Below are 57425 nucleotides of genomic sequence, written 5' to 3'. Positions count from 1 at the left end.
GTCGGTTCGCAGGACTGCCGCCAGTACACGCAGACGGTGTTCACCGGCGGGGCCGGGGTCACGGCGCGTGGAACCGCTTGCCGCAACGCCGACGGCAGCTGGACGCCGCTGACCTGACAGTCAATCGGAGCTGGTTGGTATCCGGCCGCTTGATGTTGATCAAGGACATGCGCCGTGCCTGCCGTCAAAGCGTCGCAGGAAACCTGTGTTGGCACGGCAGAGCTCTGCCGTTATTGGAAGAACCATGCTGTTCTGGGTCATAGCCGCAATTCTCACGCTGAGTGCGAGCCTGGCGGTGCTGGTGCCTCTGGCCGCCAGCTCGAAGGGCGCGTCGTCAAGCGGCGATCACGATCTCGAAGTCTATCGCGACCAGTTGTCCGAGCTTGACCGCGACGCCGCGCGTGGCTTGATCCAGCCGGCGGAAGCCGCCGAGGCGCGTGCCGAGATCGCTCGCCGCATCCTTCGCCTAGACAATGCGGGTACAGCCGCTGGCGGATCTATCGGGCGAGCGTCGGTCGCGGCAAGGTTGGTGGCAACCGTAGCCGTGCTGGCGGTCCCGCTGGTCAGCTGGGGCCTCTATGTCAAGCTCGGCTCTCCCGACCTGCCGTCGCAACCGCTCAGCGAGCGGTTGGCCAAGAATCCGGCCGACAGTTCGGTAGACGAACTGGTGGCGCGGGCCGAAGCCCATCTGGCCGCCAATCCTGCCGATGGCAGGGGCTGGGATGTGCTCGCACCGGTCTATCTGCGCATGCAGCGCTTTTCCGATGCGGCGGCAGCCTATCGCAACGCCATTCGCCTCGATGGCGACAGCGCTGTTCGCCAGGCTGGTCTCGGCGAGGCGATCGCCAGTGCGGCAGGCGGCATTGTCTCGGCCGATGCACAGGATGCCTTCGAGGCGGCCTTGAAGCTCGACCCAGCCAATGCGAAGGCCAGTTTCTACCTGGCCATGGCGCTGGCGCAGGAGGGCCGAACCAAGGAAGCGGTCACGGCCTGGCAGGCGATGCTGGGCAAGCTGCCTCCGGAGTCGCCATGGCGCGGTGCGGTCGAGCAGGCGCTGGCCAAGTCCGGCAGCCCAGAAGTCGCTTCCGGCGGCGCCGCCAACGGGCCCGATGCCGGCGATATCGACGCCGCATCCTCGATGTCGCCGCAGGATCGGGAAGCCATGATCAACACCATGGTCGCCGGCCTCGACGACAAATTGCGACAAAATCCGCGTGACGCGGAAGGTTGGATGCGGCTTATTCGTTCTTACGCCGTGCTGGGCAAGGCCGATCAGGCGCGCGAGGCACTCGGTCGTGCCATTGCCGTGTTTGGAGCCGACAGTGACGAGGCGAAGAAATTCACCGCCTTTGCCGCCTCGCTTGGCCTGACGGCGACGGAGTAGAGGCAGACATGACGCGCAAGCAGAAACGATTGTCGGTGATCGCCGGCGGGCTGGCTTTCCTGGGCGTCGCTACCGGGCTGACCTTCTATGCGCTTGGCCAGAAGGCGTCCTATTTCTACATGCCGGCCGACCTGACCACGGCAAGCGTCCAGCCTGGCCAGCGCATCAGGCTGGGCGGGCTGGTCGAAAAAGGCACGATCCAGCGCGGGCAGGGGGCGACGGTCGCCTTTTCAGTGACCGACACGCACAAATCGGTCAAGGTCACCTATACCGGCATCCTGCCCGACCTTTTCCACGAAGAGCGGGGCGTCATCACCGAGGGCACTTTCGGCCCGGACGGCGTCTTTGTTGCCGACAGCGTGCTCGCCAAGCATGATGAGCGCTACATGCCCAAGGAAGTGGCGGATGGCCTCAAGGCCAAGGGCGTCTGGCAGGAGAGCAAGAGTGAATAGCTCTGGCAGGAGAGCAACAGCCCATGGTTGAAACCGGACATTTCGCCCTGGTGCTGGCGTTTGCTCTTTCGCTGGTGCAGACACTTGTGCCGCTGTTTGGTGCGCGCCTTAACAACCAGCGCCTTATGGCTGTCGGCGGGCCGGTCGCGGTGACGGGCTTTGCCTTGACGGCGCTGTCCTTCGTGGCGCTGGCAAGTGCTTATGCAAGCTCCGACTTCTCGGTGGCGAGCGTGTGGGAAAATTCGCATTCGCTGCAGCCATTGATCTACAAGATCACGGGAACCTGGGGCAATCACGAAGGCTCGATGCTGCTCTGGGTGCTGATTCTGACCTTCTTCGGTGCCCTCGTCGCCGCTTTCGGCTCCAACCTGCCGGCGACGCTGCGCGCCAATGTGCTTGCCGTGCAGGGCGCCATCGGCGCCGCCTTCTTCCTCTTCATCCTGGCGACATCCAATCCGTTCATCCGGCTCAATCCGGCGCCCATCGAAGGCCGCGATCTCAACCCGGTTCTGCAGGATCTCGGTCTCGCCATCCACCCGCCGTTCCTCTATCTCGGTTATGTCGGCTTCTCGATCTGCTTTTCCTTCTCGGTCGCCGCCCTCATCGAAGGCCGCATCGACGCGTCCTGGGCGCGCTGGGTGCGGCCGTGGACGCTGGTCGCCTGGATGTTCCTGACCGGTGGCATCGCCATGGGATCGTACTGGGCTTACTACGAACTCGGCTGGGGCGGTTTCTGGTTCTGGGATCCGGTCGAGAACGCCTCCTTCATGCCGTGGCTGGCGGGCACTGCGCTGCTCCATTCGGCCATCGTCATGGAAAAGCGCTCGGCGCTGAAAATCTGGACGCTGCTGCTCGCCATCCTGACCTTTTCGTTGTCGCTGCTCGGTACCTTCCTGGTGCGCTCGGGCGTGTTGACCTCGGTGCATGCCTTTGCCACCGATCCGACGCGCGGCGTCTTCATCTTATGCATCCTGACGCTGTTTATCGGCGGCTCTCTGGCGCTGTTTGCGCTGCGCGCCTCCCGGCTGACGGCCGGCGGCCTGTTCCATCCGATTTCGCGCGAAGGCGCGCTCGTCCTCAACAATCTGTTCCTGACCACCGCCACCGCGACCGTGCTCGTCGGCACGCTCTATCCGCTAGCCGTCGAAGCCTTTTCAGCCGACAAGATCTCGGTCGGCGCGCCGTTCTTCAACCTGACGTTCGGACCGCTGATGGTGCCGCTGCTGCTGGTGGTCCCGTTCGGGCCGCTGCTGGCCTGGAAGCGCGGTGATGTCTTCGCCGTCGCTCAGCGCCTGATGGTGGCGTTCGCTGCGGCCCTGCTGGCGACGCTGGTCACCGCTTTGTTCATCGATGGCGCCTCGGTGTTCGCAGCCCTGGGCGTCGGCCTTGCCGTCTGGCTGATCCTTGGCGCGCTCACCGACCTCGCCGTCAAATCGGGGGTCGGCAATGTCGCAGCGGGGATCATGGTCCGGCGCTTGCTCGGCCTGCCGCGCTCGGTCTTCGGCACCGCCTTCGCTCACCTTGGCCTTGGCCTGACCACGCTCGGCATCGTCGGCACGCTTTGCTTCGGCACCGAAAAGATCCTGTCGATGCGTGCCGGCGAGACCGTCGAACTGTCCGGCCACACGCTGCGGTTCGTTGGGCTCTATCCGGCCCAGGGACCGAACTACGCCGAGGATCGCGGCCGCTTCGAACTGATCGGCGTGGGCGGCAGTCCTGTTGGTGAGATCAGCTCCGCCAAGCGGTTTTTTCCGGTGCGGCAGATGACGACGACGGAATCCGGCATCAGGACGATCGGCTTCTCGCAGCTCTACATCTCGCTCGGCGACGAGGGCAAAGACGGTTCCGTCGTGGTGCGTCTGTGGTGGAAGCCGCTGGTGACATTGATCTGGGGTGGCGGCCTGATGATGATGGCGGGCGCCGCCATGTCGCTGATGGACCGGCGCCTGCGCGTCGGCGCGCCATCGCGGCGGCGCAAGCAGGCAGGCGCCGTGACGTCCTCGGGTCTGCCATGAGCGTACGGTTTTCGCTGACCTCGATTGTCCTGCTGCTGGCGCTATTCTTTGCCGGCACGGCCCTGGCGGTGAAGCCTGACGAGATGCTGCCTGATCCGGCGCTGGAGGCGCGGGCGCGGGCGCTGTCGGAAGGCCTGCGCTGCATGGTCTGCCAGAACCAGTCGATCGACGAATCCGACGCCGACCTCGCCCGTGATCTGCGCGTCCTTGTGCGCCAGCGCCTCGTCGCCGGCGATACCGACCAGCAGGTGATGGATTACGTCGTGTCGCGCTACGGCGAGTTCGTGTTGCTGAAGCCGCGTTTCGACCTGCGCAATGCATTGCTGTGGGGCACACCTGTCCTGCTGTTGCTGGTGGGAGGCGTTTTCATCGTACTGACCGCGCGGTCGCGCCGCACGCTGGCGACAAAATCCCTGTCCGCCGAAGAGCAGGCCTCGTTGGACGCCATATTGCGCCGCGACTGACGCCGCGGTCGCTGCCAAACATTACCAAAGTTTCATGTGTCGGAAATGGCGCTGTAATGTGCGCCACTCTAATTGTCTTGTCCCGAGGATGCCGATCAAGCAGCATCCCTTTGAAAGAGGATACGAGATCCATGAATACTGCCCCCCATTCATATTCCGTCACCCGCAAGCGTCTCATGGCTGCCGCCGCGTCCATCGCCGTGGCCGGTGCGATCGGCGTCGGCGCACTGACCAGTGGAACCAGCCCTGTTCTGGCCGACGCTGTGCGCGTCGAGGCACCGCAGGTGCCGGGCTTCGCCGATGTCGTCGAGCGCGTTTCTCCTGCCGTCGTCAGCGTCAAGGTCAAGGCCAAGATCCAACCCGCGGCCGATGACGGCTTCGACCAGGGCTCCGACGGAATGGACAACCTTCCCGACAATCCGCAGTTGCGCCGCTTCTTCAAGGAATTCCGTGGCTTTGGCGACCAGAATGATGGCGGACATCGCCGGTTCGGCAACCGCGACCACCACAACGACCAGCCCCGCCCGGTGGCGCAAGGGTCCGGCTTCTTCATTTCCGAGGACGGCTATCTCGTCACCAACAACCACGTCGTTTCGGAAGGCTCGGCCTTCACCGTGGTGACCAACGATGGTAAGGAACTCGACGCCAAACTGATCGGCACCGATCCGCGCACCGATCTCGCCGTGTTGAAGGTCGAGGGTGGCGGCAAGTTCACCTATGTCGACTTTGCCGACGATTCCAAGGTTCGTGTCGGCGACTGGGTGGTGGCCGTCGGCAATCCATTCGGTCTCGGTGGTACCGTCACCGCCGGCATCGTCTCGGCCCGTGGCCGCGACATCGGCGCCGGCCCCTATGACGACTTCATCCAGATCGATGCCTCGGTCAATCGCGGCAATTCGGGCGGTCCGACCTTCAACCTCAACGGCCAGGTCGTCGGCATCAACACCGCGATCTTCTCGCCCTCCGGCGGCAGCGTCGGTATCGCCTTCGACATTCCTGCCTCGACCGCCAAGCAGGTCGTTGAGGACCTGATGAAGAACGGTGCGGTGCAGCGCGGCTGGCTCGGCGTCGAAATCCAGCCGGTGACGTCCGACATCGCCGAGTCGCTCGGTCTGAAGTCCAACAACGGCGCGTTGGTGTCGAGCGCTCAGGACGCTGGTCCCGGCAAGAAGGCCGGCATCACTGCTGGTGACGTGATCACCCAGGTCGACGGCAAGGACGTTGCTTCGCCGAAGGAACTGGCCCGGTTGATCGGCGCCTACTCGCCCGGCAAGTCGGTCGACGTCACCGTGTGGCGCGACGGCAAGAGCGAGACGCTCAAGGTCGATCTCGGCAAACTGCCTTCGAGCGATAAGCAGGCTTCGAACGACCAGCAGCAGCCCGCCGCTCCGGCCAAGCCCGACACGCTGGCCGACCTCGGCCTGACCGTCACAAAGTCCGAAAACGGCAAGGGGCTGGTGGTAACCGACGTCGATCCCGACAGCGATGCCGCCGATCGAGGCATTCAGCCGGGCGACGTCATCACCGCTGTCAATTCGACCGAGGTGAACGGCACCGACGACGTCACCAAGGCGATGACCGATGCAGTCAAATCCGGCCGCAAGGCAGTGCTGATGCAGATCACCCGCGACGACACCAATCGTTTCGTCGCGCTGCCCGTCGCCAAGGGCTGACGCTGGCCCCGGAACCGGAGTTCGGTTTCGGAAGCCGTTCGACTTTTCCAGTGCGGCAGTTTCAAACACCCCCGAGCCGCCGCACGGGAAAGCATGGAGGAGCGCGCGTTAGTCAGTCATCGCGCTCTCCCCCGGCGGCAGCGGGCCTCCCATCGTCCCGCTGCCGCACAATTCAAAAGCGCTGATGCAACAACATCGGGAGCGAGGATTTATCGCGCACGGCTTCGGATGAACTTGACCTCGATGCGCTTTGGCAAAGGCCATAATGCAGATGTCTGCCACTCAACCTTCCGGTGAAATCGCGTATAACAGTCCTATGAAGATTCTCGTCATAGAAGACGATCGCGAGGCCGCGGATTACCTGCAGAAAGCCTTTACCGAGGCCGGTCACACCGCGCATGTCGCCGGTGACGGCGAAACCGGTTTCGCGCTCGCCGATGCCGGCGACTACGACGTGATGGTCATCGACCGGATGATGCCGCGTCGCGACGGCCTGTCGGTCATTGCCGGTCTGAGATCCAGGGGCAACACGACGCCGGTGCTGATCCTGTCGGCGCTGGGCGAGGTCGATGACCGGGTCACCGGCCTGCGCGCCGGCGGTGACGACTATCTGACCAAGCCCTATGCCTTTTCCGAGCTTCTGGCCCGCGTCGAGGTTCTGAACCGCCGCGCCAGCGCCAAGGAAGCCGAAACCGTCTACCGCGTCGGCGATCTCGAACTCGACAGGCTGTCGCATTCGGTCCGCCGAGCGGCGCGTGAGATTACGCTGCAGCCGCGTGAATTTCGTTTGCTCGAATATCTGATGCGGCATGCCGGCCAGGTGGTGACGCGCACCATGCTGCTCGAAAATGTCTGGGACTATCATTTCGATCCGCAGACCAATGTCATCGACGTCCACGTCTCGCGGCTGCGAGGCAAGATCGAGAAGGGCTTCGATAAGCCCATCCTGCATACGGTTCGCGGCGCCGGCTATATGCTGAAGGGCGGCTAGCGGCGGCATGGCTCTTTCCGTGCCAGCCATCATGAAGACGACGGCAGCGCGGCTTTCGGCGCTCTACCTCCTGCTCTTCGCGCTCTGCGCGGTGGCGCTTGTCTTCTACATGACCTCCCTGTCGGCGCGCATGCTGACGGCGCAGACCCAGGACACCATCAATGACGAGGTGCTCGGTCTGGCTCGCGCCTATCAACGCGGCGGACTGCCGGTGTTGGTCCGTGTGGTCGAGGCGCGCTCGCGCCAGCCCGGCGCCAATCTCTATCTGATCGCCGACGCCAACGGCCAGATTCTGACCGGCAATGTGCAGAGCCTCGAACCTGGCGTTCTCGAAACCGAAGGTTGGACCAGCAGTCCTTTCTCCTACCAGCGCTTTGGCGAAGGAGAACTCGAGCGTCTGCGCAATCTGCCCGCCGAACAGGGAAGCACCCAACCCGAGCAGAGCGACGCGCAGGCTCAGGGCGAAAAGGGCCATAACGCCATTGCGCTGGTGCTGCGGCTACCGAACCAGATGATCATGCTGGTCGGCCGCGACCTCGGCGAACCCGAGCGGTTTCGCGCTGTCATACGCCGCGCACTGATGCTGGCGCTCGGCATGATGGGGCTTGGCGGATTGCTGATCTGGTTCTTTGTCGGCCGCGCAGCGCTGAAGCGCATCGACAGCGTGTCGGAAGCCAGCCGTCGCATCATGGGCGGCGATCTGTCGGGCCGGCTGCCGGTGACCGGCGTCGGTGACGAGTTCGACCGGCTTTCCGAAAATCTCAATGCCATGCTGGCCAGGATCGCTACGCTCAATGAAGGTTTGAAGCAGGTTTCCGACAACATCGCGCATGATCTGAAGACGCCGCTGACCCGGTTGCGCAACCGGGCCGAAGCGACGCTTTCCGGCAAGCACAAGACATCAGACTACCGGCAGGCGCTGGAAGGCACCATTGCCGAGTCCGACCAACTGATAAAGACCTTCAACGCCATCTTGATGATCTCTCGGCTGGAGGCTGGCTACTCCTCGGAGAACACCAACCGCGTCGATCTTGCGGAAGCCGTGCGCGATGTCGTCGAACTCTATGAGCCGGTGGCGGAGGAGGCGGGTGTCTCGCTCGAGGCGGATGTTCGAGAGGCGACCTTCGTCAACGGCAACCGCGAACTGATCGGCCAGGCGCTGTCGAACATCGTCGACAACGCCATCAAATATTCGACCGGCGCCAGTGCCCAGCCGGCCGTGCGCGTGGCGCTCGAGCGGGTCGGTGCGGGTGTCCGCCTGTCGGTTGCCGACAATGGCCACGGCATTCCTGACGACGGCGACCGCGCCCGCGCGACGGAACGTTTCGTGCGGCTGGAGAAGAGCCGTTCGCAGCCGGGTTCCGGCCTTGGCCTCAGCCTCGCCAAGGCCGTCATGACGTTTCACAATGGCCGGCTTGATCTCTTGCCTGGCAATCCCGGATTATTCGTGGTCATGAGTTTCCCGGCACGGGAGGACCACTGATGAGCACGGCTGCGAGGGCGACGGATTGGCTGCTGAAGCCGGCGGCCAGGCTTGCTCCGCTGGACGAAGGCCGCGCGTGGCAAGAACTGGCCGAGATCGCTTCCGCCGCACGCGAAGAAGGACTGGCGCGGCTGGCCAAGTTCCTGGCCGGTAAAGGGGAGGGCCAGGATTTCCTCGCGGCCGTCTTCGATCTGTCGCCGTTCCTGCGCGATACGGCACGTCGCCGGCCGAGGATTCTGGATTGCCTCTTCGACCAGACGGTCGAAGCTCGGCTGAAAGCGATCGGCGCCGCCATCGACCAGGCGTATTTGACCGAGGCGGTCTCGGAATCCGGCCTGATGATGGACCTGCGTCAGTGGAAGGCCGAGGCGCATTTCCTGATCGCGCTCGCCGATCTTGCCGGCGAAGCCGAAACCGCGCTGACGGTGCGGCGGTTAAGCGACCTCGCCGATGCCTGCACCCGCGCCGCTGTCGACTTCCTGCTGCGCGACGCGCATGGCCAGGGCAAGCTCAAACTGCCGGATCTTGACAGCCCGTCGACGCAATCGGGCTGGATCCTGCTCGGCATGGGCAAGCTCGGCGCGCATGAGCTGAATTTCTCATCCGACATCGATCTTGTGGTTTTCTTCGATCCGGAAGCGCCCGCTGTCGTTGATCCGCTCGATGCCACCGAACTGTTTTCGCGGCTGACGCGCCGCCTGGTGCGCATCCTGCAGGACCGCACCGAGCATGGTTATGTCTTCCGCACCGATCTGAGGTTGCGCCCCGATCCCGGTTCGACACCGCTGGCCATCCCCATCGAAGCAGCATTGCGCTACTACGAGGCGCGCGGCCAGAACTGGGAGCGCGCCGCCATGATCAAGGCGCGTCCGGTGGCTGGCGATCTGGCCGCGGGCGCTGCCTTCCTCAAGGAGCTGCAGCCCTATATCTGGCGCAAATACATGGACTACGCGGCGATTGCCGACGTCCATTCGATCAAGCGCCAGATCCACGCCCACAAGGGCCATGGCGAGATCGCCGTGAAGGGCCACAACGTCAAGCTCGGCCGAGGCGGCATTCGCGAGATCGAGTTCTTCGTCCAGACCCAACAGCTCATCGCTGGCGGACGCTTCCCGGAGCTGCGCGGCCGCGAAACCGTGCCGATGCTGGGCCAGCTCGCCGCACGCAGCTGGATCACCACTGAGGCGCGTGACGCGCTCGCCCGCCAATACTGGTTCCTGCGCCGCGTCGAACATGCCGTGCAGATGGTTGCCGACGAGCAGACGCACACGCTGCCGGAAGACGATGAGGGGCTGGAGCGCATCGCCCGCATGCTCGGCTTTGCCGATGCTTCTGCCTTTGCCATGGCGTTCCGCGCCTCGCTGCAGCAGGTCGAACGGCACTACGCGGCACTTTTCGAAACCGCGCCGGAACTGTCGACGGGCATCGGCAATCTGGTCTTCACCGGCGATGTCGACGACCCCGACACGTTGCAGACCTTGCACGGCCTCGGCTTTCAGCGGCCAAGCGACATCTGCCGGGTCATTCGCGGCTGGCATTTCGGCCGCTATCGCGTCACCCAGTCGGCGGAGGCGCGAGAGCGGCTGACGGAACTGACGCCGGCGTTGCTGCGCTCTTTCGGCCAGACGCGCCGGGCCGACGAAGCCCTGATGCGCTTCGACGAATTTCTCGCCGGCCTGCCGGCCGGAATCCAGCTGTTTTCCCTGCTGCAGTCCAATCCGGCCCTGCTGAAGCTTCTGGCGACGATCATGGGGGCTGCACCCCGGCTGGCGGCCATCATCACCCGCCGGCCGCATGTCTTCGATGGTCTGCTTGATCCGGCCTTGCTGGCAGAGCTACCGGACCGCGCCTATCTGTCGGCGCGGCTTTCCGCCTTTGTCGAGGGCGACCGGCTCTATGAGGATGTGCTCGACCGGCTGCGCATCTTTGCCTCCGAGCAAAAATTCCTGATCGGCGTCCGGCTGCTCGCCGGCTCGATCGATCCGGCGCGGGCCGGCCGTGCCTTTTCCGATCTGGCGGATCTCACCATCGAGGCGGCGTTGCAGGCGGTGACGGCCGAATTCGCGGCCCGCCACGGCACGATTGCCGGCGGCGTGGTTTCGCTGCTCGGCATGGGCAAGCTCGGCAGCCGCGAACTGACCGCAGGATCAGATGTCGACCTGATCCTGCTCTACGACCACGCGCCGGATGCCGAAGAGTCCGATGGCGACAAGCCGCTGGCGCCTTCGCATTACTACACCCGCATGACGCAGCGGCTGATCGCGGCCGTGTCCGCGCCGACAGCGGAGGGCGTGCTCTACGAACTCGACCTGCGCCTGCGGCCATCCGGCAACAAGGGTCCTGTGGCCACCCATATCGATGCCTTCAAGAAATACCAGCGCCAGGAGGCCTGGACCTGGGAGCACATGGCGCTGGCCCGCGCGCGTGCCATAGCCGGTGATGCCGGCCTGTGCGGCGAGGTTGAAGCGGAAGTGGCGGCAGTTCTTGGACAGCCGCGCGACGCGGCCAAGGTGATGGCCGAGGCCTCGGACATGCGCGCCATGATCGAAAAAGAAAAGCCGCCGCGCGATCTCTGGGACATCAAGCTGATCCCCGGCGGCCTCATCGATCTCGAATTCATCGCCCAGGTGGCCGTCATCACCGGGCAGGTCGAGACTGAATTGCGTGCCCCGGCCGTGCCAATTGCACGTGCCCCGGCCGTGCCAATTGCACGTGCCACCGGCACGGCCGAGATCCTCTCGCGCCTCGCACCGGGCTTTGCTGATGCCGGGATCAGGCAAGACCTTGGCGACGCCTATGCGCTCTATCTGGCGCTGACCCAGATGACGCGGCTGTGCCTCACCGGAGCCTTTGAGCGTGACGATGTTCCGCCGGGGCTTTCGGATCTGCTTCTGGCGGTGACCGACCTGCCGGATTTCGGTGTGCTGGAAGCACACCTCAAGGAGACGTCGCAAAAGGTCAGGAAGGATTTTGACCTTTTGCTTCGTGCCGGACGACCGTGATGAACGGCCTGCCGGATCGCATCGGGGGTGACGATGCAACAGGAGAAGACCATGAGAAAGTCAACCAAACTTGCCCTTGCCTTCGTAGCCTTGGCCGGCGCCGTCGGCACCACGGCCTATGCCGAAAACAATGCAAGTGAAAAAATGCGCGAGGGCACGATGATGCGCCTCAACAAGGCGATGAGCGATTCCGGCGGCACCATCACCTTCGACCAGTTTTCGGACGCCATGAACGCGCGGCTGAAGACGCTCGTCGCCGACAATGGCGGCAAGCTGACCGTCGCCCAGCTTGCCGATGCGCTTGAGAAGGCGCGTTTCGAGCAGATGGCCAAACGCATTATCGCCCGCTACGACACCAAGGGCGACGGCACGCTGACCACAGACGATCTCACCAGTCGTGAGAAGAAGGTCTTCGCAATGCTCGACAGGAACAATGACGGCAAGATCGAAAAGAGCGAATTGCCGAAGGGCGGCCGCTTCGGCCGTCACGGTCAATGGAGTGACGACGGCGACAACAGCGATATGCAGTGAGGCCGTCTGGAGCAGGCTCCGGCGGTGTCAGTCGGAGCCTGCCGCTCAGGCCGCGACCCTGATGGCAGGCGCGGCCTTCTTCACCGGAATGCGCACCGATACGATCGTGCCGACACCTTCGGTCGAACGGATCTTCAGCGCGCCGCCCTGGAGTTCAGCCAGCGAGCGCGAGATGGCGAGGCCAAGGCCGGACCCGGCATGGCTCTTGGAGAACTGGTTCTGCACCTGTTCGAAGGGCCGTCCGAGCTTGCCGAGCGCATCCTTGGGGATGCCGCAGCCATTGTCCTCGATCGTCAGCACCAGCGCGCCGGATGTGTTGCGGGCCCTGACCGATATGTGGCCGCCCTGGCCGGTGAATTTCACCGCGTTGGACAAAAGGTTGATGACGATCTGCTTGATCGCCCGGCGATCGGCGACCAGCGTCAGCGCGTCGGCGATGCGGGTTTCCACGGTGATGGCCTTTTGCGCCGCTTGCAGCGAAACGACGCGAACCGTTTCGCTGATCAGCGGGCCAAGGTCGATCTCCTCCCGGTCCAGCGAGAACTGGCCGGCCTCGATCTTGGACATGTCGAGAATGTCGTTGATGACGCCCAGCAGATATTTGCCGCTGCTGTTGATGTCGGTGGCATATTCCTCGTAGCGCTCCGATCCGAGCGGGCCGAACAGCCCCTGTTCCATCAGTTCGGAGAAACCGATGATGGCGTTCAGCGGCGTGCGCAACTCATGCGACATGTTGGCCAGGAATTCGGATTTGGCCCGGTTCGCCGCTTCGGCCCGTTCGGTTTCCTTCATGTATTTGCGGTTGAGGTCGACCAGTTCGCGCGAACGCTCCTCTTCCGCCCGCCGGGCGAGGCTGAGATCATGGATCGTCGCCATAAGCCGGCGCTCACTGTCGACCAGCTTCTCCTGGTGCAGCTTGATCTGGGTGATGTCGGAACCGACCGAGACGATGCCGCCGTCCCTGGTCTTCAGTTCGTTGACCTGCAGCCAGCGGCCATCCGCCAACTGGCGCTCGAAAGTGGCGCCGCCTTGCAATCCGCTGGTGTTGGCGAGCCGCCGTTCGGAAGCAAAGGCCAGCATGCGTTCTTCCAATGCCGCGCGCGTGACGCCCGGCATCACGTCGCGGTCCGAAAGCCCGTTGTCCTGCTGGTATTTGGAATTGCACATGATCAGGCGCTGCGCCGAATCCCACAGCACGAAGGATTCATTGATGTTCTCGATCGCCGTTCTGAGGCGAAGGTCGGCCGCCTCGGAACGCAGCGCCAGATGACGCTGTTCGGTGACATCGACGGCGATGCCGATCAGCTGGATCTCCGGGGCTTCCGGATCGATGACTTGTGCCCGGGCGCGCATCCATACCCATTGGCCGTCGGAATGCCGCATCCGGAAAACTTGGTCGATATGGTCGATCTCGCGTGCGACAATTCTGTTGGCGAGTTCGAACAGGTCCCCGTCCTCGGGATGGATGATCTGATCGACCTCGCCGAAGGACAGCATCGTGTCGCAGGGCTTGTAGCCGAGCATGTCGTACATAGAGCGCGACCAGTACATCTTGCCGCGCACCATGTCCCAGTCCCACAGACCGCAGCGGCCGCGAACCAGTGCCATGTCGATGCGCTGATGCGCCTCGAGGTAGATGCGGTCAGCCGCCTGTGCGCGCGCCGCCTGGCCGAAATAGGCATAGAGGATGACGATCAGCACGCCGGCCGTCAGCACGAACAGGGTGACGTTCAGCGAAACAGTCTTGCGCCAGGCATCGAAGACCGCGTCCTGCGGCACCAGGGCCGCCGACGCACCCTTCTGGCCATTCGCCAGGCTGACCGCCGCATACCAGTCACGTCCGTCGATGTTGACATCCATGACACCGGCGCGATCGCCGAACATGAACAATGGCTGGCCGCCCTCGACGAGGCCGTCGAGCGAATGGCCCTGCCATGGCACCGAGCGCGGTGTCACCGCGACGATCTTGAAAGCACTGTCGGTGATGACGAGCACATGGCTGCGGCCCATCGCGCCCTGACGGCTGGTGGTCTCCAGCAGATCCTGGATAGCGCCCGGCACCGTGTCCGAGGTGGTGGCGAGCGAACTGGCCAGTTGCCCCGCCGCCAGCGTCAGGATCGCCTTGGCATTGCGCTCGACATCATCGCGCTCGTTCATCAGCGACAGCACGCGCAGTGCCGCGATTACGATCAGGAATGTGATGATGAGGACGGGTATCGATCGGCGTAGCAGCGGCTCGGCGGCCAGAAGCCGCCGGTAGGCCGGTTCGGCGATGAGCCGCGTATTCCCGGCAAGGCCGTCGCTGCGCGTCTCACGATGCGCAAATGCCGTCCCTCCGGGCGCGCCCCACGCGTCCGCCTTCGCCATAAATGGCACTCCCCGAATTTGCCTATGCTGCTTGTTGATCCGGCAAACGCCGCACATCCGAATCGTCAGTAAAGAATCAAAGGTGATTCGCCTTGTCCAGTGCTCCGGCGAAAAAAGATTAAAAATCGACTAAAATAACGCCGAAACTGTCTTGTCCCTCCCTCTTGAGGGGAGGGTGGACAGCCGCCGAAGCGGATGGACGGGTGGGGTCATTGCGGCAGTGCTCGACTTGAGACGACCCCACCCGCCTCGCTTCGCTGGGCATCCTCCCCTCAAGGGGGAGGGAACTCACGCCAGCGTGCGCTCGACGATATCCCTCAGATCCGCCGACAGGTTTTCGGCGCCGGCGATCGAAAGCAGCGCTTCCCTGGCCTTGGCCTGCCGCAGAGGTTCGAGCGAACGCCACGATCTGAGCGCCGTCGCCAGCCTTGCCGCTACCTGCGGGTTGCGCTTTTCGACCTCGAGCACAGTCTGAGCAAAGAACCAGTAGCCTTCGCCGTCAGCACGATGGAAGCCGGTCTGGTTGGCACTGGAGAACGTGCCGATCAACGAGCGCACCCGGTTCGGATTGCCCATCGAGAAGGCCGGGTGGCTGGTGAGGTCCCTCACTGTGTCGACGGTTTGCGGCCCCGGAACGCTGGCCTGGATCTGGAACCATTTGTCCATGACCAGCGGGTCGGACCCATAGGCCGTCTCGAAAGCCGCCAGCGCCTCGATCGCTTCGGGCGAACCGTGGTGACGATGCGCGAGCACGGCAAGCGCTGCCGCGCGGTCGGTCATGTTGGTCGCGGACTGGAAATGCCCGGCGGCGAGGGCTGCTCCGCCCGGCTGCAGCGATAGATAATCCAGCAGGGTGTTGCGCAAGGCGCGTCGTCCGGCGCTCGCCGCGTCAGGGCTGAACGCTGCCTTGTCGGCAAGGCTGAGGTAGAGGCTCGAAAAAGCATCCCGGTTCGCGGTGCCGATCACCAGCGTCAGCGCCTCGCGAGCCGCATAGATGGCATCGGGGTCGATGTTCCTGCCGATGTCGCGGGCGATGTCGGCTTCGCCGGGCAGTGCCAGCGCCAGCGCGCGGTAGGCCGGCTCCAGCGTCTCGTCGCCGGCGATACTGCCGGCGAGTTCGGTCAGACGCGCCGCGAAGACCGGCTGCTTGCCGCCGAGGATTTCTCGGAAGGCGGCAATCAGTGCGTCGGTCAGCAATGTGTTGAAGGCTTGCCAGCGCGAGAAGGCGTCGCTGTCATGGCGGGCGAGGAAGAACTGGTCGTCGGCTTTCTGCTCGACGGACAGTGTCACTGGGGCCGAAAAACCGCGGTTGAGCGACACGGCGGGGCGCTCAGTGACGCCTGAAAACCGCACCATGTGGCGGCGCTTGCGCACATGGATGACGCCGTCCTCGACGCTAGCGCCCTCGACGCCGGCATAGTCGACCGGCTTGCCGCCGGCGCCGATCAGGCCGAAGGCGAGCGGGATGTGCATGAGCCGCTTTCGGCTTTCGGAGGGTGTCGGCGGCACCGACTGCTCGATTTCGAGCGTGAACTCCCGCGCAGCCGGATTGTGCGTCGAGCTGATCGTCAGGTTGGGCGTTCCCGCCTGATGATACCAGAGCGCGAACTGCGACAGGTCGCGGCCGGACGCATCCTCGAACACCTTGATGAAATCCTCGATCGTCGCCGCGTCACCGTCGTGCCGCTCGAAATAGAGATCCATGCCGGCGCGAAAGGCGTCGACTCCGAGAATTGTGCGGATCATGCGCACCACTTCGGAGCCTTTCTCGTAGACCGTCGCCGTGTAGAAATTGTTGATCTCGCGGTAGCGGCGCGGCCGCACTGGATGCGCCAGCGGGCCCTGGTCCTCGGGAAACTGGTGGGCGCGCAAGGTGCGCACTTCGGCGATGCGCTTGACTGCTCGCGAGCGCTGGTCGGCGGAGAATTCGTGGTCGCGGAAAACGGTCAGGCCTTCCTTCAGGCAGAGCTGGAACCAGTCGCGGCAAGTGATTCTGTTGCCTGTCCAATTGTGGAAATACTCATGCGCGATGATCGCCTCGATATTGGCGAAATCGGCATCCGTCGCGGTCTCCTGGTCGGCCAGAACATATTTGTCGTTGAAGATGTTGAGGCCCTTGTTCTCCATCGCGCCCATGTTGAAGTCGGACACGGCGACGATGTTGAAGACGTCAAGATCGTATTCCCGGCCGAACGCTTCCTCGTCCCATTTCATCGACCGCTTCAGGGCGTCCATCGCGTAGCCGGCCAGCTTCTCCTTGCCGGGCTCGACATAGATGCCGAGCTCGACCGTGCGGCCGGACAGGGTGACGAAACTGTCGGCGAGCCGGCCGAGATTGCCGGCCACCAATGCGAACAGATAGGACGGCTTGGGGAAGGGGTCGTGCCACACTGCATAGTGCCAGCCGTCGCCGAGGTCGCCTTTGTCGACGGGGTTGCCGTTGGACAGGAGCAGCGGCGCCTCGTCGCGCATTGCTTCTATGCGCACCGTGTAGACAGACAGGATGTCGGGTCGATCGAGGAAATAGGTGATGCGGCGGAAGCCCTCCGCCTCGCATTGTGTGCAGTAGACATGGCTCGAGCGGTAGAGGCCCATCAGGGCTTCGTTGCCTACCGGCGCCAGTTCGGTCACGATGAGCAGTTGGAAGCGGCGCGCGACCGGCGGCTTGAGGATCGTCAGCTGGTCTGGGCTCGCCAGAAAATCCGCCGGCATCACCGTCTTGCCGTCGATCTCGATGCGTTTGAGCGTCAGCCCGTCACCGTCGAGCACCAATGGTGCCGACGCGGATACGCCGTCACGGCGCTCGACCGCGAGCAAGGCCGTGACGTGCGTTGCGTCTGGCGACAGGCGGAAAGTGAGGTTGGTTTGCGGAATGAGGTAGTCGTTGGGGCGATAGTCTTCGAGCTTGAAGACCTGGCCGGTGTCCGTGCGCATTCCGTGGGTTTTCCTGTCGATGGCCTTGGCGGCGGATGTTCCCGCTGGTCCAAGAAATTTGAAGTCCGCGCTCTTTACACGAAACGGCCCCTCGACAAAACTGAGGCAATGCCTATTTCAGGCCTTCCTTCTCCCGTCACCACCGCGAGGCACCCATTGACCGTCGTCACACCGAAATTCGGCATGGGCGCATCCGTGCTGCGGCGCGAGGATGCCGCCTTCATCCAGGGGCAGGGCCGCTATACCGACGACATCCAGCCGGCTGGCGTCCTGCATGGCTATGTCCTGCGCTCGCCGGTCGCCAAGGCCAGCTTCACCATCGGTTCGACCGAGGCGGCGAAGGCGGCACCCGGCGTGCATCTGGTGCTGACCGGCAAGGACCTTGCCCATCTCGGCGATCTCAAGTCCGGCGTCATGCAGGAACAGCCGGACGGCACCAAGGCGCCGACGCGCGACATCCCGATCCTGTGCCGCGACCGGGTCAACCATGTCGGCGACGCCGTCGCCTTCGTCGTCGCCGACAGCCGTGCCTTGGCACAGGATGCCGCTGAACTGATCGACGTCGACTATGACAGCGAAGATGCGGCCTCCGGGACGGCAACGGCACTTGCCGAAGGCACGCCGCTGGTCTGGCCGGAGCTTGGTTCCAACCGCGCCTTCACCTACCACATGGGCGACAAGGCGAAGACCAAGGCGGCTTTCGCCAAGGCCGCCCATGTCACCCGCATCGAATTCGTCAATAACCGGCTGGTCTGCAACTACATGGAGCCGCGCTCGGCGATCGGCGAGTGGAATGTTGAGGAGAACCGCTTCGTGCTGACCACAGGGTCGCAGGGCGTGCATTCGATGCAGTACATCCTGGCCGGCCTGTTCAAGATCAAGAAGGATCGGCTGCGCGTCATCACGCCTGACGTCGGCGGCGGTTTCGGGCCCAAGAGCTTCGTCTACCGCGAATATCCGCTGGTGCTCGAGGCGGCAAAGCGGCTTGGCCGTCCGGTGAAGTGGGCCGGCGACCGCACAGAGCACTTCCTGACCGACGCGCAAGGGCGCGACAATTCCGTGACGGCCGAGATGGCGCTGGACAAGAATGGCCGCTTCCTTGGCATGAAGGTGGACCTGCTCGCCAACATCGGCGCCTATATCTCGCAGTACGGTCCGTTCATTCCCTATATCGGCGTCACCATGTCGACCGGCGTCTATGATATCCAGGCGCTCGACGTCTCGGTGACCGGCCTCTACACCAACACCTGCCCGGTTGATGCCTATCGCGGCGCCGGCCGGCCGGAAGCAGCGTTCCTGCTGGAAAAGCTTGTCGATGCCTGCGCCCATGATCTCAACCTGCCTGTCGAGGAGATCCGGCGCCGCAACTTCATCCGGCCGGAGCAGTTTCCCTACCGAACGCAGACCGGCCGCCTCTACGACAATGGTGAATTCGAAGGCCATATGGAGCGCGCCATTGAACGGTCCGAATGGAAAGCGTTCCCGGCGCGGCTGGCGCAGTCGAAGGCCGGCGGAAAGATCCGCGGCCTCGGCATGGCGACCTATATCGAGGCCTGCGCCTTTCCGGGCTCGGAGCCGGCCTTTGTCGAACTCAATGGCGACGGCACGGTGACGCTGAAGATCGGCACCCAGAGCAACGGGCAGGGGCACGCCACCGCCTATGCGCAGTTCCTGTCGGAAAAGCTCCATCTCGACATCGACAAGATCCATGTCCGCCAGGGCGACACCGACGAGCTGAAGGCCGGCGGCGGCACCGGCGGCTCGCGCTCCATTCCGCTGGGGGGTGTATCAGCTTCCCGCGCGGGCGAGGATCTGGCCAACAAGATCAAGCGCATCGCCGCCGATGAGCTGGAGGCCTCGGCCGGCGACATCGAGCTGTCTGATGGTGTTGCACGCATCGTCGGCACCGATCGCACGATCGATTTCTCCACCATCGCCAAGGCCGCCAAGACGCCGGACGATCTCAAAGGGTTCGGAGAATTCGTGCAGGACGAGTGCACCTATCCCAACGGCACCCATATCTGCGAGGTCGAGATCGATCCCGACACCGGCGCCACCGAGATCGTCCGCTACACCATCGTTGACGATTTCGGCGTCACCGTGAATCCGATCCTGCTTGCCGGCCAGGTGCATGGCGGCGTCGTGCAAGGCATCGGCCAGGCGCTGACCGAGGACACCATCTATGGCGAAGACGGACAGCTGCTGACGGCGAGCTTCATGGACTACGCCATGCCGCGCGCCGACAATTTCCCATTCTTCCATTTCGAGACCCGCAACGTCCCGTCGACCACCAATGCGCTCGGCATCAAGGGGGCAGGCGAGGCCGGCACCATCGGCTCGACCCCTGCCGCGCTCAATGCGGTGACCGACGCGCTCTGGCGCGCCTATGGCGTCAAACACATCGACATGCCGGCGACGCCGGCGCGCATCTGGGCAACGATCCGGGAAGCTGTGGGAGCGTGACAGCCAGCCCGGGCAGCCCCATAGCCAGTGAGCACGCCGCCGGGCACAACACGCTCACCGGCATCATGCTCAAGATCATCTCGGTGGCGGTCTTCGTCGGCATGCAGACCTGCATCAAGGCCGCAGGCACCGTTCCGGCGGGCGAGATCGTCTTCTTCCGCTCCTTCTTCGCCATCTTCCCGATCATCGCGTTTCTGGCTTTCAAAGGAAAACTCGGCACTGCCTTTTCGACCAAGCGTCCGTTCAACCACATCGCGCGCGGCGTCGTCGGCGTCTGCGCCATGGGACTTGGCTTTTTCGCGCTGACCCGGCTGCCGCTGCCGGAAGCGATCACGCTGAACTATGCGCAGCCTCTGCTGGTGGTGGTGTTCAGTTCGGTCTTTCTTGGCGAGGCTATCCGCGTCTATCGCTGGAGCGCGGTCGCGGTCGGCCTTGTAGGCGTGCTGATCATCTCCTGGCCGGAGTTGACGCTGCTGAGTTCCGATGAGGCGCTCGACGATCAGGAGGTGCTTGGCGTTGTTGCCGCTCTTGTCGCGGCGGCGATCTCGGCGGTTGCCATGCTTTTGGTGCGCAATCTCGTGCAAAGCGAGCGCACCGCGACCATCGTGCTTTGGTTTTCGGTGACGGCGAGCGTCATGTCGCTGCTGTCGCTGCCGTTCGGCTGGCAAGCGCTGACGCCGCTCCAGGCGGCTCTTCTGGTTGTGGCCGGCTTCTGCGGCGGCCTCGGCCAGATTCTGATGACGGCGGCCTATCGCCATGCCGAGGCCTCGGTCGTGGCGCCGTTCGAATACACCTCGATGATCCTCGGCGTCGTCGTCGGTTATCTCGTCTTTGGCGACGTCGCCACGCTGAACATGCTCGTCGGCGGCCTGATCGTCGTTGCCGCCGGGATTTTCATCATTTGGCGCGAACGCCAGCTTGGCCTGGAGCGCACCCGCACGCGCAAGGCATCTTTGCCCCAGGGGTGACTACGACTGTTCGGCGCGTTCCTTCGCCAATCGCACCAGCATCGTCCTGGTCGGCTCATCGGCCGGGAAAAACGATTCGATCGCCAGTTCCGACAGCGTCACGTCGAGCGGCGTGCCGAACACGGTGATGGTGCTGATGAATGACAGCACTTGATCGCCATGCGCCAGCCTGAGCGGGTGCACGATGGCATTCGGCTCGACCGGCGCCGGCCGGATGCCTTTCAAGCCGGACGGATAAGTCCGCAGCTCACGTTCCAGTTCGACCAGCTCCGGGTCGCCGCCCTCGTCGTTCTGGCGTTTCAGGCGCTCAAGCAGATGCGTCCGCCATTCCTGGAGATTGACGATGCGCGGTGCGATGCCGCCGGGATGCAGGCTGAGGCGGAGCACGTTGACCGGCGGCGTCAGCAGCGCAGCCTCGCTGACATCGGCAAGGAAGGGAGCGATGGCGGCGTTGGCCGAAACCAGGTTCCAGTGGCGGTCGACAGCGAGTGCCGGGAAAGGCTCGTGCCCCTTGAGCACGATCTCGACCGCCGCCATCGCCGGCGCCAACGTCGCGTCGCCAAGCGAGCGCTCGCCGAAGCTGGGGGCAAAGCCGGCGGCGAGCAGCAGCTGGTTGCGTTGCCTGAGCGGGATCGACAATTGCTCGGCCAGATGCAGCACCATGTCCCGCGAAGGCGCGGCGCGGCCGCTTTCGACGAAGCTCAGATGCCGCTGCGAGATCTCGGCCTCCATCGCGAGGTCGAGCTGTGACATGCGCCGGCGCGTGCGCCATTCGCGAATGAGGCTGCCGGCGGAGGTTTGGGGTGTTGTCATGAGGGCACGGTTAGGCTGAGAGGAGACGTATTTCAATTACCTCGGAGGTTATCGGTACGGCATCCATGTCGGAGATTGGCTACTCGCCAAGCCTCAGCCAACTTCCCGCAGCTTTGCCTTCACCTCGAGAAAATCCCGCCACGCCAGCTTCTTGTGCGCGGGCGTTCGCAAGAGATAGGCCGGGTGCAGCGTCGGCATGGCCGGAATGGCGATGCCAGACGCCGTCGTGTGGACACGCCAGTTGCCGCGCAGTCGCAAGATGCCTTCCGAGGTGTTGAGCAAGGTCTTGGCCGACGGGCCGCCAAGGTTGATCAGCACCTTCGGATTGACCAGCTCGATCTGCCGCTCGATGAACGGCCGGCAGATCTCGGTCTCATGCGGCGTCGGCGTGCGATTGCCCGGCGGCCGCCAGGGAATGACGTTGGCGATATAGACAGATGTGCGGTCGAGCCCGATCGCTGCCAGCATGCGGTCGAGCAGCCGGCCCGAGCGGCCGACGAAGGGCAGGCCCTCGATGTCCTCGTCGCGGCCGGGCGCCTCGCCGACCAGCATGACGGCTGCTTCCGGGTTGCCGTCGGCGAACACCAGGCTCTTGGCAGTGGCCTTGAGATTGCAGCCGTCGAACGCCGCCATGTGCTGGCGAAGCTCGTCCAGCGTCGTTGCCGTCGTTGCCAACTGGCGGGCAAGTGCTGCTTGCGCTTCGTCGGGAACCGCAGTCGTAGCAGACAGCGGCCGCGCAACGGGTGGAGCATTTGCTCTGTCGCCCGCTTCGGGGCGAGACGTGTTCGTCGAACGCTGCGGTACGCCGGTGGCGCCCGAAGGCGCCGCCACGGGCGCAGGCTCCACCGGCCTTGGCGCAACCTCGGCGAACCGGTTCACCGGCTGGTCTTCGAGCGCCTCGTCGACGCCCACGCTGGCATAAAAGGCCAGCAGGTCGGCAATATCAGGTCTGTTGTTTGGGGAAGCGGCAGTCATGCCGGCACATTCGTCCGCGTGGCGGCAATTTGCAAGGCTGGCCGCTTCTCTACCCTGTCGGTATGCGCGGATCCTGCACCAGATAAAAAGTCCAGCGCGGCGTGTAGTCGGTCATCAGGAATTCGAACCTGGCTGACTTCAGCGGGTCGACCTTGCCATTCCTGAACAGCAGCCGGTCATAGGGTTCGAAATCGCGATCGAAATCGGCAAAATTGCTCGACCAGATGTTGTCGGGCGTCTTGTTGCGCTGATCGAAGGAAAGCCCGTCGCCGAACACGCTCGGCTGGTTCAGGATCTCCTGAAGTTCGAACTGGAATTCGATCCAGGCCTGGCCGCTGTTGTTGAGCACGTCGATGCGCATATACATGATGCCGTTGGCGAATTCGCCGGCCGGGCCGAAGGCTTGGATCGGCTTTGTCGTGCGGATGGTCAGCGTCACCGGCGTTGACGAATTGAACTCTTCGGTGATGACCAGCGGATCATCCTTCGTTCCGATGCCCGAAGCGCCGGTGATGTGGAAGCCGCCAAGCTCGTCGGAGAACGAGTAGGCCCCCGCCGACCAGACTTTCACTTCGTCCGCTGCAGCCTGACCCGGTGCCAGCGCCAGAAGGGCCAAAAGCAGCGCCCGGCAGGCTGGGCCGGGCGGGAAAAGAAAGCGCGTCGATGAAAAGCCGGCTGGCCCAGGAATGCGCATGGCGTGAAGTATGGCCGATAAGCAAGCCGTCGAACAATTAAAAACGCAAGCGCCTGGGGCAATGCCGGCCGAAAAGCACGCGCCCAGCCTCGCGATACGCGGCTTTTTGGCCAAAACCGCATTGTCACGTATGCGCCGGTTTCCTGTCGCCAATTGATGCGCTATGCAGCGCAGGAGCCAGCAAGATACCCGAATGGGACAAGCCAGTGCGGAGGGGTTGATGAGCGACATCGAACGCGAAAGCATGGAATTCGACGTGGTTATCGTCGGAGCCGGCCCGGCCGGCCTCGCCGCCGCCATCCGCCTCAAGCAGATCAACCCCGAGCTCTCGGTTGTCGTCCTGGAAAAGGGTGGCGAGGTCGGCGCCCATATCCTCTCCGGCGCCGTCGTCGATCCGATCGGCATCGACCGGCTCTTGCCGGGCTGGCGCGATGAGGAAGGCCATCCCTTCAAGACGCCGGTCACAGCGGACCATTTCCTCGTCCTTGGCCCTGCAGGCTCGTTCCGCCTGCCCAACATCCTGATGCCGCCGCTGATGAACAATCACGGCAATTACATCGTCTCGCTCGGAAATGTCTGCCGCTGGCTGGCGACCAAGGCCGAGGCGCTCGGCGTCGAGATCTATCCGGGCTTTGCCGCCGCCGGCCTCATCTACAATGAGGAAGGCGCCGTCACCGGCGTCGTCACCGGCGACATGGGCATCGAGAAGGACGGCACACACGGCCCTGGCTTCGCGCCCGGAATGGCGCTGATGGGCAAGTATGTGCTGATCGGCGAGGGCGCGCGCGGCTCGCTCGCCAAGCAACTGATCGCCAAATACAAGCTTTCCGACGGCCGCGAGCCCGGCAAATACGGCATCGGCCTCAAGGAGCTCTGGCAGGTCAAGCCGGAGAACCATCGTCCGGGCCTGGTCCAGCACTCTTTCGGCTGGCCGCTCGACATGAAGACCGGCGGCGGCTCCTTCCTCTACCATCTCGAGGACAATCAGGTGGCGGTCGGCTTCGTCCTCCACCTCAACTACAAGAACCCGTATCTGTCGCCATTCGAGGAATTCCAGCGCTTCAAGACCCATCCGGCGATCGCAGGCACCTTCGAGGGCGCCAAGCGGCTGGGCTATGGCGCGCGCGCCATCACCGAAGGCGGCTGGCAGTCGGTGCCGAAACTGTCCTTCCCCGGTGGCGCGCTGATGGGTTGCGCGGCCGGCTTCGTCAACGTGCCGCGCATCAAGGGTTCGCACAATGCCGTGCTGTCCGGCATGCTGGCGGCCGAGCATGTCGCCGAGGCGATCGGTGCCGGTCGTGCCAATGACGAGCTTTCCTCCTATGAGGCGGCCTGGCGTGCGACCGACATCGGCAAGGATCTGAAGAGGGTGCGCAACGTCAAGCCGCTGTGGTCGCGCTTCGGCACCATTGTCGGTGTCGGTCTCGGCGGCCTCGACATGTGGCTGAACACGCTGTTCGGAATCTCGCCCTTCGGGACGCTGAAGCATGGCAAGGCCGACTATGCCACGCTCGAGCCTGCCGCCCAGCACAAGAAGATCGCCTATCCGAAGCCCGATGGCGTGCTGACCTTCGACCGGCTTTCCTCGGTGTTCCTGTCCAACACCAATCATGAGGAAAACGAGCCGGTCCATTTGCTTGTCGGCGACATGGAGCTGCAGAAACGTTCCGAGCACGACGTCTTTGCGGGACCCTCGACGCGCTATTGTCCTGCCGGCGTCTACGAGTGGGTCGACAAGGACGGCAATGCCGCCGCCGATCCTGCAGCGAAGGACGTGCGCTTCGTCATCAACGCGCAGAACTGCGTCCACTGCAAGACATGCGACATCAAGGACCCGAACCAGAACATCAACTGGGTGCCGCCACAAGGCGGCGAAGGCCCGGTCTACCAAGGCATGTAAGCCACGCGCCGACCGGGCCGTCTCGGTCGCCGCAAGCAAAATGCCGGCGAAGGCTCGGGTCCACCCGAGGCATATGAAATATTAGGAGTGTTGAAACTGCCGCGCGCTTATGGTTCCATTCCCTGACGATACGGAGATGGCCAATGCGTTTGGCGGTTCTGGCATGTTTTTTGGCGATCGGCGCGCTGTTCGGTTCCGCTCCGGCGGCCTCGGCCGGCACCATGGTGGTCGTCAAGACGCGGACCTATGACATCGCCGGGACCACCGGCCTGGCGCTGATGGAGGCTATGGACCGCAAGGGGCCGAAGCACGGCTTCATGACGCACGCCATCGCCCAGACCGGCTACACCGTGGATTGGGACCTTGACGCCGGCCAGGACAATGGCGTCTGTCGCCTGCGGCGCGCCAATGGCACGCTGAATCTCTTCTATACGTTTCCGCGTGTCGCTTCGGCCACCCCGCCGGCGCTCCAGAAGCGCTGGACGCGGTTCTTCGCCGGCGTCCGCGCTCATGAAGAAACCCATGGCCGCCTCGCCAGGGAGATGATGCGCGCCACTGAAAGATCGATCTCCGGCCTCAAGATTGCCGACGACCGGTCCTGCTCAAAGACACGCCGCGAGGCGCAGCGGCGTATCAGGGCCACCTATGCCGCATATGAGGCGAAGCAGATCGCTTTCGACGCCCGCGAGCATCGCGACGGTGGCCATGTCGAGCATCTCGTCACCGCTTTGATCAAGCCTTGATCTTTTAGCCTGGCATTTTTCCGGCCAGTATCAGCGACACGGTCGCGGTCTCATGCTCGTCCGCCGGCTTTTGCTGGTTCAGTCTGAGCGAGAATTCCACCATGACCGGCAGGTGGTCCGAGCCAGTGTCCTCCAGCCGTGTCGCGGAATGAATGGTCACGCCGCCCTTGCTGAAAACCTGGTCGATCGGCAGGCCGGCGAAGCGCCGCAAGAAATCCGGCAGCTTGATGTGGATCCAGGTCGGGCCGGCGGATGGCATGACAGTCAGCCCGCCGAGCGAGGCGACCCGCCGCACGGCAGCACTCCACGGCACGGCGTTGCAGTCTCCCGCCATGATGGCCGTCTCGCCGAGCGCGGAAACCGATTGTGTCAGTTCGCCGATCTGCCAGTACTGCTCGCGTGGCCACGGCCAGCTGAGATGGATGGCCGCGACATCGACATCGATGCCGCCGAAGTCGATGGTCGCTGTCGCCATGGCGCCGCGCCGTTCGCAACGCGCCTCGGCCCCGGCGGCAAAGGGCCGCCGCGAGAGCAGCGCGACGCCGAATATGCCGTTCGGATAAGGACAGAGGATCCGGTATGGATATGCGCTGCTGATATAGCCCAACTCGGTCGCCCACATCGCCGATACCTCGTCGAGGGTGATCACGTCGGGATTGGTCCGGCCGATCAGCGACAGCACCTTCTTCGGCGTCGGATTGTCGTAGCGCAGGTTCATCTGCAGCAGCTTGTAGGTCGCACGATTTTCGTCTTTGGCTTCATAGGCAGCCTGAACCGGCCATGGACCGGGCAGAGTGTTCAAGGTCGTGGCAAAGGCCGCCACGGCAAAAAGCAGCGCCACGGCCGCTTGCAGGCGAAATGTCGTGGCCAGCAGCGGCAGCGCGCAAAGCGCCATCAGCACGGCAAGGTGGACGCGGAAATGCGAGAAGGAATCGAAGGCCGGATGCAGCGTTCCGAAAAACCCGGCCACCAGCGCGATCGAACAGGCGAGCATTGCCAGGAATGCCACCGACATCAGCAATGTCCCGAAGCTCGCTCTCTTCATGCCGCCCGTTTATCGGCAGAAATGCGGCCCAATCAAGATGACGAAATGCCCATGCGATGCGTGGAACCGGCCTACTGGAACGCCGTCTCCGAAAAACTTCTGAGCTTGCGCGAATGCAACCGCTCCATCGGCATTTCCGCAAGCTTCTCCATAGCCCTGATGCCGATGGTCAGGTGCTGCGCCACCTGACGCTTGTAGAATTCGGTCGCCATGCCGGGCAGTTTCAACTCGCCATGCAGTGGTTTGTCCGAAACGCACAGCAGCGTGCCATAGGGCACGCGGAAGCGGAAGCCGTTGGCGGCGATCGTCGCCGATTCCATGTCGAGCGCGATCGCCCGCGACTGCGACAGCCGCTGCACCGGTCCGCGCTGGTCGCGCAGCTCCCAGTTGCGATTGTCGATGGTGGCGACGGTGCCGGTGCGCATGATGCGCTTCAAGTCATAGCCGGACAGGCCGGTGACTTCGGCGACGGCTTCCTGCAACGCCACCTGAATCTCGGCCAGCGGCGGGATCGGCACCCAGACTGGAAGATCGTCGTCAAGGACGTGATCCTCGCGCACATAGGCATGTGCCAGAACATAGTCGCCCAACGCCTGGGTGTTGCGTAGTCCGGCGCAGTGACCAAGCATCACCCAGGCATGCGGCCTCAGCACGGCGATGTGGTCGGTGATCGTCTTGGCGTTGGAGGGCCCAACGCCGATATTGACCATGGTGATGCCGCCATGGTTCGGCTTCTTCAGATGATAGGCCGGCATTTGCGGCAGGCGCGGTGGTGCTACCCCTTCGCTGGGCGCGCTTTGCCCGACCCTGGTGGTGACACTGCCGGGCTCGACGAACTCGGTGTATCCGCCGCCGCCATTGGCCATCAGATCGCGGGCGCGGGCGACGAACTCGTCGATGTAGAACTGGTAGTTGGTGAACAGCACGAAGTTCTGGAAATGCTGCGGCGTGGTCGCCGTATAGTGCGACAGGCGATGCAGCGAATAGTCGATGCGCTGCGCCGTGAAGGGCGCCAACGGCCTCGGCTCGCCGAAGGCCACTTCGAAGGTGCCGTTGGCGATCTGGTCGTCGGTGCCGTCGAGATCCGGCACGTCGAACAGATCGCGGATCGGCCGCTTGATGCGCTCGGCCGCCGCGCCGTCGACATGGGTGCCTTCGAGAAAGGCGAAATGCAGCGGGATCGGCGTGGTCGATTCCGACACCGTGACCGCAACCCCATGATTGCGCATGATCAGGCGCAACTGCTCGACGAGGTAGCTTTCGAACAGACCCGGCTGGGTGATGGTGGTGGAAAAATGCCCCGGCGTCGGCATATGGCCATAGGCTTGGCGCGAGTCGATCTGGGTGAACGAGTTGGTGGTGACGCCGATCTCCGGATAAAAGGCCCGGTAGCGCTTGCCATTGTCGCCGCCCGCTGCCGCCAGTTCTGCAAAGGAGTCGCGCAGGAACTTGGTGTTGCGGTCGTAAAGCGCCTGCAGTGCGGCGACTGCCTTTTCAGCGCTATCAAAGCTTTGCCGGCCAAAAGGCTCCGGCATGACGACAGATTCGATGGCTTGTGGGTAGATTCGCTTTTCCATGGCTCAATATAGAGACTTGGATCGGCACTTGGGAGGGGTGTCGCGACCGAAGGCCGCCAAAGCGTCGTTTTTCTTCAACCGCGCTGCAGGCTGACCAGAAGCACGAAGCCGACGCCGGACTTCTTCAGAGCCGGTGCGTCGATCGTCGAGCCGGCGTCGGTGCGCATCATCGGCACGGCCAGAACCGGAGCGGCAAGAACCGTCAGGATAAGCGCCGCCCGCGGCAGAAGCCGAAGGGTCTTGAGAGCGTTGGCGGCGATGCGGTTCATGGTGTTTCAGCTTTTCTTTTTGAGGTCTTGGTTTCTTTGTTCAGTTGCGAATATGGGTGGGGCAGGCGAGGCGGCAGGTTCTGGAACTGGCATCGTCCCAGGCGCGGGCTGGACGGCCCGCTTCGGCGACGAGGATGGCGAAGAACATTCCAAACAGGCTCACCAGCAGGCAGACGATGGTGAAGCGGCGAGCAAGCATTGGGTCGGGTCTCCTTCAACACGCCGGAGAATGCCCTGATGCAACTGAACCGGCTCTGATGCCCGCGTTCATCTGCGGTTCAAAATGATTGACGGGATTTTGCCGGCGCCGGTGTCGACAAGTTGCCAGCAGGAGGCGACGAGCAGGGGATTATGCCACGACAAATGAAAACGGGGCCCGTCGGGGCCCCGTTTTCATTTCGGAAGGATGCGGTCGATCAGAGCTTGTGCCAGATCTGGCTCTTGCAGATCAGTCCGCCGAGCACGCAGCCGCTCATCTTCAGCGAGGTGCCCGACAATGTCGCCTTGCCCGAATAGGTCTTGTCGTTTGCCGGATCGGTGATGTTGCCGGCATATTTGCTGTCGCCTGTCGCCTTGAGCGATCCGATTGTCTTCCCGGCATATTTGCCGGACTTGAGCGTGATGGAAAACGATCCGCCGCCAGCGATGGCTGCGGTGTCGCCGGCCTGCGTCTTCCAATCGCCCTCGATCGGATCGGCCCATGCCGCACCCGCCATGATCAATGTGGCCACAAGGGCCAGACTCACTTTGCGAAACATGTCTTCCTCCCTTTGGATGTCCGGCCGGATGCTCCGCCTCGCCGGCCTGCCGCTTACGCAAACGTAAGCTAATCCAGCTCCCGGCAAAACAAAAGCGGTGCCGCAACGGAGGACTTTCGGATTTTGAAAGGCCCTGAATGCGCCTCCCGGCCAAGGAAATGAAACGTTCGGCGCTTCGCCTTTGTCTCCCGTGGTTAGCGAAGTCTTGACTTGGCGTCAGAAAATTTTCGTCAAATTTGACGCAAGCAGGCTGAATTGCTGGCTTTGTATCCTTAACGAATTTTCGCGTTTACCTCTTGTTTTAGCTTTGTTTTCCTCAAATTAAGCACGCCATTTAACGACGGATTCAAGCCTGCACGGCATTCTCGAAAGCATCGGAAGAGCAGCCAGCAAGGACGAACGAAGGCAGCTCTCGGGAGCCTGACAAGGGCCGGAAACAGGGGATTGAAATGGCACGTTTTGAAATGCTTGAAGCAGGTTTCGGCGCCATGGGAGCAACTGCCCAGGCCGACATTCTTTTCGAACTGGGCATGATGTATGCGACCGGCCGCGATTGCGAGACCGATGTCGTTGCCGCCCACAAATGGTTCAACATCGCCGCGATCAAGGGCTCGGCCCGCGCCGCGGAATTGCGTTCGGAACTGTCGGCGGCCATGTCGAAGGTTGAGATCGCCAAGGCGCTTCGCGAAGCCCGCGAATGGATGACCATGCACTGAGATCTGCCAATCGCTACGAAGACAGGGAAGCTCCGGGATCAAGGCTGCACAGACAGCCAGACCCGGCGGAATGGAGGCCGCGCAAGACGGTCGACGACATAAAAGAGAAAGAACGCGGCAGGCTGCAGGGCCTGGTCGTGCGCGACGCAGGGGAGGTGAGCGGGATCTTTAGGCGCGGGGGCGCCTGGAGATTGCTCGACGGGCAAAAAGCCACGACCAGCCGGAACAAGGCTGGCGTGGCTTTTTGCGTGGATGACGTCTTGCAGGCCCAATCGAGCGGCGCCAATGCGCCTAGACAGGCCCAAGGAAGGATGAAATTGTCCGGCCTCTCTGGAAGAAGCGCGGCCGGGGCGGCCGCGCGTGAGTGGAGGAGTTCTACCATCATGAAAAAATTGAGTATTTTGAACGCGGCCATATTCGGCCTGATGATAAGCACGCCGGTCGCATTCGCCGACGACATCACCTTTGCGGTGATCGGCCCGATGACCGGACAGCTCGCCACCATCGGCGATCAGTTCAAGCAGGGCGCACAGGCCGCTGCTGACGCCATCAACGCCGCTGGTGGAGTCAACGGGTCGATGATCAAGCTCGATATCGAAGACGACCAGTGCGATCCCAAGCAGGCCGTGTCGGTCGCCAACCGCGTCGTCGCCGATGGCGTCAAGTTCATCGACGGCCATGCCTGCTCGGGTTCGAGCATTCCGGCCTCAGCCGTCTATGCCGAAGCCGGCGCTCTGATGATGAGCCCGGCTTCTTCCAATCCGGTGCTGACCGACGCGGCGGCCAAGGCCGGCTGGCCGACGATCATGCGCCTTTATACGCGTGACGATGCGCAGGGCGCCTTCATCGGCCCATGGATCGCCAAGAAGTTTGCCGGCAAGAATGTCGTCGTCCTGCATGACAAGAGCGCCTACGGACAGGGCGTGGCTGACGCCGTCAGGGCAACGATGAATGCCGGCGGCCTCAAGGAGGTCTACTATGACGGCATCAACGCTGGCGAGAAGGACTATTCGGCTCTCGTCACCAAGCTCAAGGACTTGAAAGCCGACGTCGTTTATTTCGGCGGATACCATCCTGAAGCTGGCCTGATCCTGCGTCAGTCGGCGGAACAGAACCTGAAGTTCCAGCTGATCATGCCGGACTCCATCGCCTCGCCGGAGTTCTGGCAGGTTGCCGGCCCGGCCGGCGAGGGCACCATGTTCGTCTTCCCGTCGGATCCCCAGGCAAAGCCGGAAGCCAAGGCAGCCGTCGAGAAGATCAAGGCCGGCGGTTTCGTGCCGGAGGGCTTCACGCTGTTCTCTTACGCCACCATCCAGGCTTTCGCTGAAGGCATCAAGCGCGCCGGAAGCGACGATCCGGCCAAGGTGGCCGAAGCGTTGAAGAACGGTACGCCGATCAACACTGTTGTCGGTGATGTCACCTTCGACGAGAAGGGCGACCTCAAGAATGCCAGCTACGACATCAACCAGTGGCATGACGGCAAATACGCGCCGATCGCGCAATAATCGCGGCCCTGGCGACTGGATAGCATAGAGAAATGGCCGGGCTCGCCCCGGCCATTTCTTGTTTGCCCTGTCGTTTGTCTTCCGAACCGTCAGCTCACTGCTGCGGTCGAGGCGTTTTGGTCCTCGACGAACCGCACCAGCACCGTACCGTCGGTGACCTGCGCACCCTCGGTGGCGATCTCGGCGATCACGCCGTCATGCGGCGCGGCGATGGTGTGCTCCATCTTCATTGCCTCGAGGATCAGCAGCGGTTGGCCTTTGATCACGGCATCGCCTTTTGCCACGCGCACCAGCTTGACCAGCCCCGGCATCGGCGCACGCAGGCTGCCGGCACCTGCCGCTGCATCATCGGTTCGTGCCAGCGGGTCCGGCACGGCGAAAGTATAGCCAACGGCGCCTTCGAACACGGTGATGTGGCCTGGCCAGCAGGCGAGGCGCGGCGTGGCGCGAAAATCATGCGAATTGGTGTCGTCATAGGGCTTGTCCAGCGTGACCTGGAATCGCCCGTCCGGCCGCACCGAAACCTTCGCTGCGATATCGTCTTCGCCGAACTTCAGCCGTGTGCGTCGCGCCACGCTGTGGAAATGCGCGTAGCCGGCAAGCGACGACCACGGATCGTTGGATGGCGGCGCTGCTCCGGCGCCGGAGGCCGCAACGGCGGCAGCAGCAATGGTTTCGCCGGTCGGCGGCGCGACCTCGGTCAACGCCGGCTGGTGCCTGGCGATCAGGCTGGTGTCGACATCGCCTGCGGCAAAGTCCGGATCGGCGGCCAGAGCGGCAAGAAAGGCGGTGTTGACGGTCGAGCCGGCGATCTCGGTTCGCGACAGCGCCACGCCGAGCGCGTCGAGAGCCGCCTGCCTGTCCTTTGCGTGGACGACCAGCTTGGCGATCATCGGGTCGTAATAGGGTGAGATGGCGTCACCCGCCCGCACGCCGGTCTCGATGCGCATCGTGGCGCCTTCGGGGGCCGCGTCCGGAAATTTCAGATGATGCAGCGTGCCAGTCGCCGGCAGGAAGCCTTTTGCCGCGTCCTCGGCATAGATGCGCGCCTCGAAGGCATGGCCGTTGAGCGCGATCTCGCTTTGCATCTTCGGCAGCTTCTCGCCCGATGCGACCCGCAACTGCCACTCGACCAGATCGGTGCCGGTTACCATTTCGGTGACCGGATGTTCAACTTGCAGGCGGGTGTTCATTTCCATGAACCAGAAGCGGTCGGCCTTCAGGCCTTGCGAGGCATCGACGATGAATTCGACGGTGCCGGCGCCCGAATAATTGATCGCCTTGGCGGCCTTTACCGCTGCCTCCGTCATCGCCTTGCGCAGCGCCTCGGTCATGCCGGGGGCGGGCGATTCCTCGGTCACCTTCTGGTGGCGGCGCTGCGCCGAGCAGTCGCGCTCGTAGAGATGCACGACATTGCCGAAACTGTCGCCGAACACCTGCACCTCGATATGGCGCGGCTTGTCGACATATTCTTCGACCAGCACTCGGTCGTCGCCGAAAGCGGCTTTTGCCTCGCGTCGAGCACTGGACAGCGCCTCGGAAAACCCGTCGGGATGCTCGACCCGGCGCATGCCCTTGCCGCCGCCGCCGGCGCGCGCCTTGATCAGCACGGGATAGCCGATCTCGCGCGCCTTCGAGGCCAACAGCACGATCTCCTGCGCCTCGCCATGGTAGCCCGGCACGACCGGCACGCCGGCCTTTTCCATCAGCCGCTTGGCGGCATCCTTCAGCCCCATGGCACGGATCGAGGCCGCCGACGGGCCGATAAAGGTGAGCCCCGCCGCCGCCACCTGGTCGACGAAATCGGGGTTTTCCGACAGGAAGCCGTAACCGGGATGAATGGCTTGCGCGCCCGTGGCCAAAGCCGCGGCGATGATCTTGTCGCCGCGCAGATAGCTTTCGCCGACCGGCGAGGCCCCGATATGCACCGCCTCGTCGGCCATCTCGACATGCAGGGACTTTGCGTCGGCATCCGAATAGACGGCGACGGTCCGCACGCGCATCTTCCGCGCCGTGCGGATGACACGGCACGCGATCTCGCCGCGATTGGCGATCAGGATCTTGGCGAACATGGGGCCTCCCTAGCCATAGTTTGCTTGGAGCGACGCAGACGTTCCCTTGCGCCCCCGTGCTTGGCAGTCCGGCCCTTGGCGTCGGCCTCTCCCTTACCAAGGGAGTGCTCTACGGATGATGCACGTTGGCCGGTCATCACATCCTGAACACGCCGAAGCGCGTCTCCTCGATTTCGGCGTTGAGTGCGGCGGACAGGCTGAGTGCCAGCACGTCGCGCGTCTTCGCCGGGTCGATGATGCCGTCATCCCAGAGGCGTGCGGACGAATAGAGCGGGTGGCCCTCATGCTCGTATTTCATCAGGATCGGCTTCTTGAATTTCGCCTCTTCCTCGGCGCTCCATTCGCCGCCCTTGCGCTCCATACCTTCGCGCTTGACCATGGCGAGCACGGTTGCCGCCTGTTCGCCGCCCATCACCGAGATGCGGGCATTCGGCCACATCCACAGGAAGCGCGGTGAATAGGCGCGGCCGCACATGCCGTAATTGCCGGCGCCGAACGAGCCGCCGATGATGATCGTCACCTTCGGCACCCTGGCGGTGGCGACCGCCATCACCAGCTTGGCGCCGTCCTTGGCGATGCCGCCCGCTTCGTATTTCCTGCCGACCATGAAGCCGGTGATGTTCTGCAGGAAGATCAGCGGGATCTTGCGCTGGCAACAGAGTTCGATGAAGTGCGCCCCCTTCAGCGCGCTTTCGGAAAACAGCACGCCATTGTTGGCGATGATGCCGACCGGCATGCCATGCAGATGGGCAAAGCCGGTGATCAGCGTGATGCCGTAGTTCTGCTTGAACTCATCGAATTCCGAGCCGTCGACGACGCGCGCGATCACCTCGCGCACGTCATAGGGCTGGCGCAGGTCGGTCGGCACGATGCCGTAGAGTTCATCCGCCGGATGAAGCGGCGGAATCGATTTCTGTAAGTTCAGACTTACAGTCTTGTTCCGATTCAGGTTTTTGACGATGCGCCGGCAGATGGCAAGCGCATGGTCGTCGTCCAGCGCATAGTGGTCGGCGACACCGGAAAGCCGTGTGTGCACATCGGCGCCGCCGAGATCCTCGGCACTGACGTCCTCGCCGGTGGCCGCCTTCACCAGCGGTGGACCGCCGAGGAAGATGGTCGCCTGGTTGCGCACCATGATCGTTTCGTCCGACATTGCCGGCACATAGGCGCCGCCCGCCGTGCAGGAACCCATGACGCAGGCGATCTGCGGGATGCCGGCCGCCGACATGTTGGCCTGGTTGTAGAAGATGCGGCCGAAATGCTCGCGATCGGGAAACACCTCGTCCTGGTTGGGCAGGTTGGCACCGCCGCTGTCGACGAGGTAGATGCAGGGCAGATTGTTCTGCAGTGCGATCTCCTGCGCCCGCAGATGCTTCTTGACCGTCAGCGGATAATAGGTGCCGCCCTTCACCGTGGCGTCGTTGACGACGACCATCACCTCGGTGCCTTCGACGCGGCCGACCCCGGCGATCATGCCCGCCGACGAAATCTCCTCGCCATACATCGACCATGCGGCGAACTGGCCGATCTCGAGGAAGGGTGAGCCGATGTCGAGCAGTTGGGCGAGGCGTTCCCGCGGCAACAGCTTGCCCCGGGAAACGTGGCGTTCACGCGCTTCCTCCGAGCCGCCGCGCTCGACAGCTGCAGCTTTTTCCGCAATGTCGGCGACCAGCGCCCGCATGCGCTCGGCATTGGCACGGAAGGCTTCGGAGGAGGGCGAGATCTGGGTTTGGAGTACTACCATGCTACACCCCCTCCGCCATGATCTCGCGGCCGATCAGCCAGCGGCGGATTTCGCTGGTGCCGGCGCCGATCTCGTAGAGCTTGGCGTCGCGCAGCAGGCGGCCGGTCGGATAGTCGTTGATGTAGCCGTTGCCGCCAAGCAGCTGGATGGCGTCCAGCGCCATCAGCGTCGCCTTCTCGGCGGCAAACAGAACGCAGCCGGCGGCATCCTTGCGCGTCGTCTGGCCGCGATCGCAAGCGGCGGCGACGGCATAGACGTAAGCGCGCGCGGCATTCATCGTCGTGTACATGTCGGCAAGCTTTCCTTGCACCAGCTGGAACTCGCCGATCGCCTGGCCGAACTGCTTGCGCTCATGCACATAGGGGATCGCCACGTCGAGGCACGCCGCCATTAGGCCGATTGGGCCGCCGGCAAGCACCGTGCGTTCGTAGTCGAGGCCCGACATCAGCACCTCGACACCGCGACCTTCCTCATGCAGCACGTTTTCGAATGGCACTTCGACATCCGAAAAAACCAGTTCGCCGGTGTTGGAGCCGCGCATGCCGAGCTTGTCGAGCTTTTGCGCCACGGAAAACCCGGCCATCGCCTTCTCGACGATGAAAGCGGTTATGCCGCGCGATTTCTGGTCCGGATCGGTCTTGGCATAGACGACCAGCGTCTCGGCGTCCGGCCCGTTGGTGATCCACATCTTGGTGCCGTTGAGCACGTAGCGGTCGTTGCGCTTTTCGGCGCGCAGCTTGAGCGAGACGACATCCGAGCCGGCGCCGGACTCCGACATCGCCAGCGCGCCGACACGCTCGCCCGAGCACAGCGGCGGCAGGTATTTTTCCTTCTGCGCCGGTGTCGCCCAACGGTTGATCTGGTTGACGCAGAGATTGGAATGGGCGCCGTAGGAGAGGCCGACCGACGCCGAGGCGCGCGAGATCTCCTCGACGGCGATCACATGCGCAAGATAACCCATGCCGCTGCCGCCGCAATCGGGGTCGGCGGTGATGCCAAGCAGCCCGAGTGCGCCGAGTTCACCCCACAGATGCGCCGGGAATTCGTTCGAGCGATCGATGTCGGCGGCGATCGGCGCGATGCGATCCTGAGCAAAGCGCCGCACCATGTCGCGCAGCGCCTCGATATCCTGGTCATGCCCGAAGCTGAGCGTGTTCGTGTACATCTCGTTCCTCCCCGGCAGATGTGGCGCCAACCAGGCGCATTGTCATCGAAAGATATGTCGCCGTCACTTCAGCGATCGATAGCCGCTCGCCCGGCCGAAACCAGACGATGACGCCGGTCATCATCTGGATCAGCGCCATGGCCGTCAGACCGGTGTCGTCGATGCTGAAGGCGCCCGCCTCGGCGCCGTCGCGCAGGATGGCGCGGAGCTCCTTCTCGTAAGCTGTGCGCATGCGCAGGATCTGTGTCAGCCGTTCGGGCGACAGGCTGCGCAATTCCATGTTCGACACATGCGTGGCGTGCCGTCGCTCGATATGAAAGGCGATGTGATTGCGCACATAGGCCGAGAGCAGTTGCGCCGGATCTGCATCGGTCGGCCGGGCTGCTTCCCATGCTGTGGCCAGACCTTCCATGTGCTCGCGCATCAGGGTGAACAGAAGCTCTTCCTTGGTTGGAAAATAGCGGTAGAGCGCGGCGACCTGGACGCCGACTTCGGCGGCGAGTTGGCGCATCGACATCGCCTCGTAGCCAAAACGCGCGATCAGATTGACCGCCGCCTCGCGGACGGCTGCTTCGGTCTTTTCGCCATCGGATCCGGTGGTGCGTGCCATGTCAGCTCCTCTAAGGAGCAATAATAAAACGAACGTTCAATTAATTCAAGGCGCTCGAACCAGTTCCGCCTTCATGCAACGATCCTGAATCCAACGTAAGCGTTTCCGGCTGCCAACTCCTCGACGTCGACCCTAGAAACCGAAGCCCCGGCCGGCCCTTTCCAGAGGTGCTCGATCATTGTCGAGACCGCTTCATCGAGGCCTGCAATCTGGGCCGTTACTGACCCATCCGCTTCATTGCAAACCCAGCCCGCAAGACCAAGGCCTGTGGCCTCGCTCCGAACCCAGAGTCTGAAGCCGACGCCTTGCACATTGCCGTAGACGCGCGCCCGCACTTTCCTGCGATGACCAGCCATGAACCTCTCCAAGCCTGTCTCGTTGGAATCTGGTGCATGGCTCAGGGAATGCAACCTGAGAATTGCGGGCGCGACGCCGCAGCTGAACTTCTGGCCTTTTGAAATTTAATTGACTCAGTCCACTAATTTTGGAAAATGAGCTGCCTCAATAGGAGCTGGACCCAGATGTTGGACGAACGAAAAGCATTGGTGGCCGATATCAGGCGCTTCAATCGCTTCTACACACGCACCGTTGGCCTTCTTGACGAGACGTTGACACAAAGCGCATTCACTTTGACCGAGGCGCGTGTGCTTTTCGAACTCGGCCACCTTGATCGTCCGGCGGCTTCCGAGACTGCTGGGGAAGGCGGCTTTCTTGCCAAGGCTTTTCATCTGGAGATAGGCTCCACTGCCTCCGACATCGCCAGGCAACTGCGCGTCGATGCCGCTTATCTGACACGGATTCTACGCAAATTCGCCGGCGAGGGTCTAACCGAAACCCGGACCGATCCGGCCGACAAGCGCCGGCGGATCCTGTCGCTCACGGCGAGAGGCGAGGCAGCCCTTTCAGGGCTCCAGGCTGCGGCCGATCGGGACACGGCGCGGTTGATCGAAAGCGTGCCCGACGACAGGTTGCAGGAGTTGGGCAGCGCCTTGCGCAAGGCAAGGGAACTGCTGGGCGATCCCGCCCGTGAGAACAGCCAGGTAACGCTGCGGCCGCATCGCGTCGGCGACGTCGGCTGGGTCGTGCAGCGGCAGGCCCAACTCTATGCCGAGGAATATGGCTGGACAATCGAGTTCGAGGCCATGCTCGCCGAGATCGGCGCCGATTTCATCCGCAATTTCGTGCCCGGCCGCGACTTCTGCTGGATCGCCGAACGCGGTGGTCAGCCAGTCGGCGCGGTGTTCCTGGTTCATCAGGATGACAAGGTGGCCAAGCTGAGGATGCTGCATGTCGAGGCAGCGGCGCGGGGCCTTGGCATCGGCAAGCGCCTTGTCGCGGAATGCGTGAACCAGGCCCGCGCTTGCGGCTACATCAGGCTGGTGCTGTGGACCAACGACATTCTCGTCGCGGCGCGCGCGATCTATGAGCGCGCCGGCTTCAGGCTGGTCTCGCAGCAGCATCACCACAGTTTCGGCAAGGATTTGATCGGCCAAACCTGGGAGCTGGATCTGTAAGCAGCTTTGCTGCTGGTTTGCGCGCCCAGCGGTATCCTTGAGCAATTCCAGGAAAAGTGTGAAACGGTTTTCCGCCCGGAATTGCGTCAAAACAAAGAGTTAGAGCGGTTTGCCGTTTCCGTGAAACGGAAAACTGCTCTAGTTCCCCCGCGCTGCCGCCAAAGCGCCCGGAAGTTCCTCGGCTAAAATGTCCAGTTCGTGGTCAAGTCCGACGCTGACGCGAATGCAGCGGTCGAGCACCGGCACCATCGGCTTGCGGATGAACACGTCGCGTGACAGCAGGCCTTGCAGCACTTTCAGCGCGAAGGGCCCGTCGCGGCCGCAGTCGATGGTGACGAAGTTGGTTGCCGACGCCAGTGGCTTCAGCCCGTTCACCTCGGCTATCCCGGCTATGCGTCGCCGGCCGGCATCAACCCGCGCCACCACGCTCCTGAGATAGTCCTGATCGGCGAGCGCCTCGACGCCGGCGATCTGCGCCATGCGGCTGACGCCGTAATGGTTGCGGATCTTCTCGAAGTCGCGGATCACCTGGGCTTCGGCCACCGCATAGCCGCAGCGTATGCCGGCCAGCCCATAAGCCTTCGAGAAGGTGCGCATGCGGATGACGTTCGGCCGCAAGATATCGATCGGCGGCAGCGCCGAGGCCGGTCCGAGTTCGCCATAGGCCTCGTCGAGCACCAGCATGGTGGTTTCCGGCAGCGCCTCGATGAAGGCGATGAGTTCGCCTGCCTCCCACCAACTGCCCATTGGATTGTCCGGGTTGGACAGATAGACCAGCGGCGCCTTGTCCTTGCGTGCCGACGCGAGCAGGCCGTCCAGGCTTTCCCTGTCGTTCTCATAAGGGACCGCCACCAGCCGTCCGCCGACACCGGCAATATGGAAGTTGAAGGTCGGATAGGCGCCGAGCGAGGTGACCACCGTATCGCCAGGGGCCACATACATGCGTGCGACAAGGCTGAGGAGGCCGTCGATACCTTCGCCGACAACGACGTTCTCGGCCTTCACGCCATGATGCGCTGCAACCGCCACCTTCAGATCGAAATTGTCGGGATCGCAATACATCCACATGTCGCCGGCGATCTCGGCCATGCGGGCGATGACGCGCGGCGAAGGCCCAAAGCTGCTCTCGTTGGCACCGATGCGGGCGCGAAAAGCGCGGCCACGCTCGCGCTCCTGCGCTTCGGGTCCGACAAAGGGCACGGTCGACGGAAGCGCGTCGACGAGCGGCGTGAGGGGAGGGCGCTGGCGCATGGCAAAAGCTCACGAGAAGATGGGCCTTCTTGCTAGCGTGGCAGATTGGCGGGTGCAAGTTGCGAACAGGGAAATGGTGATCTGGTCCGCTGGAAGGGTTCCGAACAATTGGGCAACGTGGCCATGATCGAATCGATCGGGATGATGACTGCCGGTGGACGTCCATCTCTCTCGCTGGATTTTGCCACTCGATTTTGCTAGCGAGGCATAATGAATACTAGACTACCGCCCGCTTGGTCCAAACATCTGAAGGCCCAACCCTCGCCGCCTGCCAAACAGCTGCAAGCAAAACCGCTGCAGTCGACGACGTCGCGTACGCAGCCTGACGACTCGCTTTTGCGGCAGGCACTCGAACTACAGCAGGCGGGACGACTGCCGGAGGCCGAGGAACTCTGTCATCGCGTCTTGGCACGCACGCGCAATCATCCGCTTGCTCTATACATTCTCGGCACGCTTGGGCTGGGCTTCGACGACGAACTGGCGATCGAATATCTCTCGCGAGCGGCAGCCCAGGAGCCGAACAACCCGTTCTATCAGCTAACGCTTGGCGAAGCGTGGTCGAAAGTTGGCGACTATCCGCCGGCAATCAAGCATCTGCAACGGTCGTGCGAGTTGAAGCCCGGCTTGGTGGAGGCACATTGCTGCCTGGGACAGGCTTACGCGAGGTTTGACAGGGGCGAGATGTCCCTGCTTTCCTATGGCAAGGCGCTTGACCTCGACAGAGATCATCCCCTCGCGCGCACAGGCGTAGCACGCACCCTCATCAATCTGGGGCGAATGGACGAGGCGGCCACCTACTTGAATGAAAACATTGCCCGGCGCGTTTCAGTGGCCCAATCCTACAACATCCTGGTGGGCTTGCGAAAATTTTCCTCTGAGCCGCCTGAACTTGCGTCGATACTGAACGAACTAGGCAACTCCGCAATTTCGGCCGCCGAAGCTCATGATCTTAACTTTGCCGCGGGAAAAGTTCTCAACGATCTTGGTCGCTACGACGAAGCGATGGATCATTTCCTGACGGCCAGAACGTTCAAGGTCCGCGATTTTGACATAGATGCATGCCGCAAGCGGGTCGACGCTTTGATTTCTCTGTTCGATCCCAAGTTGCTGGCTGCCATGGAAAGTTATGGCGACCCGTCCGAAGCGCCCGTGTTCGTGCTAGGAATGCCCCGGTCGGGAACCACCCTGACGGAACAAATTTGCTCAAGTCATCCCGACGTACAAGGGGCTGGCGAATTGACCAAGCTCGGACGAATGGCAGCTGCCATTGGTCTGAAGTTGGGCTCAACGGAAGCTTTTCAGCAAACCATTCGATCGATGTCCACTCAGCAATCACAGACGCTGGCCAAGGACTACCTATCCAATATGGCTCTCTACGCTTCCGACGCATCGCGTATAGTCGACAAGATGCCTCATAATTTTGAACTGATCGGGCTGATCGCGATGATTTTCCCAAAGGCGCGAATTATTCATTGCAAGCGTGACGCAATCGACAATTGCGTTTCGTGTTTCATCTCAAATCTTCAGCATGGCCACAGTTATAGCTACGATCTCAAAACACTCGGCCTGTATTATCGCGAATATGACCGCCTTATGAGCCACTGGAAGGCCGTTTTGCCTGGGCGGATTTTCGACAATCGCTATGAGGATATGATCTCGGATCAAGAGGGGCAATCGCGGCGCCTCATCGATCATCTCGGCTTGCCCTGGGACGATGCCTGCCTGCGCTTCTTTGATAGGGGCGGGTCGGTCAGAACTCTCAGTCGCTGGCAGGTTCGCCAACCGATCTACACGTCATCGGTAAAGCGATGGAAACATTACGAATCCAAGATCCAGCCCTTGATCGAGGCCCTTGGCGATCTGGCCGATATTTGATCCGGAAATCCAGAGTCATCGTGAGTTCACCCAGCGTCGCTTGTTCCAGCGATCCAGGCGACCCCTGAGCACGCGACGCTTTGCAAGACGAAAGGGCGCTACGACGCAAAAAACCCGGCGGTTGCCCGCCGAGTTTTCGTTTTCGACAAGTCGAAATGTATTAGAACGAGCGCTGGAAGCGGAGGAGGCCGCCGACGCTGTTCTTCTTGTCGGCCGGGGTCCAGGAGACGTTATCCGTGCTGCCGTCGCCGAACTTGCCGGCATGAAGATAGTCAACTTCGGCCGTGACTGTGAAGCCGGGGACGATGTCGTAAGCGACGTTCGCTGCAACGCCGACGTTCTTCCAGTCGTCAGCAGACGCTTGAAGGTTGAACGAGGTCTTCTCGTTGAACTTGTAGGTGCCACCGCCCCACACTGCCCAGTTGCCGCCCCACTGCTTGTAGAAGCCACGACCGCCCGCAGGCTGATCGTAGGTCGGGTCGGTGAGGTTGTCATCCGTGCCGTAGCCACCCATCAAGAACAACGACAGCTCGTTGGAAACATTCACATCCAAGCGAACCTTGCCAGCGACTTCTTCGTAGTTGCTGTCGTAGGCAACGACACCAGTGATCGCGCCCCAGCCTTGCGTCCACTTTACGCCGCCGACAACATGCGGGACATAGCTGTCGATCGTGCCAACGCCATACCTGCCGTTGCCGAGATCGTCGACGGAGCCAGCGCCCGAGCCTTCTTCGAGCGAGAGCACGGCTGAGAAGCCATTGCCGGCGTCGAAATAGTACTGGACGACGTTGGTGTCGAAATCGCCGTAAGGAACCAGCGTATCCTGGATGACGTTGCCGGCATAGCCGATGAACGTATCGAAGGCCGATTCGTCCTTACCGACGCGCAGACCACCGAGCTGGATCCAGGCGAAGTTCAGCGATACGTCCTTGTTGTGCGCATCGTTCGAACCAAAGTCGGGATCGGCATTGCTGTTGCCGAAATTGAAGCGGGTCTCCGTGTAGGTCTTCAAGGTGCCGAGTTCGGTTTCCTGGCCGGTCCAGGTCTTCAGCGTGAAGCGGGTGTTCTTGGCCCAGGTTCCCTGGTTCTTGCCGTCCTGCACGTCGTTGGAGCGAGCGCCATCGAACGAGCCGACGTCGCCGGCGCCGATGTCATAACGGACATAGCCGCCGATGCGCAGGCAGGTTTCGGTGCCCGGGATGTAGAAGTAGCCAGCGCCGTAGACGTCGCAAATCTTGACGACGACGGCGTCGGCGGCGCGCGCACCGGAAACTGCGATCAGTGCCGCAGCGGAGCCGAGGAGAAGGCTCTTGATGTTCATTTTCTGACCTCCAGTCAAAAGTTAAAAAACGGGTCTGGGTATTCTTTGCTGAAGGACAGCGTTCCCTGCCCCATCCCCACTACCGAAAAAGATGCGCACCGCGCCGCTCCTTCGAAATCGACATTACCCATGAGCCGGCGGCGTTCAACCACGATCGTACCGGCGAAAGGGCTGTTCGGCTGCTATCCCTTGGCGTTGTTGCACAAATGACACGATTTGGCCTCACTCAGAAAGCTCTCGTTAACCATCTGCCCCTCCGCAACCCCTTGTTTGCGGCCGAATCCGGCGATCGGCTGACGGAATCAAGGCCAGACCCCGAGTCGCCAGCCAGGAAACCGCCGCAGAACCGCCGCATCCGTGGAAAGCGGTGCTTCGGTGCGTTGTTATTTTTCCATATAATGGCTTCTTTTCCGAGATAATGGCTGGGGGCTTGTTGATTGTGTCGGCGCTTTTCTTTATCCAGCGGCGCAACGGAGAGGTGGCCGAGTGGTCGAAGGCGCTCCCCTGCTAAGGGAGTAGAGGTCAAAAGCTTCTCGTGGGTTCGAATCCCATCCTCTCCGCCATCCTGCTTCGCTCTTCGAGCTTCGCAGGACAAGCCCAGACCTCTACTCGAAGCAGGATGCCCTCCGAGGCCTCGGCGAAGGAGGGCGCAAGTACCTCAGAATCCTTGCAAAACAGGTTGGCTGTCCTCCTGCCAAGAGCCAGGATACCCTTCGTTTGGCGAGGGAGGGCGGTTTCGTGTGGTAGGTGTATCTTCTGGAGAGCGAGGCTGCGGAAGGCGAGCGGTACGTCGGCATAACGTCGGACCTGAGACGGCGGCTTGCCGGGCACAATGCCGGAAAATCCAGCCATACGTCCAAGTTCCTGCCATGGCGAATCGTGACCTACATGGCCTTCTCGAGCCAGGCCAAAGCGGCTTCATTCGAGCGTTATCTCAAATCCGGCTCTGGGCACGCTTTCGCCGACAAACGGCTGTGGTGACGGCCGCGCGCCCGCATCAAATCTCACATTTTTTCGATATAACGCAGCAATAACAATCCGTTATCGTGAAAGCACGGGCCGTAGCTTCTACCGTTTCGTTCGATTCTGACTGGAGGTCAGAAAATGAACATCAAGAGCCTTCTCCTCGGCTCCGCTGCGGCACTGATCGCAGTTTCCGGTGCGGAACCCGCTGAATACGTCAAGATTTGCGACGTCTACGGCGCTGGCTACTTCTACATCCCGGGCACCGAAACCTGCCTGCGCATCGGCGGCTATGTCCGCTACGACATCGGCGTCGGCGACGTCGGCTCGTTCGACGGTGCGAAGTCCTTCGACCATGAAGACGGCGAAAGCCAGAGCACCTACTTCAAGAACGCCCGCTTCGCGCTGAAGACCTGGACCGGCCAGGAAACCGAACTCGGCACCTTGAAGACCTACACCGAGACCCGCTTCAACTTCGGCAACCGTCAGGCCTACGGCGGCTCCACCACCGACGATGGTGATGTGGTTGGTCCGAACAATGCGTTCAACAAGGGTGTTTCGCTCAACTTCGCCTGGATCCAGCTTGGTGGCCTGCGCGTCGGTAAAGACGAATCGGCCTTCAATACGTTCATCGGCTACGCCGGCAACGTCATCAACGATACGCTCGTTCCCTACGGCGATTTCGACACCAACGTCGTCCAGTACTACTTCGACGCCGGCAACGGCTTCTCGGCCGTGGTCTCTCTCGAAGAAGGCTCGGGCACGAAGGGCACCATCGACAGCTACGTTCCGCACGTCGTCGGCGGCGTCAAGTGGACGCAGGGCTGGGGCGGCATTTCGGGTGTTGTCGCTTATGACAGCAACTACGAAGAAGTCGCCGGCAAGGTTCGTTTGGATGTCAACGTCAACGACCAGATCTCGCTGTTTATCATCGGCGGTTACGGCTCGGATGACAACCTCTCCGACCCGACCTGGGCCATCCCGGCTGGCGGTCGCGGCTTCTACAAGCAGTGGGGCGGCAACTGGGCAGTGTGGGGCGGTGGCACCTACAAGTTCAACGAGAAGACCTCGTTCAACACTCAGATATCGTATGACGAAGACGAGAACCTCGGCATCGCGGCGAACATCGCCTATGACGTCGTTCCCGGCTTCACGGTCACAGCCGAAGTCGACTACGTCAATGCGGGCAGCTTCCCGGCATCCAACTGGACCAATGCAGACGATGACAGCAACATCGGCGGCATGCTTCGCTTCCAGCGCTCGTTCTAAGGGCTGGTTCTACACAGGTGAAATCCAGCCCGGGCGCACAAACGCCCGGGCTGTTTTTGTTTCGTGACTGGGTCAAGGAAAACAGAAGGAACAGGGGGTAACGGTAGCTGAATAGGGTCCGTGGGAAGGTTTCGTGGGATCCGCTGATGGGCGGATGAAATCACAACTGCGTGATTCAAATCTCTTGAAAGGACGCTTCCAAGCGGATAGGGCTGATCTATCCCACTCGGGGGTGTGGCAAATGATGACGACCGAAGCGATTCAAGAGGGTGAGCCCTCCGATCATTTTTCGATGTTTTCTTCTCAAAATTCGACGATACGATACAGTTACAACAAGATCAGAGAAGTAAAGTCGTACAGGGTCGGAGAGCTTTTTTTAGCATACCGGGATATATTGTGGGATGATGGGCGGCATAAATACAATGTCAGCTCTTTCATCGGCGAGATAGATGAGCTTCTCCTTGGGGAGCGGTTCAGCGCCTTTGACCAGAGTACCCTGGACAACCTTATCGGCACCTTGCGCCAGCGCGGCAACAGCAACGCAACCATCAATCGAAAGATGGCTGCCCTCAGCAAACTGCTGCGCAAGGCTCATAAGATGGGAGATATCCACAGCCTGCCCGAGTTCCGCCGCCAGAAGGAGCGGGCGGGACGGATTCGTTTCCTCGAGAGGGACGAAGAGGCCAGGCTGTTCGCTGCCATCAAGAGCCGCAGCGAGGACGCCTACAGGCTTTCCGTCTTCCTGGTCGACACCGGATGCCGTCTCGGTGAGGCGCTTGGGCTCATCTGGAATGATATCCAGGAGCATCGTGTCAGTTTCTGGATCACCAAATCCGGCCGCAGCCGCACCATTCCCATGACCGAGCGGGTCAAGGAGGTCATCAAGCTGCCTCCGCAAGAGGGCCGTCGGCCCAAGGGACCGTTCACCAAGCTCAGCCAGGCACAGTTCCGTGCCATCTGGAACGACGCGAAGGCCGAAGTCGGCCTTGGCGCCGACGATCAGGTGGTGCCGCACATATTGCGCCACACCTGCGCCTCGCGTCTTGTCCAGGGCGGCATCGATATCAGGCGCGTGCAGATGTGGCTCGGCCACCAGACGCTGTCGATGACCATGCGTTACGCGCATCTGGCCACCAACGATCTCGATGGCTGCGTGGTTGTCCTGGAGAAACCTCGCGACCAGCCGGCAAACAGTGGGGAGGGGTCCGTGTTTTTATCGCCCGTGACCACGCCTTCGTCCCCGGTGGCGGCACGGAAACAGAAGGGCGAACCGGCCGCGGCCTCGCCGAAAGCGCCTCGGAAAAGTTCAAAAGCCAAGTAGGCTGGCGAGTTAGCCAATACTGTTGTAACGACCCCAGGACCTTGATTGGTCTTGGGGTTTACTTTTACATGTACTGTCGCTCGGCCCGATCGAGAAAAGCCGCGATGTGGTTGGGCAGGCTGCCGGTATCAAGGAAAGGGGCGTGGCCCTGGCCCTCGACGGTGATCGTTTCCATCATGGAATGGCGCTCTCTCATCTGCTGTAGCGTGTCTATGGACAGCAATCTCGAATTGGCGCCGCGTATGGCGAGCAGAGGAATCGCGGCCAACGCCTCGAATTGCGGCCATAGATCAGGCAAAGGCTGCGTCAGATCGAGACTGGCAACGGTATCGACTAGGTGCGGGTCGAAATCCGGCACCAGGCCGCCGTCCGTTTCGCGGTAGAGAGCCCATACCATCCGATCCCAATCCGCCCCGGCAAGGGCGGAGAAGTCCTTGCCGTGTACGCCGCGCTGGGCGGCAGTCGCCTGTACGCGGGTTTTCGGTGTCGGGTCGCGCTCGAGATAAGACTGGATATGGGCAAGCCCAGCCGCCTCGATCACCGGTCCGATGTCATTGAAAACAATGGTTTTCAGGACAGCCGGCCGCATCATGCCGAGCACATGGATGATCAGCCCGCCGCGCGACGTGCCGATGAAGGCTGCTTCCTCGATGTTCAGCGCCGCCAGCCCGGCAAGGACGTCGCCAGCCTCGACACCGACATTGTAGTGACTGATATCGGGGTCGTAGGCGGATTGCCCGCGCCCGCGATAGTCGAAGGCAATGACCTTTCGCGGATTTGCCGCATGCGTCGACAGATAGAGCGCCAGCTCGTGAAAATCCCTGGCATTGCGGGTCAGACCCGGCAGGCAGACGACCGGCCAGCGGCCGGAGTTTGCTTGGCCATAGACGCGCGCATGAAGGTCAAGCCCATCCGGTGCGGTGTAGAAGAAATCGGAGAAAAGTTGGTCACTTGACATCTGGGCGCGATTCCTTGCCGTTGCCGGCTCGTCTAAGACTGCTACAGGCGAGGGTAGGGATGGTCAAATGGAAGGCGCTCTTCCCTTCCCCCCTTGTGAGGGAAGGTGGATCGGCGCGCAGCACCGAGCCGGATGAGGGGTGTTCCAGCGGAGTGAGGTGTTGGTGTTTTCTGGAACACCCCTCATCCGACCGCGCTTCGCGAGGCCACCTTCTCCCACAGGGGGAGAAGGAAAGAAAGCCTCAGTTCCGCCCGTTCACCAGATCGCCAACGATGTCGTATTTGCCGGAAATACGCATCTTGTAGACCTCGTAATTTTCCATTACGCGCTGAACGTAACTTCTTGTTTCCGTATAGGGAATCCGCTCGATCCAGTCGACGACCGCGTCGATGTCCTTGCCGCGCGGATCGCCATATCTGGCCACCCACTGGCTGGCACGGTTGGGGCCTGCATTGTAGCCGGCGAAGGTCAGCACATAGGAGCCGTTGAAGCGATCGAGCTGCTCGCCGAGGAAGGCCGAACCAAGCGTCGCATTGTACCCGGCGTCGGTGGTCAGCCGTGTCTGCGAAAACTGCAATCCGGCCTTTTTCGCCAATTGCTTGGCGGTTCCCGGCATCAGCTGCAGCAGCCCGCGCGCGCCGGCGCTGGAAACGGCGCCGATGTTGAATTCGCTTTCCTGGCGGGCGATCGCATAGGCCAGCGCCTTGCCCGAGCCGGAAATGTCAGCCGAATCGGGAATGACGCCGAGCGGATGCGACAGTGCGCCGACATCGATGCCACGTGCGCCGGCGATCTTGCCGACTTTCAGCGCCATGAAATGGTTGCCCTGCTTTTCCGCAAGGACAGCCAGCAGCGCCAGTTCGCCCGGGCTGGTCAATTGCCCGGCAAGGTCGCGATAGAGCGTTTCGGCATAGCGGTCGTAGCCCGCTTCCTGCAGCCGCTTGATGGCGCTGACGGCCTCGCGGCCGGCAAAACTCTGCCTGTCGGCTGCACTTGGCTGCGGATAGACAATGTTCAGCGCCTCCCGGCCGACGCGTTCGGCGGCAAGCTGGCCGTAAAATGTCGTGCCGTAGGCTGCTGCGCGCGCAAAATAGTCTTTGGCGTTGCCAGGACCGCCGACCTCCGCCGCACGGCCGAGCCAGTAATAGGCACGCGACAGCGTCATCGGCCCTTGGGCAAGGTCGGCGATGCGCGCGAAATGCGTTGCGGCAAGCTTGGGGTCGCTCAGGCCACGCAGCGCGTACCAGCCGGCATGGAATTCAGCATCCGCCGCATTGGTGGCACTTTCGGCGGCGTGCGTGGCGACGATCCGGTAAGCCGTCTTCATGTCGCCCTGGTCGACCATTTCGCGCGACAGCACCCGGCGCTCGACCCACCAGGCATCCGGATCGACCAGAGCGTCACGATCGGCCGGTGCCTGCATCACAATGGCTGCGGCGCCGGCAAAATCCTCGTGCTTGCGCAGATATTCGGCCTGCGCGAAGAAATAGCCGGCCGAACGTTGTGCCGCCGGCACTGCCTTCAGCAGTTTGGCTGCGTTCTTGTTGCCTTTGTCCGCCGCCGCCCAGGCATCGGCGAGCTGCTGGGCGCCGGCAAGGCCGGCGACGCGCAGGGCGGAATTGGCGCGGTCGGCATAGAACATGCGCTCCATGCGAAAACGGTGGTCGGCAGCCGGGATCAGGTTACCGAACTCCTTGATCAGCGCCGTCTCGTCCTTGGCCTCCAGGATCGCGGTGCGCCAGAACGGCGAAAGCACCGAGCGCGCCGCCTTGGCATTGCCAGACGCCACATAGGCACTGGCAAGGACCATCACGCCTTCGAATGTCTGGGGCTGGCTGCCATCGAACGCCCTGACAACGATGTCGGGAGCAGGGTTCTCGCGATAGAGCGCGCGCTCGCTGTTCTTGCGCAGGGCGACGGTGCCGGGCCAATTCGGCAGCATCTTCGCTGCGGCGGCGATATCGCCGCTCGGAACCTTGTCTCCGCCATAAAGCGCGATCGCCCAGGCAAGGATGTGCTGGTCGAGCGAGTGATCGGGAAGGGCATCGCGCACGCCTCGCGCGCCGGGAATGTCGCCAGCCGCCAGCGCATCCAGCCCGCTCCTCAAGATCGCGACGCTCTGCGAGGGCGCCTGTTGCGCCTTGTCCTGCAGGCCTGGCATCGGGATGACCGAGCCCGGCATCGGGATGGCCGAAGTGACCTGCACATCGACGCTGCCGCCGATCGCCATGCCCGGAATCAGCGCGAGCGTGGCGCCAAGCAGCGCGAAAAGGTGAGGCCGACTGCCCGGCATGATCCTAAGTCTTTCCTTGTCCTGGCATTCTACCAGCAGGCGAAGATGCCTCGAAGCCTAAACTTAGGTCGTGAAGAGCCCGTAAACAAAGAGTTAGCGAGGCCGTTCGAATTGCGCTTGCTGGCACCATGGCAATGCTTGCCGCGCAACCATGTCGAGACTATGGTGCGCCGCTTCGCTTTCGGTTAGAAGGCGCGCACGAGAAAACACCGATGCATGTCGCCCAAAAGTGGATACCGGTTTTGGGGCAACGACATGCATGAACAAGGAAGTACCAAGGAGTTGGACGACATGCTGAGAGGCTCGCTTACTGCGCTCGTGACACCGTTCGAAACGAGCGGGCGTTTCGACGAGAAAGCCTTTCGCGCGTTCGTCGAATGGCAACTCGCGGAAGGCACGACAGGACTGGTTCCCGTGGGCACCACCGGCGAGTCGCCGACGCTGTCGCATGACGAGCACCGCCAAGTCGTCAAGGTGTGCATCGAGGTTGCCAAGGGGCGCGTTCCGGTCGTTGCCGGCGCCGGTTCCAACAACACCGAGGAAGCCGTCGGGCTCGTGCAGTATGCCGAGAAGGCCGGCGCCGATGCCGCCCTGGTCGTCACGCCCTATTACAACAAGCCGACGCAACGCGGCCTGTACGAGCACTTCGCTGCCGTTGCAAGGGCGACCAAGCTGCCGATCATCATCTACAACATCCCGCCGCGCTCGGTGATCGACATGACTCCGGAGACGATGGGCCAGCTCGCGCACGACTTCAAGAATATCGTCGGCGTCAAGGATGCCACCGGCAAGGTCGAGCGGGTCTCCGAGCAGCGCGCCACATGCGGCAAGGATTTCATCCAGCTTTCGGGCGAGGATGCTTCGGCGCTTGGCTTCAATGCGCATGGCGGCGTCGGCTGCATTTCGGTGACCTCGAATGTCGCGCCGCGACTGTGCGCGGAATTCCAGGAGGCGACTTTGTCCGGCGACAGCGCCAAGGCGCTGGAATTGCAGGATCGCCTGCTGCCGCTGCACAAGGCGATCTTCATCGAGCCTGGCGTTTCCGGCGCCAAATATGCGCTGTCGAAGCTGGGCAAGGTCGAAAACGTGCTCCGCTCGCCGCTTGTCACGGTCGAGGATGTGACCGCAGCAAAGATTGATGCGGCCATGAAGCACGCCGGCTTGATAAACTAGGGATGAGGCGCCACCTCTCCGCATCATGAATCAAGTCAGAAAAGCCGATCCCAACAACAAGACCGTTTCGGAAAACCGCAAGGCGCGCTTTTCCTACGAGGTGCTCGACACGGTCGAGGCCGGTCTGGTGCTGACCGGCACCGAGGTCAAGTCGCTGCGCCAGGGCCAGGCCAACATCCAGGACAGCTACGCCTCGGTCGAAGGCGGCGAGATCTGGCTGATCAACTCCTATCTGCCGGAATATCTGCAGGCCAACCGCTTCAACCACGAGCCTCGCCGGCGCCGCAAGCTTCTGCTCAACAAGCGCGAGATGGCAAAACTGTCGCAGAGCGTCGACCGCGAAGGCATGACGCTGGTGCCGCTGAAAATCTATTTCAACGACCAGGGCCGCGCCAAGCTGCTGCTCGCCGTCGGCCGCGGCAAGAAACTGCACGACAAGCGCGAATCCGAAAAGCAGCGCGACTGGTCGCGCGAGAAGGGTCGGCTGTTGAAGGAGCGTGGGTAGGCTGGGGCTATTCGTTTGAAGAACCGGATTGCCCTCTTTGGTTTGGCCAGCCTCGTCTTGGCATGTTTCGTCGCAGCAGGCGGCTATCTCTATTTCAGGGCATTCTCGCCGGATCGCGATAAATATCCGGTCAGGGGCATCGACGTCTCCCATCATCAGGGCCAGATCGATTGGCGCCGTGTTGCCGCCGACGATGTCGCCTTTGCCGTCATCAAGGCGACCGAAGGCGGCGATCATGTCGACGATGCCTTCGCGCGGAATCTGGAAGAGGCCCGCGCCGCCGGCCTCGCCGTCGGCGCCTATCATTTCTTCACCTTCTGCCGGCCCGGCGCCGACCAGGCGAAGAACTTCATCTCGGTGGTGCCGCATGATCAGCCGCTGCTGCCGCCGGTCGTCGACATCGAATTCGGCGGCAACTGCCCGCAACGGCCGACACCCGAGCAACTGAGCGCCGAATTGGCCGCGTTCCTCGCCCCGGTCGAGGCAGCGTTCGGCAAGCCTGCGATTGTCTATCTGACCGACGAGGCAGCGCAAACCTATGCCGGGCGCATCGCTGCCCGTTCGCTCTGGCTTCGCTCATTGCTTCTGGAGCCGGATCGCGATGACTGGATCTACTGGCAGTACCACAACAGGGGGCGCGTCGACGGCATCAATGGCGATGTCGACCTGAATGTGCTGCAGGGTGGACCAGCGGTTTTGGCCGCGCTGTCTGCTAAATCGCCGGTCGCTCCGGGAACTCAGTGATTCCCCTGAACCACTGAGAGATATCGGTCGCCGTCGTTTCATGCCGCAGCCTGGGAAACCTCCGGTGTGAGCGTGACATTGGCATCGCCCCAGATTTTCAGGGCGGTGATCACCGGCTCCAGGCTTCTGCCGCGTGGCGTCAGGCTGTATTCCACCTTCGGCGGCACCTGTGCATAGACCTTACGGGCGATGAGCCCATCCGTCTCCAGTTCGCGCAACTGGTTGGTCAGCGTGCGCTGCGTGCAGTTGGGAATGCGCCGGCGGATCTCGTTGAAGCGCATCGTGCCCTCGAACAGGTGGTAGAGCACGACGCCTTTCCACTTCCCGTCGATATAGCGGAGCGTTCCCTCCACGGCGCAGCCGGGGCTGCAATCGAATCGCTCATGGCGAATGCGCGGCATGACGGTATCCTTTTCGACACTATGTGCTTTATATGTGCATTCTTGTGCTTGGCGCACATAATCCGCATCTCTGCTCTAGACAACGCTCAACACCAATCGCGGAGACCAGAATGCGCGCCGTCGGCTATCAAATCCCAGCCCCCATCACCGATGAGACCTCCCTTGTCGATATCGACCTGCCAAAGCCGGAGCCGAAAGGCCGTCAACTGCTGGTCGAGGTGAGGGCAATCTCGGTCAACCCGGTCGACACCAAGGTGCGGCGAAGCGCCAAACCCGAAGCTGGAACGTGGCGGGTGCTCGGCTGGGATGCCGCCGGCCGGGTGGCTGCGACCGGTCCGGACGCCAGACTGTTCAAACCGGGTGACGATGTCTTTTATTCCGGCGCGCTGGCGCCGCAAGGCACCAATGCCGAATTCCACCTCGTCGACGAGCGCCTTGTTGGCCGCAAGCCCGGCTCGCTCGACTATGCGCAGGCGGCGGCGCTGCCGCTGACGGCGATCACGGCATGGGAGGCTCTGTTCGACCGTCTCGATGTGAAGAAGCCCGTCGCGGGCGCTGCAAATGCCATCCTCATCATCGGCGGCGCCGGTGGCGTTGGCTCGATCGCGGTGCAGCTTGCGCGCCAACTGACCGATCTGACTGTCATCGCCACCGCGTCAAGGCCCGAGACGCGTGACTGGGTCCTTGGGCTTGGCGCCCATCATGTCGTCGATCATTCAAAGCCGCTCAGCGGTGAAGTCGCGGCACTCGGCATCGGCGCACCCGCCTTTGTGTTCTCGACAACCAACACCGACCGGCACCTGGCCGAGATTGCCGAATTGATCGCACCGCAAGGCCGGTTCGGCTTGATCGACGATCCCCAAACGCTCGACATCAATCCGTTCAAGCGCAAGAGCGTTTCGGTCCATTGGGAACTGATGTTCACCCGCTCACTGTTCGAGACGCAGGACATGGCCGCACAGGGTGAGCATCTGAATGAATTGGCCCGGCTTGTCGACGCAGGCACCATCCGCACGACGCTGGGCGAGACCTTCGGTCCTATCAATGCCGCCAATCTGAAGCGCGCTCATGCGCTGATCGAGACCGGCAAGGCCAAGGGCAAGATCGTGCTTGAAGGGTTCTGAAGCAATTCCAGGAAAAGTGTGAAACGGTTTTCCCGGGAAAAGCGCGTAGCGCTTTCCCTTGGGAATTGCGTAAAAACAAAGACGGGGCGGCGCTATGTCCGCAAGAGCGCCGCTATCTGGCTGAAAACGCTGACGAACATCGCTTCGGTCAGCACGCCGGTGTTGGTGTTGTAGCGTGAGCAGTGATAGCTCGAAAACAGCGTGATGCCTCCGGCCGGTAGCTGCCCGCCATGCTTGAACGGGTAGGCGGCGACGCGCCCACCCAGCGCCCGCACTGTCGACTGATGCGCGATCGACCCCAGCGCCAGCACGGCGCGCAGGTTGGGGAACCGGGCGATCGTCGGCACCAGGAATGTCCGGCACGTGGCAATCTCGGCACCCACCGGCTTGTTCTCCGGTGGCACGCAGCGCACCGCATTGGTGATCGCCGTGCCGACCAACTCCAATCCGTCGTCGGGTCTGGCCTTGAATTCGCCGCGCGCAAAACCGTGCGAAATCAGCGTCGAGTAGAGCAGGTCGCCGGCATAGTCGCCGGTGAAGGGACGCCCGGTGCGGTTGGCGCCGCGCAGCCCGGGCGCCAGCCCGACGATCAGCAACTGAACCGCAGGGTCACCCTCCGGCGGCAGGAAGGTCGGCACCGGCGCATTGAACCAGGATGGCTCGCGCTGCCGCCAGTCGGCGATGAAATCGTGCAGCCGCGGGCAGAACGGGCAGTCGCGGCCGGGTTCGGAGGCGGAAAGGGCGGTCAAGGCAACCGGCCTCAGTAGTCGTCCTCGTCGACTTCGGCTGGCTCGGGCCTGCGCACCGGCCGCTCGGATGGATCGCGGCCGACCTCGTTCTTCAGCGTTGCCAGGTCGATGAAATGGTCGGCCTGGCGGCGCAGATCGTCGGAGATCATCGGCGGCTGTGAGGCCATGGTCGACACGATCGACACCTTGCGGCCACGGCGCTGCAGCGCCTCGACCAGCGTGCGGAAATCGCCGTCACCGGAAAAGATGACATAGTGGTCGACGACATCGGCGAGCTCCAGCGCATCGACCGTGAGCTCGATGTCCATATTGCCCTTGATCTTGCGGCGGCCGGTCGAGTCGGTGAATTCCTTGGCCGGCTTGGTGACCACCTTGAAGCCGTTATAGTCGAGCCAATCGATCAGCGGACGGATCGAGGAGTATTCCTGATCCTCGACCAGTGCCGTGTAGTAATAGGCGCGCAGCAGATAGCCACGCTTCTGGAAGCTCGACAGAAGCTTGCGGTAGTCGATGTCGAAGCCGAGCGCGCGCGACGTCGCGTAGAGATTGGCGCCGTCGATGAATAGGGCGATTTTTTCACGAGGATCGAACATGGAAAATATTCCTTCTCGAAATAAACGGCCGTCTAAACGAAATGCGATAGCGAAGATCGGTCAGGCTCACAATAAACCGGCTGACCTCTACGCCATCCGAGATAGCGCCAGTTTCGCGGCAATCCAAGGGCGTGGTGCGGCACTGCAAGCAATTGTGATCGGGACACCCAATGCATAAGTACAGACAGGTTTTGCCGAATCGGGTGTTAGAACGAAAGATTGGGCGCCCTGCGGCCTGGCCATTGCCATGATGCTTGTATTTTGGCGGCGTTCGGGTTATGGACCGCGCCTGTTTTCCATCAAATCCATCGCATGAAAGGGGCATCCATGGCCCGCGTAACCGTTGAAGATTGCATCGACAAGGTCGACAACCGCTTCGAGCTGGTGCTGTTGGCCGGCCACCGCGCCCGGCAGATCAGCCAGGGCGCGCCGATCACCGTGCCGCGTGACAACGACAAGAACCCGGTCGTGGCGCTGCGCGAGATCGCCGACGAGACGCTTTCGCCCGACGACCTCAAGGAAGACCTGATCCATTCGCTGCAGAAGCATGTCGAGGTCGACGAGCCCGAGGCCGATGGCGAGGCGATTGCCGATCAGACCGGCGCCGCCGTTGCGGCCACCGACGCCGGTGACGCCGAGGAGAACATCACCTTCGACCGGATGACCGAGGAAGATCTCCTGGCCGGCATCGAGGGACTGGTGCCGCCGGAAAAGAGCGACGACTACTAAGCGAGCGATCTGGACCTGCCTGGAATACGTTTCCGGCACTTCCGTCCAGTCAGTTTCGTGGCTATCTATGAGATGCGCCGTACGCTTGTGCGGCGCATCAATCATTTCAGCACCGCGAGATTCCGCCCATGATGCGTCAGTATGAGCTTGTCGAGCGCGTCCAGCGCTACAAGCCTGACGTCAACGAGGCGCTGCTCAACAAGGCCTATGTCTATGCCATGCAGAAGCATGGCCATCAGAAGCGTGCTTCCGGCGATCCCTATTTCTCGCACCCGCTCGAAGTCGCCGCCATCCTCACCGAAATGCACATGGACGAGGCGACGATCGCGGTCGCCCTGCTGCACGACACCATCGAGGACACCACCGCGACGCGGGCCGAGATCGACGAGCTGTTCGGGCCCGAAATGGGCAAGCTGGTCGAGGGACTGACCAAGCTCAAGAAGCTCGACCTGGTGTCGAAGAAGGCCGAACAGGCGGAAAACCTGCGCAAGCTTCTGCTGGCGATTTCGGAAGACGTCCGCGTCCTCCTGGTCAAGCTCGCCGACCGTTTGCACAACATGCGCACCCTCGACCATATGCCGGAGGCCAAGCGCCTGCGCATCGCCGAGGAGACGATGGACATCTATGCGCCGCTGGCCGGGCGCATGGGCATGCAAGGCATGCGCGAGGAACTGGAGGAGCTCGCCTTCCGCTATATCAATCCGGAAGCCTATCGCGCCGTCACCGCCCGGCTCGCCGAAATCTTCGAGCGCAACAAGGATGTGCTGACCGATATCGAGAAGGCGCTGTCCACGCTGTTCGAAAAGCATGCGATCAAGGCAGGTGTGAAGAGCCGCCAGAAGAAGCCGTGGTCGGTGTTCCGCAAGATGGAGGCCAAGGCACTGTCCTTCGAGCAGCTGTCCGACATCTTCGGCTTCCGCGTCGTCGTCGACACGGTCGAGGATTGCTACCGGGCGCTTGGCGCCATCCACACCACATGGTCGATGGTTCCGGGCCGCTTTAAGGATTACATCTCGACGCCGAAGCAGAACGACTACCGGTCGATCCACACCACCATCGTCGGGCCATCGCGCCAGCGCGTCGAGCTGCAGATACGCACCCACCAGATGAACAAGATCGCCGAATACGGCGTCGCCGCGCATTCGATCTACAAGGACACCGGTGGCAAGACGAACGGTGCCGCCCACGCCATCTCGAAGGAGACCAACGCCTATGCCTGGCTGCGGCGCACCATCGAGCAGCTTGCCGAGGGCGACAATCCCGAGGATTTCCTTGAGAACACCAAGCTGGAGCTGTTCCAGGACCAGGTGTTCTGCTTCACCCCGAAAG

General features: G+C 62.5%; 50 protein-coding genes and 1 tRNA gene (2 of these 51 running past the window's edge). 29 read left to right on the top strand and 22 right to left on the bottom strand.

The window, feature by feature from the left end:
* The 10 genes from ASD12_RS00515 to ASD12_RS00470 form a co-directional block, all read left to right on the top strand.
* A protein-coding gene (locus ASD12_RS00515; RefSeq protein ID WP_056581892.1) for a hypothetical protein crosses the window boundary here: on the top strand, nt 1–117 show its final stretch. 321 nt of this gene lie to the left of the window's left edge; 117 of the gene's 438 nt are visible here — the last part of the coding sequence; its start codon lies beyond the left edge, outside the window; its stop codon occupies nt 115–117.
* A gap of 127 nt (nt 118–244) precedes the next feature.
* Entirely contained in the window at nt 245–1384 is a 1140-nt protein-coding gene (ccmI, locus tag ASD12_RS00510; protein ID WP_056580603.1) for a c-type cytochrome biogenesis protein CcmI, read from the top strand.
* 8 nt (nt 1385–1392) lie between these two features.
* A complete protein-coding gene (gene ccmE / locus ASD12_RS00505) occupies nt 1393–1836 on the top strand; it encodes a cytochrome c maturation protein CcmE (RefSeq protein ID WP_056580601.1) in 444 nt (147 codons plus the stop codon).
* Between the two features lie 23 nt (nt 1837–1859).
* Entirely contained in the window at nt 1860–3851 is a 1992-nt protein-coding gene (locus tag ASD12_RS00500; protein ID WP_056580598.1) for a heme lyase CcmF/NrfE family subunit, read from the top strand.
* Nucleotides 3848–4315, top strand: coding sequence for a cytochrome c-type biogenesis protein (locus tag ASD12_RS00495; RefSeq protein WP_056580595.1), 468 nt, complete (start codon nt 3848–3850; stop codon nt 4313–4315). Before ASD12_RS00500 ends, ASD12_RS00495 begins: the two co-directional genes overlap by 4 nt.
* 131 nt (nt 4316–4446) lie before the next feature.
* Nucleotides 4447–5988: a Do family serine endopeptidase gene (locus ASD12_RS00490; RefSeq protein WP_056580592.1), complete on the top strand. Its 1542-nt coding sequence runs from the start codon at nt 4447–4449 to the stop codon at nt 5986–5988.
* Between the two features lie 316 nt (nt 5989–6304).
* The gene (locus ASD12_RS00485) at nt 6305–6979 is read left to right on the top strand and encodes a response regulator transcription factor (protein ID WP_027046649.1); all 675 of its coding nucleotides are present in this window, start codon (nt 6305–6307) and stop codon (nt 6977–6979) included.
* A gap of 7 nt (nt 6980–6986) precedes the next feature.
* A complete protein-coding gene (locus ASD12_RS00480) occupies nt 6987–8462 on the top strand; it encodes a HAMP domain-containing sensor histidine kinase (protein ID WP_056580588.1) in 1476 nt (491 codons plus the stop codon).
* Nucleotides 8462–11464 carry a bifunctional [glutamine synthetase] adenylyltransferase/[glutamine synthetase]-adenylyl-L-tyrosine phosphorylase gene (locus ASD12_RS00475; protein ID WP_056580585.1) on the top strand — a complete coding sequence of 1001 codons (3003 nt, stop codon included), beginning with the start codon at nt 8462–8464 and terminating at the stop codon, nt 11462–11464. The genes ASD12_RS00480 and ASD12_RS00475 overlap by 1 nt, the downstream gene beginning before the upstream one ends.
* A 51-nt stretch (nt 11465–11515) precedes the next feature.
* Nucleotides 11516–11995, top strand: coding sequence for a hypothetical protein (locus ASD12_RS00470; RefSeq protein WP_056580581.1), 480 nt, complete (start codon nt 11516–11518; stop codon nt 11993–11995).
* Nucleotides 11996–12040: 45 nt separating this feature from the next.
* On the opposite strand, the gene ASD12_RS00465 is transcribed toward ASD12_RS00470, so the two are convergent.
* Both ASD12_RS00465 and pepN read right to left on the bottom strand, forming a co-directional pair.
* Nucleotides 12041–14362 carry a PAS domain-containing sensor histidine kinase gene (locus ASD12_RS00465; RefSeq protein ID WP_056580578.1) on the bottom strand — a complete coding sequence of 774 codons (2322 nt, stop codon included), beginning with the start codon at nt 14360–14362 and terminating at the stop codon, nt 12041–12043.
* Between the two features lie 288 nt (nt 14363–14650).
* Nucleotides 14651–17296 carry an aminopeptidase N gene (pepN, locus tag ASD12_RS00460; protein ID WP_056580575.1) on the bottom strand — a complete coding sequence of 882 codons (2646 nt, stop codon included), beginning with the start codon at nt 17294–17296 and terminating at the stop codon, nt 14651–14653.
* Nucleotides 17297–17452: 156 nt separating this feature from the next.
* On the opposite strand from pepN, the gene ASD12_RS00455 reads away from it, so the two are divergent.
* Both ASD12_RS00455 and ASD12_RS00450 read left to right on the top strand, forming a co-directional pair.
* Nucleotides 17453–19759, top strand: coding sequence for a xanthine dehydrogenase family protein molybdopterin-binding subunit (locus ASD12_RS00455; protein ID WP_056580572.1), 2307 nt, complete (start codon nt 17453–17455; stop codon nt 19757–19759).
* A gap of 65 nt (nt 19760–19824) precedes the next feature.
* Nucleotides 19825–20727, top strand: coding sequence for a DMT family transporter (locus tag ASD12_RS00450; protein WP_244482724.1), 903 nt, complete (start codon nt 19825–19827; stop codon nt 20725–20727).
* Here ASD12_RS00450 and ASD12_RS00445 read toward each other — a convergent pair whose 3' ends face one another.
* The 3 genes from ASD12_RS00445 to ASD12_RS00435 form a co-directional block, all read right to left on the bottom strand.
* Nucleotides 20728–21540 carry a helix-turn-helix transcriptional regulator gene (locus ASD12_RS00445; RefSeq protein WP_056580566.1) on the bottom strand — a complete coding sequence of 271 codons (813 nt, stop codon included), beginning with the start codon at nt 21538–21540 and terminating at the stop codon, nt 20728–20730.
* Nucleotides 21541–21633: 93 nt separating this feature from the next.
* Nucleotides 21634–22515, bottom strand: coding sequence for a uracil-DNA glycosylase (locus tag ASD12_RS00440; RefSeq protein WP_056580563.1), 882 nt, complete (start codon nt 22513–22515; stop codon nt 21634–21636).
* A 49-nt stretch (nt 22516–22564) separates the two neighbouring features.
* Nucleotides 22565–23209: a hypothetical protein gene (locus ASD12_RS00435; RefSeq protein WP_082525171.1), complete on the bottom strand. Its 645-nt coding sequence runs from the start codon at nt 23207–23209 to the stop codon at nt 22565–22567.
* 10 nt (nt 23210–23219) lie between these two features.
* On the opposite strand from ASD12_RS00435, the gene ASD12_RS35015 reads away from it, so the two are divergent.
* From ASD12_RS35015 to ASD12_RS00425, 3 genes are all read left to right on the top strand, one after another.
* On the top strand, nt 23220–23366 hold the full coding sequence (locus ASD12_RS35015; protein ID WP_210173849.1) for a hypothetical protein: 147 nt from the start codon (nt 23220–23222) through the stop codon (nt 23364–23366).
* A gap of 63 nt (nt 23367–23429) precedes the next feature.
* On the top strand, nt 23430–25109 hold the full coding sequence (locus ASD12_RS00430; RefSeq protein WP_056580560.1) for an electron transfer flavoprotein-ubiquinone oxidoreductase: 1680 nt from the start codon (nt 23430–23432) through the stop codon (nt 25107–25109).
* 143 nt (nt 25110–25252) lie between these two features.
* Nucleotides 25253–25852, top strand: a complete 600-nt coding sequence (locus ASD12_RS00425; RefSeq protein WP_056580556.1) for a DUF922 domain-containing protein — start codon at nt 25253–25255, stop codon at nt 25850–25852.
* Between the two features lie 4 nt (nt 25853–25856).
* Here the strand turns inward: ASD12_RS00425 and ASD12_RS00420 are convergent, their stop codons facing one another.
* The 5 genes from ASD12_RS00420 to ASD12_RS00405 all read right to left on the bottom strand — a co-directional run bounded on the left by ASD12_RS00420 (nt 25857) and on the right by ASD12_RS00405 (nt 29501).
* The gene (locus ASD12_RS00420; protein WP_244482700.1) at nt 25857–26867 is read right to left on the bottom strand and encodes an endonuclease/exonuclease/phosphatase family protein; all 1011 of its coding nucleotides are present in this window, start codon (nt 26865–26867) and stop codon (nt 25857–25859) included.
* Nucleotides 26868–26968: 101 nt separating this feature from the next.
* The gene (locus tag ASD12_RS00415; RefSeq protein WP_244482699.1) at nt 26969–28432 is read right to left on the bottom strand and encodes an AMP nucleosidase; all 1464 of its coding nucleotides are present in this window, start codon (nt 28430–28432) and stop codon (nt 26969–26971) included.
* A gap of 116 nt (nt 28433–28548) precedes the next feature.
* Nucleotides 28549–28743 (bottom strand): hypothetical protein, encoded by a 195-nt coding sequence (locus ASD12_RS00410; protein WP_056580548.1) that lies wholly within the window; start codon nt 28741–28743, stop codon nt 28549–28551.
* Between the two features lie 40 nt (nt 28744–28783).
* Nucleotides 28784–28942, bottom strand: a complete 159-nt coding sequence (locus ASD12_RS34730; RefSeq protein WP_200953674.1) for a hypothetical protein — start codon at nt 28940–28942, stop codon at nt 28784–28786.
* A 217-nt stretch (nt 28943–29159) separates the two neighbouring features.
* Nucleotides 29160–29501 carry a DUF2147 domain-containing protein gene (locus ASD12_RS00405; RefSeq protein WP_056580544.1) on the bottom strand — a complete coding sequence of 114 codons (342 nt, stop codon included), beginning with the start codon at nt 29499–29501 and terminating at the stop codon, nt 29160–29162.
* Between the two features lie 449 nt (nt 29502–29950).
* On the opposite strand from ASD12_RS00405, the gene ASD12_RS00400 reads away from it, so the two are divergent.
* Both ASD12_RS00400 and ASD12_RS00395 read left to right on the top strand, forming a co-directional pair.
* Nucleotides 29951–30217, top strand: coding sequence for a sel1 repeat family protein (locus tag ASD12_RS00400; protein ID WP_010915070.1), 267 nt, complete (start codon nt 29951–29953; stop codon nt 30215–30217).
* A gap of 383 nt (nt 30218–30600) precedes the next feature.
* Nucleotides 30601–31722: an ABC transporter substrate-binding protein gene (locus ASD12_RS00395; protein ID WP_056580542.1), complete on the top strand. Its 1122-nt coding sequence runs from the start codon at nt 30601–30603 to the stop codon at nt 31720–31722.
* Between the two features lie 89 nt (nt 31723–31811).
* On the opposite strand, the gene ASD12_RS00390 is transcribed toward ASD12_RS00395, so the two are convergent.
* The 5 genes from ASD12_RS00390 to ASD12_RS00370 all read right to left on the bottom strand — a co-directional run bounded on the left by ASD12_RS00390 (nt 31812) and on the right by ASD12_RS00370 (nt 37669).
* Complete coding sequence (locus ASD12_RS00390; protein WP_056580539.1) at nt 31812–33794, bottom strand: acetyl/propionyl/methylcrotonyl-CoA carboxylase subunit alpha; 1983 nt, start codon at nt 33792–33794, stop codon at nt 31812–31814.
* Between the two features lie 136 nt (nt 33795–33930).
* The gene (locus tag ASD12_RS00385) at nt 33931–35538 is read right to left on the bottom strand and encodes a carboxyl transferase domain-containing protein (RefSeq protein WP_056580536.1); all 1608 of its coding nucleotides are present in this window, start codon (nt 35536–35538) and stop codon (nt 33931–33933) included.
* A gap of 1 nt (nt 35539) precedes the next feature.
* A complete protein-coding gene (locus ASD12_RS00380) occupies nt 35540–36703 on the bottom strand; it encodes an isovaleryl-CoA dehydrogenase (protein ID WP_056580533.1) in 1164 nt (387 codons plus the stop codon).
* Complete coding sequence (locus ASD12_RS00375; protein ID WP_056580530.1) at nt 36672–37313, bottom strand: TetR/AcrR family transcriptional regulator; 642 nt, start codon at nt 37311–37313, stop codon at nt 36672–36674. The genes ASD12_RS00380 and ASD12_RS00375 overlap by 32 nt, the downstream gene beginning before the upstream one ends.
* Before the next feature lie 71 nt (nt 37314–37384).
* The gene (locus ASD12_RS00370; protein WP_056580527.1) at nt 37385–37669 is read right to left on the bottom strand and encodes an acylphosphatase; all 285 of its coding nucleotides are present in this window, start codon (nt 37667–37669) and stop codon (nt 37385–37387) included.
* 165 nt (nt 37670–37834) lie between these two features.
* On the opposite strand from ASD12_RS00370, the gene ASD12_RS00365 reads away from it, so the two are divergent.
* Nucleotides 37835–38827 (top strand): GNAT family N-acetyltransferase, encoded by a 993-nt coding sequence (locus tag ASD12_RS00365; RefSeq protein WP_056580524.1) that lies wholly within the window; start codon nt 37835–37837, stop codon nt 38825–38827.
* A gap of 138 nt (nt 38828–38965) precedes the next feature.
* Here the strand turns inward: ASD12_RS00365 and ASD12_RS00360 are convergent, their stop codons facing one another.
* Complete coding sequence (locus ASD12_RS00360; RefSeq protein WP_056580521.1) at nt 38966–40078, bottom strand: pyridoxal phosphate-dependent aminotransferase; 1113 nt, start codon at nt 40076–40078, stop codon at nt 38966–38968.
* 210 nt (nt 40079–40288) lie between these two features.
* On the opposite strand from ASD12_RS00360, the gene ASD12_RS00355 reads away from it, so the two are divergent.
* The gene (locus tag ASD12_RS00355) at nt 40289–41953 is read left to right on the top strand and encodes a sulfotransferase (RefSeq protein ID WP_056580518.1); all 1665 of its coding nucleotides are present in this window, start codon (nt 40289–40291) and stop codon (nt 41951–41953) included.
* Between the two features lie 160 nt (nt 41954–42113).
* Here ASD12_RS00355 and ASD12_RS00350 read toward each other — a convergent pair whose 3' ends face one another.
* Complete coding sequence (locus ASD12_RS00350) at nt 42114–43274, bottom strand: porin (RefSeq protein ID WP_056580515.1); 1161 nt, start codon at nt 43272–43274, stop codon at nt 42114–42116.
* A gap of 472 nt (nt 43275–43746) precedes the next feature.
* Between ASD12_RS00350 and ASD12_RS00345 the strand changes: the two genes are divergently transcribed.
* The 4 genes from ASD12_RS00345 to ASD12_RS00330 all read left to right on the top strand — a co-directional run bounded on the left by ASD12_RS00345 (nt 43747) and on the right by ASD12_RS00330 (nt 46827).
* Nucleotides 43747–43837, top strand: a tRNA-Ser gene (locus ASD12_RS00345).
* A 184-nt stretch (nt 43838–44021) separates the two neighbouring features.
* Complete coding sequence (locus tag ASD12_RS00340) at nt 44022–44255, top strand: GIY-YIG nuclease family protein (RefSeq protein ID WP_056580512.1); 234 nt, start codon at nt 44022–44024, stop codon at nt 44253–44255.
* 123 nt (nt 44256–44378) lie between these two features.
* Entirely contained in the window at nt 44379–45506 is a 1128-nt protein-coding gene (locus tag ASD12_RS00335; protein WP_056580509.1) for a porin, read from the top strand.
* 241 nt (nt 45507–45747) lie between these two features.
* Complete coding sequence (locus ASD12_RS00330; protein ID WP_056581890.1) at nt 45748–46827, top strand: site-specific integrase; 1080 nt, start codon at nt 45748–45750, stop codon at nt 46825–46827.
* A gap of 64 nt (nt 46828–46891) precedes the next feature.
* Here the strand turns inward: ASD12_RS00330 and ASD12_RS00325 are convergent, their stop codons facing one another.
* Complete coding sequence (locus ASD12_RS00325; RefSeq protein ID WP_056580507.1) at nt 46892–47785, bottom strand: alpha/beta hydrolase; 894 nt, start codon at nt 47783–47785, stop codon at nt 46892–46894.
* A gap of 241 nt (nt 47786–48026) precedes the next feature.
* Complete coding sequence (locus ASD12_RS00320) at nt 48027–50078, bottom strand: lytic transglycosylase domain-containing protein (protein ID WP_056580505.1); 2052 nt, start codon at nt 50076–50078, stop codon at nt 48027–48029.
* Nucleotides 50079–50369: 291 nt separating this feature from the next.
* Between ASD12_RS00320 and dapA the strand changes: the two genes are divergently transcribed.
* The 3 genes from dapA to ASD12_RS00305 are packed head-to-tail and all read left to right on the top strand — an operon-like array spanning nt 50370 to nt 52500.
* Nucleotides 50370–51251 carry a 4-hydroxy-tetrahydrodipicolinate synthase gene (gene dapA, locus ASD12_RS00315; protein WP_056581889.1) on the top strand — a complete coding sequence of 294 codons (882 nt, stop codon included), beginning with the start codon at nt 50370–50372 and terminating at the stop codon, nt 51249–51251.
* A gap of 25 nt (nt 51252–51276) precedes the next feature.
* The gene (gene smpB, locus ASD12_RS00310; protein WP_013532594.1) at nt 51277–51756 is read left to right on the top strand and encodes an SsrA-binding protein SmpB; all 480 of its coding nucleotides are present in this window, start codon (nt 51277–51279) and stop codon (nt 51754–51756) included.
* 15 nt (nt 51757–51771) lie between these two features.
* Entirely contained in the window at nt 51772–52500 is a 729-nt protein-coding gene (locus tag ASD12_RS00305) for a GH25 family lysozyme (RefSeq protein WP_056580502.1), read from the top strand.
* 38 nt (nt 52501–52538) lie between these two features.
* Here the strand turns inward: ASD12_RS00305 and ASD12_RS00300 are convergent, their stop codons facing one another.
* A complete protein-coding gene (locus ASD12_RS00300; protein WP_200953673.1) occupies nt 52539–52901 on the bottom strand; it encodes a helix-turn-helix domain-containing protein in 363 nt (120 codons plus the stop codon).
* Nucleotides 52902–53011: 110 nt separating this feature from the next.
* On the opposite strand from ASD12_RS00300, the gene ASD12_RS00295 reads away from it, so the two are divergent.
* Complete coding sequence (locus tag ASD12_RS00295; RefSeq protein WP_056580495.1) at nt 53012–54025, top strand: zinc-binding alcohol dehydrogenase family protein; 1014 nt, start codon at nt 53012–53014, stop codon at nt 54023–54025.
* A gap of 92 nt (nt 54026–54117) precedes the next feature.
* Here the strand turns inward: ASD12_RS00295 and ASD12_RS00290 are convergent, their stop codons facing one another.
* A complete protein-coding gene (locus ASD12_RS00290) occupies nt 54118–54774 on the bottom strand; it encodes a uracil-DNA glycosylase (RefSeq protein WP_056580492.1) in 657 nt (218 codons plus the stop codon).
* 11 nt (nt 54775–54785) lie between these two features.
* Entirely contained in the window at nt 54786–55367 is a 582-nt protein-coding gene (locus ASD12_RS00285; RefSeq protein WP_056580489.1) for an NYN domain-containing protein, read from the bottom strand.
* Between the two features lie 327 nt (nt 55368–55694).
* On the opposite strand from ASD12_RS00285, the gene rpoZ reads away from it, so the two are divergent.
* Both rpoZ and ASD12_RS00275 read left to right on the top strand, forming a co-directional pair.
* Nucleotides 55695–56096, top strand: a complete 402-nt coding sequence (gene rpoZ / locus ASD12_RS00280) for a DNA-directed RNA polymerase subunit omega (protein WP_056580487.1) — start codon at nt 55695–55697, stop codon at nt 56094–56096.
* A gap of 128 nt (nt 56097–56224) precedes the next feature.
* Nucleotides 56225–57425 carry the 5' portion of a bifunctional (p)ppGpp synthetase/guanosine-3',5'-bis(diphosphate) 3'-pyrophosphohydrolase gene (locus ASD12_RS00275; RefSeq protein ID WP_056580484.1) on the top strand. It continues 1028 nt past the right edge of the window, so the window shows 1201 of its 2229 coding nt (coding positions 1–1201); the start codon lies at nt 56225–56227; its stop codon lies beyond the right edge, outside the window.

Origin of the sequence: Mesorhizobium sp. Root102 (assembly GCF_001425625.1) — a bacterium.
GTDB lineage: Bacteria > Pseudomonadota > Alphaproteobacteria > Rhizobiales > Rhizobiaceae > Mesorhizobium.
The sequence above is the reverse complement of the archived record's forward strand: the minus strand, read 5'-3'. Positions and strand labels throughout refer to the sequence as shown.

Bases quoted from the DNA above. Each gene is read 5' to 3' on its own strand.
- ccmI (WP_056580603.1), top strand. From the start codon at position 245: ATGCTGTTCTGGGTCATAGCCGCAATTCTCACGCTGAGTGCGAGCCTG.
- ccmE (WP_056580601.1), top strand. From the start codon at position 1,393: ATGACGCGCAAGCAGAAACGATTGTCGGTGATCGCCGGCGGGCTGGCT.
- ASD12_RS00500 (WP_056580598.1), top strand. From the start codon at position 1,860: ATGGTTGAAACCGGACATTTCGCCCTGGTGCTGGCGTTTGCTCTTTCG.
- ASD12_RS00495 (WP_056580595.1), top strand. From the start codon at position 3,848: ATGAGCGTACGGTTTTCGCTGACCTCGATTGTCCTGCTGCTGGCGCTA.
- ASD12_RS00490 (WP_056580592.1), top strand. From the start codon at position 4,447: ATGAATACTGCCCCCCATTCATATTCCGTCACCCGCAAGCGTCTCATG.
- ASD12_RS00485 (WP_027046649.1), top strand. From the start codon at position 6,305: ATGAAGATTCTCGTCATAGAAGACGATCGCGAGGCCGCGGATTACCTG.
- ASD12_RS00480 (WP_056580588.1), top strand. From the start codon at position 6,987: ATGGCTCTTTCCGTGCCAGCCATCATGAAGACGACGGCAGCGCGGCTT.
- ASD12_RS00475 (WP_056580585.1), top strand. From the start codon at position 8,462: ATGAGCACGGCTGCGAGGGCGACGGATTGGCTGCTGAAGCCGGCGGCC.
- ASD12_RS00470 (WP_056580581.1), top strand. From the start codon at position 11,516: ATGAGAAAGTCAACCAAACTTGCCCTTGCCTTCGTAGCCTTGGCCGGC.
- ASD12_RS00465 (WP_056580578.1), bottom strand. From the start codon at position 14,362: ATGGCGAAGGCGGACGCGTGGGGCGCGCCCGGAGGGACGGCATTTGCG.
- pepN (WP_056580575.1), bottom strand. From the start codon at position 17,296: ATGCGCACGGACACCGGCCAGGTCTTCAAGCTCGAAGACTATCGCCCC.
- ASD12_RS00450 (WP_244482724.1), top strand. From the start codon at position 19,825: ATGCTCAAGATCATCTCGGTGGCGGTCTTCGTCGGCATGCAGACCTGC.
- ASD12_RS00445 (WP_056580566.1), bottom strand. From the start codon at position 21,540: ATGACAACACCCCAAACCTCCGCCGGCAGCCTCATTCGCGAATGGCGC.
- ASD12_RS00440 (WP_056580563.1), bottom strand. From the start codon at position 22,515: ATGACTGCCGCTTCCCCAAACAACAGACCTGATATTGCCGACCTGCTG.
- ASD12_RS00435 (WP_082525171.1), bottom strand. From the start codon at position 23,209: ATGCGCATTCCTGGGCCAGCCGGCTTTTCATCGACGCGCTTTCTTTTC.
- ASD12_RS35015 (WP_210173849.1), top strand. From the start codon at position 23,220: ATGGCCGATAAGCAAGCCGTCGAACAATTAAAAACGCAAGCGCCTGGG.
- ASD12_RS00430 (WP_056580560.1), top strand. From the start codon at position 23,430: ATGAGCGACATCGAACGCGAAAGCATGGAATTCGACGTGGTTATCGTC.
- ASD12_RS00425 (WP_056580556.1), top strand. From the start codon at position 25,253: ATGCGTTTGGCGGTTCTGGCATGTTTTTTGGCGATCGGCGCGCTGTTC.
- ASD12_RS00420 (WP_244482700.1), bottom strand. From the start codon at position 26,867: ATGTCGGTGGCATTCCTGGCAATGCTCGCCTGTTCGATCGCGCTGGTG.
- ASD12_RS00415 (WP_244482699.1), bottom strand. From the start codon at position 28,432: ATGCCGGAGCCTTTTGGCCGGCAAAGCTTTGATAGCGCTGAAAAGGCA.
- ASD12_RS00410 (WP_056580548.1), bottom strand. From the start codon at position 28,743: ATGAACCGCATCGCCGCCAACGCTCTCAAGACCCTTCGGCTTCTGCCG.
- ASD12_RS34730 (WP_200953674.1), bottom strand. From the start codon at position 28,942: ATGCTTGCTCGCCGCTTCACCATCGTCTGCCTGCTGGTGAGCCTGTTT.
- ASD12_RS00405 (WP_056580544.1), bottom strand. From the start codon at position 29,501: ATGTTTCGCAAAGTGAGTCTGGCCCTTGTGGCCACATTGATCATGGCG.
- ASD12_RS00400 (WP_010915070.1), top strand. From the start codon at position 29,951: ATGGCACGTTTTGAAATGCTTGAAGCAGGTTTCGGCGCCATGGGAGCA.
- ASD12_RS00395 (WP_056580542.1), top strand. From the start codon at position 30,601: ATGAAAAAATTGAGTATTTTGAACGCGGCCATATTCGGCCTGATGATA.
- ASD12_RS00390 (WP_056580539.1), bottom strand. From the start codon at position 33,794: ATGTTCGCCAAGATCCTGATCGCCAATCGCGGCGAGATCGCGTGCCGT.
- ASD12_RS00385 (WP_056580536.1), bottom strand. From the start codon at position 35,538: ATGGTAGTACTCCAAACCCAGATCTCGCCCTCCTCCGAAGCCTTCCGT.
- ASD12_RS00380 (WP_056580533.1), bottom strand. From the start codon at position 36,703: ATGTACACGAACACGCTCAGCTTCGGGCATGACCAGGATATCGAGGCG.
- ASD12_RS00375 (WP_056580530.1), bottom strand. From the start codon at position 37,313: ATGGCACGCACCACCGGATCCGATGGCGAAAAGACCGAAGCAGCCGTC.
- ASD12_RS00370 (WP_056580527.1), bottom strand. From the start codon at position 37,669: ATGGCTGGTCATCGCAGGAAAGTGCGGGCGCGCGTCTACGGCAATGTG.
- ASD12_RS00365 (WP_056580524.1), top strand. From the start codon at position 37,835: ATGTTGGACGAACGAAAAGCATTGGTGGCCGATATCAGGCGCTTCAAT.
- ASD12_RS00360 (WP_056580521.1), bottom strand. From the start codon at position 40,078: ATGCGCCAGCGCCCTCCCCTCACGCCGCTCGTCGACGCGCTTCCGTCG.
- ASD12_RS00355 (WP_056580518.1), top strand. From the start codon at position 40,289: ATGAATACTAGACTACCGCCCGCTTGGTCCAAACATCTGAAGGCCCAA.
- ASD12_RS00350 (WP_056580515.1), bottom strand. From the start codon at position 43,274: ATGAACATCAAGAGCCTTCTCCTCGGCTCCGCTGCGGCACTGATCGCA.
- ASD12_RS00335 (WP_056580509.1), top strand. From the start codon at position 44,379: ATGAACATCAAGAGCCTTCTCCTCGGCTCCGCTGCGGCACTGATCGCA.
- ASD12_RS00330 (WP_056581890.1), top strand. From the start codon at position 45,748: ATGATGACGACCGAAGCGATTCAAGAGGGTGAGCCCTCCGATCATTTT.
- ASD12_RS00325 (WP_056580507.1), bottom strand. From the start codon at position 47,785: ATGTCAAGTGACCAACTTTTCTCCGATTTCTTCTACACCGCACCGGAT.
- ASD12_RS00320 (WP_056580505.1), bottom strand. From the start codon at position 50,078: ATGCCGGGCAGTCGGCCTCACCTTTTCGCGCTGCTTGGCGCCACGCTC.
- dapA (WP_056581889.1), top strand. From the start codon at position 50,370: ATGCTGAGAGGCTCGCTTACTGCGCTCGTGACACCGTTCGAAACGAGC.
- smpB (WP_013532594.1), top strand. From the start codon at position 51,277: ATGAATCAAGTCAGAAAAGCCGATCCCAACAACAAGACCGTTTCGGAA.
- ASD12_RS00300 (WP_200953673.1), bottom strand. From the start codon at position 52,901: ATGCCGCGCATTCGCCATGAGCGATTCGATTGCAGCCCCGGCTGCGCC.
- ASD12_RS00295 (WP_056580495.1), top strand. From the start codon at position 53,012: ATGCGCGCCGTCGGCTATCAAATCCCAGCCCCCATCACCGATGAGACC.
- ASD12_RS00285 (WP_056580489.1), bottom strand. From the start codon at position 55,367: ATGTTCGATCCTCGTGAAAAAATCGCCCTATTCATCGACGGCGCCAAT.
- rpoZ (WP_056580487.1), top strand. From the start codon at position 55,695: ATGGCCCGCGTAACCGTTGAAGATTGCATCGACAAGGTCGACAACCGC.